Source organism: Francisella sp. 19S2-4, from assembly GCF_036281795.1.
In the GTDB taxonomy this organism is placed as follows: Bacteria; Pseudomonadota; Gammaproteobacteria; order Francisellales; family Francisellaceae; genus Francisella.
Genome location: NZ_JAWUZH010000002.1, coordinates 1 through 57,671, shown reverse-complemented (window position 1 = coordinate 57,671; position 57,671 = coordinate 1). Strand labels below are relative to the sequence as shown.

Below are 57,671 nucleotides of genomic sequence, written 5' to 3'. Positions count from 1 at the left end.
GAGACAGGTTCAGCTATTACTTGGAAATATCCTTCAGTAGTTTTACGTGGGGATAATTCGATAGGTGAATTTTATTCAGTAGCACTTACAAGACATGCTCAACAAGCAGACACTGGTACAAAAATGATTCATCTTGGAAAAAATACAAAAAGTACTATTATCTCTAAAGGTATCTCTGCAGGTAGAGCCTCTCAAGCATATAGAGGACTGGTTAGAATATCTCCTAGTGCTTCTAACGCACGTAATTTTTCACAATGTGACTCATTACTAATTGGTAATAAATGTGGTGCCCATACGTATCCATATATAGAAAATAAAAGTAACTCATCACAAATTGAGCATGAGGCTACAACTTCAAAGATATCTGATGATCAGTTATTTTACTGTAAGCAAAGAGGCTTATCAGAAGAAGATGCTATTGCAATGATTGTGAATGGATTCTGTAAAGAAGTATTCAAGAAACTACCTCTTGAGTTTGCTGTTGAAGCACAAAAGCTTATGGAAGTAAGCTTAGAAGGTGCTGTTGGATAGATATGAGTATTAAGTTTTGTAATGCTGAGAAAAAACATTTAAAGGCAATAGTTGCTTTGCTGAGAGATGATTTTCTAGGAAAAAACAGGCAAGATCTTGATTTTGCAAGTTATGAAAAGGCATTTCAAGATATATCTAATGATGAAAACAACCAAATAATAATTGGTTTAAGTGATGATTTAGTTATTAGCTGTGCTCAAATAACTTATATACCTGGTTTGACGTATTCAGGACAGCCTAGGCTTCAGGTTGAAGGGGTTAGAGTTCACAAAGACTATAGTGGCAAAGGTATAGGTAGTTTATTATTTAAATATATAGAAAAAATAGCAGTTAATAAAAATTGTGTACTAATACAATTAACAACGGATAAATTAAGAGATAAAGCTATAAATTTTTACGAAAAATTAGGTTTTGTCTCATCTCATATTGGTATGAAAAAGAAACTTTAATTTAAAGAGGTTCAACTAAAAAATGTTATTAGAAATAAAAGATCTACATGTGAGTGTTGGAGATAACAAAAAGCAAATATTAAAAGGACTAAACCTTACAATGAAAAAAGGTGAAGTTCATGCAATCATGGGACCTAATGGTGCTGGTAAAAGTACATTGAGTAATGTTTTAGCTGGTAAAGATGGTTATGAAATCACTCAAGGTTCTATTAAGTTTGATGGTAAAGATCTTGATGATCTAAGCATTTCTGAAAGAGCTGCTGCTGGGATATTTCTAAGCTTACAGTATCCTATAGAGATACCAGGTGTTAGTAATGTTCAATTTCTGAAAACAGCTGTAAATAGTATTAGAAAGCAAAATGGCGAAGAAGAAATAAATGCTATTGAGTTTATGAAAAAGCTTAAGCAAAATATGCAGGTTTTAAAAATTGATCAAAAATATATGTCACGTGGTGTTAATGAAGGTTTCTCTGGCGGTGAGAAAAAACGTAATGAGATGCTTCAACTAATGATGTTAGAACCTAAGCTTGCAATTTTGGATGAGACTGATTCTGGTCTTGACATTGATGCTTTACAAGTTGTTTCACAAGGTGCTAATACTATGAGATCAGAAGATAGAAGCTTTTTGGTTATTACTCATTATCAAAGACTTTTAGATCATATTGAGCCTGACTTTGTTCATGTTTTAGCTGATGGCCAAATCGTTAAAACAGGTGGTAAAGAGCTTGCACTTGAATTAGAAGAGAAAGGATATTCTTGGTTAAACAGCTAAAGGTTAAAAAATGTTAATAGATAATAAATCTCTACCTACTACTAAGCAAGAAAGTTGGAAGTATACAAATATTGCTTCAATATATGCTAAAAACAATATAACAGAAATTTTAAAAGAAGCTCCAAATACTAAAGACTATCTTGAAGGATTTAAGTTTGATACTCAAGAGAATGTAGTTATTATTTTAGATGGATCATTAGCTATTGATTATAATAAAAAACTTAATCATATAAGTGCCTTAGAGTTCCATAAAGATGATAGAAATATGTCAAGATTAACTATCGAGAATTCAAAGCATTTTAGCATAAAGATACCTAAAGATACAAAAGATACTCTTAGTCTTATTTTTATAAATACTGAAATGGCTAAAAATAAACTTACAAATATATCATTAAAGTTAGATGTTGATATGTTTGCAAGCTTAGATTTAGATGTTGATTTTGTAAATTTAACAGAAGAATCTGCAATAAACTTATTTTTGGATATCAAAGTTGCTGAATCTGCTAAAATCAACTTTACAAATAATGCTGATAACTCAAATAATACTAAGCTATTTACTACAGCTAATTATTTAGTAAATCTTGGAAGAGCTGCTGAATTTAATGGTTTTAATTTGTTAAATAAAGATGCTTTATTAAGAAATGATTTTATTGTTAATTTGAATAAAGAACATTCTAGATTTGATATGAGAGGATTATATTTAGTTGGTGATAATGCTATTGCAAATACATGTTTCTTAGTTAATCATAATGCTTCTCATACTTATAGTAACGTAAATTTCCGTGGAGTTGCTAATGATAATGCTAAAGCTTGGTTTAATGCTAAAGCAGTTGTAAATGAAGGAATTGAGCAAATCCAAGCATATCAAAATAACAAGAATATCCAATTAAGTAATAAAGCTGAAATAAACACAAAACCAGAGTTGGAAATTTTTTCTGATGATGTTGTTTGTACTCATGGCGCGACAATAGGGCAATTAGATAAAGATGCTTTATTTTATCTACAGTCTAGAGGTCTTGAATTAAATACTGCTCAGCATTTACTTCTAGAAAGTTTTGTTAAATCGCAATTAACAGCTGATGATTTTCCTTTTGAAAATGAAGTCAAAGAAGAGATTGTCGAATGTTTAGATGATATCTTAGACTCTATAATATAAAAAATCTTTTAATCTTTTTACTGCTTTTCTAATTAATTATATTTTGTAATCTGCTAAACTGAAAGTAGTAGAACAATGAATAATAAGGAATCTTATTTATGAGAAAAATTATTCCAATTACGTTAGTTAGTTTTTTGGCAACAAGTTCAGTTGCTTTAGCATGTGATAAGACTCAAGATACGCATAATACTATTCAATATACGACACAGGCTGAAACAACAGTTAAAAGCGATAGTATACTTGTGCAAGTTACAGGATATGCTACAACAACTCTTCAAGATCAAAATAGTATTCAACAACAGATATCTGATGAAGTTAACAATATTGTTAAAGCTGACTGGAAAGTTAAAAATGTTGAGCAAAATACTAGTAATAGTGGCGCTTTGAACATTACATTACAGTTACAAGCTAGAATCTCTCAGAAAGATTTAAATACTTTACAGAAAGCATTAGAAAACCAAAAAACTTCTGGTAAGAAGCTAGTGGTTCAAGTTCTTGATTACAATCCACCAGCAAAAGATATTGAAGCGGCTAAACAAAAACTTATGATTAAAATCTTCAAAAATACACAAGAATATCTAAAAGATTTTAATAAAGAAACAAATAATACTTATACTATTCAATCAATTAAGTATGATGATACTACAAGTAGTTATAGACCAAGAAGTACGGTGATGTATATGAAGGCAGCTACTAATGAAATGGATTCTAGTGCAAATAATAATCCTGTAGCAGTTTCTCAAGATATAAATATTAGAGCAAATGTAACATTTATGGAGAAGTAATATGGCTTTAAGTAACGTTATAAAAACAGATGAAGCTAGTTTTGAAAAGCTTATAAATAATACAGATAAAACTGTGTTAGTAGATTTTTATGCTGATTGGTGTGGTCCTTGTAAGACATTAGGCCCAATTCTTGATCAGTTATCAAAAGATTATAAAGCTGCTATGATTGTTAAAGTAAACGTTGATGATAATCAAAATTTGGCTGCAAAGTTTGGTATTAGAAGTATTCCTACAATGATTATTTTTAAAAATGGTAAGCAAGTTGAAACTTTAAGTGGTGTTTATACTGGAACTCAATTAGAGCAAAAACTTAAGGCTTATGAGTGATATTTTAGATCAAAATGGTTTGCTAAAATGGTATTTTCAGACAAAGTTCGAAATACCTATAAAACCAGAACAATATCCTAATCAGTTTGCTATTATAACAGCATATAATCCAAAGAATCAGCTTCTTAGTGACTATCAGAATAATGTTAGAAATAAAATTTTAGAAGAAGAATTAAAACATAAATATGATTGGGTTTATAAAATTAATGGCTTTGATGAAACTACAGATCACAAAGAAAATGGTTTCATGTTTAATTGTAACACCCTATATGAAGCTTGCAAACTTGGTGAAAAATATTCTCAAGATGCTATTTATTATGTTTCAGATAACATACTCTTTGTCTCAAAGTGTTCTCCAAAAGAAAGAAAGCTTGTACAAGTAGGAGATTTCTTAAGCAGGATAATTAAGTAATAAAAAAATTAATTTATAAAAAAGGAGCATTAATGAACTTTAACAGTGTCGCCAAAGATTATAAAAATATTTCTATTACACAACATACCGCATCTAAGAGACTCTTAGCTTTAGTGGGTGATAATAAATATAGTAGTATATTAGATATAGGTTGTGCTTCTGGAGTTAATGTTGAAGCTCTCGTTAAAAAACTTAAAAAAGGTGGTAAGTATTTTGGAATGGATCCATCTCAAGAGATGATTAAGTTGTCACAAAATAAATATGGTAGTAATTGTAAGTTTATATGTTCAACACTTGAGGACTTTAGTTCAGATGAAAAATATGAATTTATATTTTGTAATTCGGTATTTTATTATTTAAAAGATAAACAAGTGTTTTTTGACAAATGTAATAATATTTTGGATCAGGATGGTATCATTGCTATACAAGCTCAAACAAGATTATGTAGTTTATTTACAGAAGCCATTGAGTATGTTAAGACCTGTAAATTAACAGAAAAGCAGATGAAGAGTTTTAAATTACCTGCTAATCTAATTAGTGAGAAAGAGTTTTTAAAAATATTGTCTGAACAAAAGTATTTTAGCGTGAAAATATTTAATTATCATATCGACTATAATACTGTTGATATTGAAAAAGCTATGAATATTTTTAAATCAGGTCCAGCAATACCTTGCTTATCAGATCAAGCATATTCAACAAAGCCATCAGAGGAGTTTAAAAAGTTATTTTTAGAAGAAATAAGCAATTATCTTACTAGTAAGTCAGAAAATGGCAAAGTAACCTTAGATTCTCCAAGAGTTTATATAATACTTACTAGAGAGGTTTGATTTTAAATTTATACTTTTAAAGTAGTTATATTTTTAGAATACAGTTTATAAAAATAGAAAATATAACTATCAATACAATACCAGAGTAAACAACCATTCTTTGATCAGGGTCCCAGAACATACCTAAGATCACACATGAATTAAATAATATACTTAAATATGGGATTATAGGAAATGCCCAAGCCTTAAATTTTAAGTTCTTTACTTGTTCTTTTGAGAGAGACTTTCTAAAGTATATATGGCAGAGACTAATTATGATCCATATCATACATCCAACCATACCTGATGATGATACTATTAAAATAAATACTTTTGTAGCACCTATAAATTTAGTGATTAAGCAGAAGCAAGATAGAATTGCGACAAACAGAACTCCATATATAGGCACTTGTTTCTTACTTATTTTAGCAAAGATCTTGGGAGCTTGATTTTCTTGAGCCATTGACCACATCAATCTTGCACATGTGTAAAAACATGAATTAACTGCTGATAAACTTGCTGTTAAGATTACTAATTGCATTATAGTATCGACATATTTTATATTTACTAACTGTAGGACAGTTATAAATGGAGTATTTTCAACACCAGAATCTTTATATGGAATAATATAAGCAATTATAAATGATGAAAATACAAAAAAGAGAAGAATACGTATAGCGACACTTTTTATAGCTTTACGAATATTCTTCTCTGGATCTTTTGTTTCACCAGCTGCTATACCTACTAATTCAGCACCTTGGAATGTACATACTATTATCACTAACCCAAATAGAAAAGCTTTAAATCCATTAGGGAATAGGCCATCTGCATAAAAATTGACTAATCCAGATATTGGTTTATTTGAATGTAAGAAACCACTTATAATTCCAATACCTATAACTATGAAGACTAGTATAGTTATAATTTTTATCGCAGATAACCAAAATTCAATTTCAGCAAAAACTTTTACTGTACATAGATTTAATAAGCTGACAATAACTATTATTGCTAAACAAAATTGCCAAACAGTAATTCCAGGATAGAAATTATGACAGATAATACCAGCTGCAACCAAGCCACCTGCAGCTGCAGTTAACCAATTAAGCAGATATAACCAGCCTGTTAAAAATCCTGAGTATGGTGATATAAATTTAGTAGCATAAGTTTGAAATGATCCACTTATAGGCATTTCAATTGACATTTCAGCTAGACTAATCATCACTAGCATCATTATTAAACCGCCTAGGAAAAATCCTAATACTGTACCAAAAGCTCCAACTGAATTAAGAATGCTTCCAATACCTAAGAAGAAGCTAGCTGAAATAGTTCCTCCTAAAGATATCATAACTATATGACGGGCTAAGATATCCCTTCTTAGCTTATTTTGATTATCACTCATACCTTTTAATGATCTATGTTTTTATTTGATTATCTATAATATTTCTTTTTAAAGAAAGATTTTTTGATTATAGAAATAGTTTTTTTGTTATTATTAATAATTACTAAACTAGTAAATATTTGGATATTTATGAAAAAAGTTTTATCCTTGGCAATAATAGCAAGTATTTGTTCATCTTGCTCAATAACTAATTTTTTTAGTAATAAGTCTCAAAATAATCAATCTAATATATATAGCGCTAATGAAGAAAAGTATGAGACTCAAGCAGATAAACTTTTATCACAGATGACTTTAGAAGAAAAACTCGGTCAGTTAAATCTTGTAGATGCTGGTCAAGCAACTACAGGTGTTAGTAAAAAAGAAGATTTCTATAAGCTTATAAAACAAGGAAAAGTAGGAGGGATATTTAACTTAAAATCTCCAGAAGATATAAAAAGAGCTCAAGAAATAGCTGTCAAAGATACTCGTCTTCATATTCCTCTTTTAATAGGTATGGATATTATTCATGGCTATAAAACAACTTTTCCAATTCCTTTAGGATTATCTACTAGCTGGGATTTAGATATGATTCAAGAAACTGCTCGGATTGCAGCTATAGAAGCAAGTAGCCAGGGAATAAACTGGACATTTTCACCAATGGTAGATATATCTAGAGATCCACGCTGGGGACGAATTGCTGAAAGTAGTGGTGAAGACACATATTTAGGTAGTCAAATAGCTAAAGCTATGGTACGAGGCTATGAGATGAATGATTTAGCAGATAATACAAGTCTACTTGCATGTGTGAAACACTTTGCGTTATATGGGGCTGTTGAGGCAGGCCGTGATTATAATACAGTAGATATGAGCAAAGTTAAAATGTATAACCAATACCTACCTCCATATAAAGCAGCTGTAGATGCTGGAGCTGGTAGTGTTATGGCGGCTTTTAATGATATTAATGGTATTCCAGCTACTGAAAATAAATGGTTAATGACGGACTTACTACGTGATCAATGGGGCTTTAAAGGTTTTGTCGTTTCTGATTATGCAGGTATTCCAGAGATGATAAATCATGGAGTTGGTAAGAATCTACAACAAGTATCAGCGGATGCATTAAATGCTGGTGTTGATATGGATATGGTAGGTAATGGTTATCTTACAACTTTAAAGAAATCTCTTAAAGAAGGTAAGATCTCAATGGCTGAAATAAACAAAGCCGTTAAGAGGATATTAATAGCTAAGTTTGAGCTAGGGTTATTTAAAAATCCATATAAAAATATTAATGCAGCAGATGCAAAAGAAGTAATTTTCTCTGAAAAAAATAGAGATTTTGCGAGAAAAGTTGGCTCTGAGTCTATGGTTCTATTAAAAAACCAAAATAATTTGTTACCTTTGAAAAACTCTCAGACAATAGCTGTAATTGGACCATTAGCAAATGCTGCTAATAATATGGATGGCACATGGAGTATCACAGCTGATCAAGATAAATCTATATCTTTACTACAAGGCTTAAAAGATGAAGTAGGGCAGCAAGGCAAGGTTTTATATGCTAAAGGTAGTAACTTATCTTACAGTAAGAGTTTTGAGAAAGCTGCTACAATGTTTGGTAAATCTTTAGGTAGAAATAATGAGACTTCAGAACAATTATTAAAACACGCATTAGAAGTTGCTAAAAAATCTGATGTAATTATTGCAGCATTAGGTGAATCTGCTGAAATGAGTGGTGAAAGCACAAGTAGGTCACATATTGATATACCTAAAGCTCAAAGAGATTTACTTAACGCATTGCTAAAAACTGGTAAACCTGTAGTATTGGTACTATTTAATGGTAGACCACTTGTTTTAACAGAAGAAAGTAAAACCGTACCTGCGATACTTGATGTATGGTTCCCTGGTAGTGAGGCTGGATTATCAATAGCAGATGTATTATTTGGTAAAGTTAATCCTTCAGGTAAGCTAACAGCTTCTTTCCCTAGAGATGTTGGACAAATTCCTATTTATTATAGTCATAAAAATACAGGCAGACCTTTAACAAATAAAGATAGTTGTAAATTTGAGAAATATCACTCTAATTATATGGATGTTTGTAACTCACCACTATATCCATTTGGTTATGGCCTAAGTTATACAACTTTTGATATTTCTAAACCAGTTCAGAATAAACAGATCATCAAAAAGGTTGATAAATTAATTATCAAAGTTAATATTACAAATACTGGCAAATATGATGGTGCCGATGTATTACAGCTATATATCCATCAAAAAGTACGTTCAATTACACCTCCAGTAAAAGAGTTAAAAGCTTTTAAAAAGATATTTTTGAAAAAAGGACAAACTAAAACAGTAACATTTGAGTTAGATGTTAATGATCTTAAGTTTTATAACAATGATTTAAAATATGTCTATGAACCCGGGGAGTTTGAATATTTCATTAGTGATAGCTCTGATGGTAAATTTACAAATACATTTACTGTTGAATAAATCTAATATAAACTTTTTTGATATTTATTTGTTTTCCTAAATATTTGATGATAGATACTATAAACAATAATCAGTTTTTAATGCAGAATATTCAAGAATTTACTATTTTAATACAAATTTCTTTAGTTGTTCTTACTATAGTTTCAATTATTGTTTCTGGATTATTTATATTATCGCAACAAAAATTAGTAAAAAATCTTGCCAAAGCGAATAATAACCAAAAAATTCATCCTGCATGGTTATGGACACAATTAATACCTATATGGTCATCGATAGCTTTTGTTGTAACAGCAGTTAAGTTAGATGAACAAATAAAATTATATACTTTAAAATATAGTGAGAAATTAAAATTTAAAGCTTCACTTGTTTATTGGTATATAGGTTTTGTAATATTGGGATTAATACCGGTAATTAATATTTTAGCAGGGTTAATTAATATATTTATATTTATAACTATTTGGTCAAATATAAGTAGTTCATCAAAACAGATACAAAAGCGTTTATAGTTTTTTACATATAGTTACATTTTATAAATATTTGAGAAGTAATTATTAGCTATTATCATTATTAAATAGTTAATAATCTAATATGAAAATATCAAATAAAAATAAATTCTTTGAGGACGATGATTTTAGATACTTTACTACAGTAAAAAACGACATAATATCTCAACTAAATAGTTATATTAATAGTAGTTCATTAAGAAATTTTTTTTCGAATCATCATCATAATGATAGAGCTAAAAATACTTTATATTATATTGACAATTGTCCAAGCATATCAAATATTGAAGAGATTCTTATTAATGAAAAAAAATTATTTGAAGGTAATCAACGAAATATTTGGCAAAACTATTATTATACTACAACTCAACAAAATGTATATTTAAGTTCAAAATATGCAGTAAATTTAAAAAATAAAAATAGAGAAAATTCAACATATTATAATACGATTTTACGTTGTATTTCTATTGTAGAAAATGTTGATAATCTATATAAATTAAGACAGCTTGGAGGACTTAACGTTGATTCTCAGTACAATGATAAAACAGTAAGGGAAACAGAAAATTTTTATAAGGGAATAATGAAATCAAGACATAGAATTAATAGTTTTGTATTACAGGATGAGATTAAAGATATTTTTTTAGAATATAATCAAATTTATATTTATGTGATTATTTTAAATGAAAATAATGAATATAAAATGAGAATTACTAAACGTAGTCCGCCAATTTTAGATTATGAAAATACACTTACGAGAAGAGAATTAAATTATCATTCTCTTATTGCATATAATGATGAATATAATTCAGATAATTTTATTAAAAATGGTATTAGTGATGAAATTAAAGTTTTGATGGCTGGTGAGTTAAAATGCATTAATGATTCTACAGTCATAGTCAATAATTCAAGTGGACATTTTAAACCAAGTCATCAAAGATTAGAACTACTTAAGGACTTTCTTAAAAAAAAGTTACCTGGTTATAAGGTTGAAATTGAGTTATTTTAGTATTATTGTTCGCATAATATATATTATGTTAAATTATTGATTGAATACTTAGATTAGTTTTGAAACTGATATATTTTGCCTATATTCATCATATCTATTATCTTGGTTAGATATACTCTCTTTTTAGCTTCTCAATTATTTCTATACTTGCTGGTAAGAAATTATAATTATCAAGTTCAGAAATATTTACAAGTTTTAATTGTTGATTTTCTTTTGGATATGGAACACCTTCATATTCATCTATGATAAAAAATTCTAAATAAACTTCGATGTTATTTTTATTTAAATGTTTTTTCTTTAGATAAGGTTTAATAGATTTAACTATAACACCAACTTCTTCATTAACTTCTCTTTTAATACAATCTTTAAAACTTTCATTATTTTCTACTTTACCACCAGGAAATTCCCAGTAATCACTATAAGTTTGAAATTTTTGTCTTTGACTTATGTAGACTTTGGTCTTATATTCATCTAAAATTATCGCCACTGCAGCGTTTATTCGTTCCATTTTATAAAAAATTAACATTGTTATTAAGAAATATAATATGTTCCAAAACCATAAAAGTGAAATTTTATTAGCAACACCTCTTATTAAAGATGATGCTATATTTACTAAATCAGTTATTTATTTATGCCAAAATGATCGTCATGGAGCAATGGGGTTAATTATAAATAAACCTTTGAGCGATAAGCTAGAAGATGTATTTGAAGAACTTGAAATACCACATACGAATACTTTTGAAGAGATATTAAGCCACCCTCTTTATATGGGTGGTCCGATAAGTCCTCACAAAATACTAATACTTCATACTACAAATGGTCGAAACTATAATTCAACTATAAAACTTGATGAAGGTTTGGCAATTACAGCTTCTATAGATATTTTAGAAGATCTTGCTAATAATATATTGCCAGAATATTTTTTACCTATTGTTGGTTATAGTTGTTGGACAGCAGATCAACTTTCAGATGAGATAAAAGCTAATGACTGGATTGTCACAGATAAATTAAGTAAGAAAATTTTATTTAACTACGAAAATAAGACAAAATGGCAGAATCATTTAGAGCATGCTGGGTATAGCTTACAAAACCTAGATTCTTTATTTAAAAATATAGGTAATGGTTAATGTTTCAATCTCTAATTGCTATAGACTTTGGTAAGGCTAGAATTGGCATAGCTAGTGGTCAAATGATTACAAAAACTGCTACACCTATTGGTACAGTTGAAGCCTATGATGGGGTATCCAATTGGATTGAGTTAGATAAAATTATTAAACGCTGGAATCCTTCAGATATTATAGTTGGTCTACCTTTAGATACACAAGATTTTGAGACTGATATTACAAAAGCTGCAAAAGATTTTGCTAAAGAAATAAAACAAAGATATCAAAGAAACGTACATCTCATAAATGAAGCTTATTCAACTCGTGAAGCAAGGTGGCGTTTAGAAGAAGTTAAAAGTAAAAAAGTAAGCCATATAAAAGTAGATGCTTTAGCTGCTTGTGTAATTCTCGAAACATGGATGGCAGAAAATTAAATAAGTTTTAAACATAGTAATAATCTAGATATTTGCTAAATTTTAACTTAAAATATCCTGCATAATTTTTCATATTTTTTATTATAAACAAGGTTCTATACTTCAATGAATGAATATAATTTTGATCAAATAGAGCAACAAGCTCAAAACTACTGGCGTGAAAATAACTCTTTTAAAGCTGTAGAAGATAAAAGTAAAGAAAAGTTCTATTGTCTATCGATGCTACCGTATCCAAGTGGGACATTACATATGGGGCATGTAAGAAATTATACAATTGGTGATGTAATAGCTAGATACCAAAAAATGCAAGGAAAAAACGTCTTACATCCTATGGGTTGGGATGCCTTTGGTTTACCTGCTGAAAATGCTGCTATTAAACACAAAAGATCGCCTGCTGAGTGGACAAAGAGTAATATCGCACATATGAGAAGTCAGCTTGATTCTTTAGGTTTTAGTTTTGACTGGTCAAGAGAAGTTGCAACATGTGATGAAGATTATTATAAATGGGAACAATGGTTTTTTATTCAGCTTTATAAAAAAGGTTTAGCATATCGTAAAAACTCAGTTGTAAACTGGGACCCTGTAGATCAGACAGTTTTAGCTAATGAGCAAGTTGTTGATGGTCGAGGTTGGAGATCTGGTGCATTAGTTGAGAAGAAAGAAATTCCTCAATGGTTTTTAAAGATTACAGATTATGCAGATGAGCTGTTACAAGATATATCTAAATTAGATAATTGGCCAGATGCTGTTAAAACTATGCAAACAAACTGGATTGGTAAATCTAAAGGTTTAACAGTTAAGTTTAAGATTCAAGACTCTAATCAAGATATAGAAGTTTTTACAACTCGCCCTGATACTTTGATGGGTGTAAGTTATCTTGGAATTGCACCTGAGCACCCTCTTGCTTTAGCAGAAGCTAAAACAAATTTTGAGTTAGCAAATTTTATTGAAGAATGTAAAAAGTCTTCAACAATGGAAGCTGATTTAGCTACACAAGAAAAGAAAGGGTTTAAAACGAACATAAAAGTAATGCATCCTATTTCTGGAGAGACAGTAGATGTTTGGGTAGCTAACTTTGTGCTTATGGGATATGGTTCTGGTGCTGTAATGTCTGTACCAGCGCATGATCAAAGAGATTGGGAGTTTGCTAAGAAATATAATATCTCTATAAGACAAGTTATTGATTCTGATGATAAAAAAATAGAAATTGACTTGGAAAAGGAAGCTTTTGTTGAAAAAGGAATATTAATAAACTCTGGTGAATTTGATGGCTTAAATTTTAAGAAAGCGTATCAAGCAATTAAAAAATATCTTTTTGATAATGATAAAGGATATGAGACAACAAATTTCCGGATTCATGATTGGGGAATTTCCCGTCAAAGATATTGGGGCTGCCCTATTCCTATGATTCATTGTGAGCATTGTGGCTTAGTTCCTGAAAAAGAAGAAAACTTACCTGTTAGATTACCAACGGATGTAACTCTTACAGAAGCTGGTTCTCCATTAAAAGATATGCCTGAATTTTTAGAAGTTAAATGTCCTAGTTGTGGCTCTCAAGCAAAAAGAGAAACAGATACATTCGATACATTCTTTGAATCATCTTGGTATTACGCAAGATATACATGCCCTACTGCTAATCAGATGTTAACTGATGAAGCAAATTATTGGCTACCAGTAGATAAGTATATTGGAGGTATTGAACATGCTATTATGCATTTGTTATATGCTAGATTCTTCCATAAATTAATGCGTGATGAAGGTTTAATAACTTCAGATGAGCCTTTTATAAATCTACTTACTCAAGGTATGGTCCTAAAAGATGGCGCTAAAATGTCTAAATCTAAAGGTAATACTGTAGATCCTCAAGAGTTAATCGATATGTATGGGGCTGATACGGTAAGATTATTTAGTATGTTTGCAGCTCCTCCTGAGCAGTCATTAGAATGGTCTGAAACAGGTGTTGAAGGAGCTAATAAGTTTTTGCGTAAAGTATTTAACTATGCTCAGGCAAATAAAGATGTTTTATCAAAAAAAATAAACCTTGATATTAATAGTTTGACAAAAAATGATAAAATAGCTCGTTTTGAAATACATTCAAATTTAAAGCAAGCTATATTTGATTTTGATAAAAGCCAATTTAATACAGTCGTTTCTGCTTGTATGAAAATTTTAAATACTCTTAATAATTATGATGATCTTTGTGATAGTGTCAAGGCTGAAGGATATAGTATTTTACTAAGAATATTATCACCATTTACTCCTCATATATGTCATTATTTATGGCAAGAGCTTAATTTAGGTGATGACATTTTACATACAACTTTTCCTTCGGTAGATGAAAAAGCCTTAGTAAAAGATGAGTTTTTATTGGTTGTACAAATAAATGGTAAATTAAAAGTAAAACTAGAATTAGATGCTTCTTTAACTAAAGAAGAAGTTGAAAATAATGTTTTAGAAAATGAGCACGTTAAATCATTTATTGAAGATAAGCAAATTGTAAAAGTAATTTATGTACCTCAGAAGCTTATAAATATAGTAGTTAAATAGAGAGAATAAATAATGAAAAAATATATAATTTTGGTATTCATTTTTTTACTAGGCTCATGTGGTTTTCATCCTCGTGGAGTTGTAAGTCCTACAAGTACAGATGCTGGAAATTTTAGTAGTTTAGTTGGTACTAAGTTTTATGTTGAAGCGAATAATTACAATTCTCTTTCTAATGAAATTAAAAGAAATTTAAGAGCATATAAAGCCGTAATAGTTACTGATGATAAAGATGCTGATTATATAATAAATATACAATCAGCTGATAAAAGTTCATTGCTTACAAGTGTAGTTGGTGGAGCATCGAATAATACTTATCAACTTTTCTATAGGGTTACGTATAATGTTGTTAAACCTCATAAGGAAACTCCTGTTATACCAAATAACACTATTGATGCCCAACAATTCTGGCAATCTAACTCTGGTACTCAGTTAGCTCAGAACTATGAATCTGTTAGGATTTATAATTATCTTCAATCAAGTATAGTACCAAGAATTGTTGCTCAAATTGCAGCATTATTACCAAGTAAAGCTTCTAATACCTCGCTACAAAATAAAAAATCTTTAAATTAGTGTATATTTATATAACTAATGCTTAAATTATAAGGAAATTTTAATATGAATCAATTAAAAGACTTCTATGCTAGTGTGCTTAGTAGTTATAGTGACCTTGCTGGTATATTAAGCTTTCTAACGATATTTATAATAATATTAGCTTGTTCGTGGATAGTTAATAAAATTCTTAAACGATATATCGTAACAATTGTAAATAAATTTGTAATTAAAATCGGTGGTAAATTAGGAGAAACATTAATAAACTATAAAGTTTTCAATAAACTTTCTCATATTGGCCCAGGAATATTTATATATTTAGCAATAAATCTTGGAGTTAGCTCTGAACATGATTGGACAGTTAGTTTAGTAAATGCAATTCAGCTAATATCACAAATATATATAACATTAACTATAATCTTATTTTGTATCGCTTTTATAGATGCTATTTTTAACTACTTTCAAAAGCTTCCATATTTTAAACATCATTCATTAAAGAGTTACGCTCAAATAATAAAAATAATCTTATATTTTTTAGCTTTTGTATTAGTCGTTTCACAATTACTTAATAAATCTCCTATAGCCTTTTTAACAGGTTTGGGGGCTCTATCTGCTGTACTAATGTTAGTATTTAAAGATACTATATTAGGCTTTGTATCAAATATTCAAGTTGCTGCTCTTGATTTGGTACGAGTTGGTGATTGGATAACTATTCCATCTGCAGGTGTAGATGGTGATGTTATGGAAGTTTCTATTAATACTGTAAAGATACGTAATTTTGATAAAACTATATCAACAGTACCTACTTATACACTTATAAATAATAGTGTTCAGAATTGGCGTGGAATGGTTGAAACTGGAGGACGTAGAATCAAACGTTCTATCAATATTGATATCGATACTATTAAATTTTGTGATCCTGAAACTCTAGAAAGTTTAAAAAAAGAACCTTTATTAAAAGATTATATTATTAGTAAGCAAGGTGAAAAATTAACAAATATAACCTTATTTAGAGCTTATATTGAAAACTATTTACGTAATCATCCTAAGATACATACTGGTCTGACCTTCTTGATTAGAGAGTTACAATCAAGTGAAACTGGAGTTCCAGTTGAATTGTATATCTTTACAAATGATACAAATTGGGTTAACTACGAGAAAATTCAGGCTGACATTTTTGATTATGTATTTGCTAGTTTACATATGTTTGATTTAAAAGCTTTTCAGGCTATTACTGGTAGAATTTCTAAATAAAAGCTTAACTTTTCTGATAAAATTTCTAAATTAAAATCTAACTTTTAAAAGAAAAATTATATCTGATGAGCTTAAAATCTTTTACAACCTTTATACTATTGTTTATAGTAAATATATCATTATGTCTTGCTGCAAATGTACCTATTGAGATGTTTGATTTATCGAAATACTCGCAAAATGCTAATTATTATATTTCTAAATCGGGAAAAGGATATGAAAAGCCTTTATTACCTAAAGCTGAGCAAGATAAACTTCTAAAAAAAATGATATCTCATTCTGTTGGAAAGAATTCTCCATGGTCAGAATCTTTCTATAAAGAGTATTCACAACAAAATAGCCTTAAAGATTGGGTTAATGAACAAATTAACGATATAAATAATAGTAAGCTACCAGACGATGAGAAAATTTATAAAGAAAATTTTAGACTTTTTACAGATCATGAATATCAAGATGTTATAAAAAATATAAATTTTAATGATATAAATAACTTTAATAAGTATAACAGTAATAATAGAGCTATAGTTACAAGAACAACAATGTCATATTCTGTTCCTTATGACAAGCCACTCTTCTTGAATTTTACATTACCTGGACAAGGATACCCTTTTAGTAATATTAATGTTTCATCGTTAAATATTGGTGAATCTGTATATATTATTTCCACATCAAAAGATAAAAGATGGTATTTAATTCTTAGTTCTTCTTTTTATGCATGGGTAAAAGCTAATAGTATTTCAAAAATTTCTAGTGCTCAAATCCAAACTTGGAATACTGCTTTTATAAGAAAAAGTATTTCAATTAGACGTTTTGAGACTCCTATATTTAATTTAGATAATAGATTTAGACAGAATACTTATCCTGGAACAATATTACCAGTATTAGATGATGATAAGAATTACTATGAAGTATTAATCCCTACACAAACAAAAACCGCTAGCTTAGCTTTTGTAAAAGCTAAAATAATAAAACATGATGCTACGGAGATACCTATATTAGCGACTCCTGCGAATTTTGTAAAAATTATTAAAGAAACTCAAGGCTATCCATATGGTTGGGGAAATCAGTATTTTTATAATGATTGTTCATCTGAGTTAAGAGCTATATACCAAGCTTTTGGAATATGGTTGCCAAGAAATTCTAAAGATCAGTTTAAAGCATATAGTTCTATGAATCTTGATCAAGAAACTTTAGAGCAACGTAGACAAATACTATTAGAAAAAGCACGACCATTCTTGGATTTTATATATATAAAAGGCCATGTAATGTTATATATAGGTAAGACCTCAAATCCTTATGATCCAAAACAAATAGTTCCAGCGACGTATCAGCAAGTTTGGGGATTAAAGGATAAAGATAATACTAAAAGATCTGTAATAGGAGAATCTATATTTTTACCATTATTAGATAAATATCCAGAGGATCCTTCTTTGGAAAGTGAACTAAAAAAACAAATTTTTAGAATTGTTCAAATAGCATAATACTATATTAACACTTAGGTAGTGTTACACCAACTTGACCTTGATACTTACCACCTTTATCAGCATATGAAGTTTCACATTGTTCATCTGATTGAAAGAACAGCATCTGTGCAACACCTTCATTAGCATAGATCCTTGCAGGTAATGGTGTTGTATTTGAGAATTCTAATGTTACGTAACCTTCCCACTCAGGCTCTAAAGGAGTTACATTTACAATAATTCCACATCTAGCATAAGTTGATTTACCAAGACAAACTACCAAAACATCTCTGGGGATTTTAAATTTTTCAACAGTTCGTGCAAGAGCAAATGAGTTAGGAGGGATTATACAAACATCTCCTTTAAAATCAACGAAGTTTTTATCATCAAAATGTTTAGGATCAACTATAGAAGAGTTAATATTTGTAAAGATTTTAAACTCATCTGCGCAGCGAACATCATAACCATAACTTGATGTTCCATAAGAAACTATTTTTTCATTATTCGCAACTTTAACTTGTCCTGCTTCAAAAGGTTCTATCATCGAATGCTCTTGAGACATTTTTTTTATCCATTTATCTGATTTTATAGACATTTTTTCTCTCTTAATTTTCTAATTTAACACCAATAGAATCTAAACTACTTGCTTTAGGTAGCTTTTCAATCTCATTTAATACATTCTCTGCTACGGTCATATAGCTTGTATTAATATTATCATTTTTATTTAAGCTAACGTAAGGCTTTCCATAATCAGCATTCTCACGAATATCTTTATGTAATGGTAAATTACCAAGAAATTCAATATTGTTTTTACCACATAGTAAGTGAGCTCCATCTTCACCAAAGATATGGTCACTATTACCACATTTTGGACAAATATAGTAACTCATGTTCTCTATTATACCTAAGGTTTTAATATCTACTTTCTCAAACATTGCAATCGCACGTCTTGCATCTATTAAAGACAAATCTTGTGGAGTAGTTACAACTACAGCCCCTGTTACAGGCATATTTTTAGAAATTGTTAGTTGTATATCACCAGTACCTGGAGGTAAATCTATAAATAGATAATCTATTTGACCCCAATCAGTATCATTTAAAAGTTGCATTAAAGCTCTAGAAACTATAGGTCCTCGCCAAACTACAGCAGATTCAGAGTCGATTAGATTTCCAATAGAAATCATTTTTACACCATAGCGTTCAAGAGGTATGATTTTTTTCTTATCCGTAGTTTGTGGGTTATCTTTTAAATCAAAGAGTGTTGGTTGGCTTGGGCCATAAATATCAGCATCTAGAATCCCTACTTTGGCTCCCATTTTTGCAAAGCTTACAGCCAAATTAGCTGTAACAGTAGATTTACCTACACCACCTTTACCAGAAGCTACTAATATTATATTTTTTATATTAGGTAGGAGTTTTTGTCTTTTCTGAACTTTTCTTTTTAATGTTTTTTCAATAGTTATCATACTAATTTGCTAGCTTTTAATAATATATTAGTTATTATCTATATAAATTTGGATTTAATTATACTTAAATAAAGATGCTTAAAAAAGATGATTTTAAAACGATTTTACTTACAAGTATAGGTGGAATGTTAGAGTTTTATGATTTTGTAATATTTGGGATGTTTGCGATTGTATTAGGTAAGACTTTCTTTCCTCATGAAGGATCTCAAGCCCTGCAAGCATTATCGGCTTTTACAGTATTTGCTGTAGGATATTTTGCTAGACCTATAGGAGGTATACTTTTTGGTCATATAGGTGATAAATTTGGACGTAAAAAATCTTTTATATTAACTATATTGTTGATGGGTTTAGCCTCCTTTTTTATTGCACTGCTGCCATCTTATAGTAGTGCTGGAATTTTTGCTACATTACTATTTGTATTATTGAGAATTATTCAAGGAGCTGCTATTGGTGGTGAGATTCCAAGTGCTGTAGTTTTTGTAAGAGAAACCTTAATAAAGAATGGTGGTTTAGCCTGTGGTATTATTTTCTGCTTTATTAATTTTGGTATTTTCTTTGCTGAAATTACAAAAGTTATCACAACTTATTTTTTAAGTGATCAATATGCATGGCGTGTTGCCTTTATGTTAGGCGGTATTGCTGCTATTATTAGTTATTTTTTTAGAAAAGAAATACATGAAACAGCTACATTCTTGAATAAGAAAACTGAATACAAAATTCCTTTGGTAAAGTTATTCCAAACAGAAAAAATAGCTATGGTTAGAGCAATCGCTGCTATCTCAATTTTTGCAATGGTTGTTGGCTTCTTTTCATTATACTTACCGACATATTTTAGTTTAAATAAAATATCTAATAGTTCTAGTTTAATTTTACTAAATTTATTTGTTTTCTCTGTTATTTCTATTCCTGCTGGATATCTTGCAGATAGATTTGGAGCATTAAAAATACTTTTTGTTGGTGGTATTGGATTATTAGTTTTTGGTAGTATTTTTTACTATGCGATAGTTATAAATTCTAGTTATTTACTTGTTGTAATGCTAATAAATAATATTTTTATGGGATTAGTTGTTGGAGTTACTGCAAATTATGCAAGTACTCTTTTTACGCCAGGAGTTCGTGCTAGTGGTTTAGGCTTTACTTATAATATTAGTTTTGCAGTTTTTAATGGAGCTTTTTTAGCTTTAGCAAGTTTTGGAGTTGCTGAAGGAGTTATGCTTACACCTTTATATTTAATTTTGGCTGTAGTTATTATTTCTTTACTTGTTTTAATTTTTACTAAGGAGTCTTGCCAAGACATTTCTATATAGATTCCATCAATTGTGTTAGAATCTAATTACTAGTTCATATCTTTAAAATAAATATGAATGATTTTTTGTCTAGCCTTGTATATATATTAGAAGCAAATTTTATTTTATTTATTTGCCAGATTTTTACTATACTTGTAGTTCTAAAACTTATAGTAGATAAAAAATCAGCTTCAAATATTTTAGCTTGGATCTTAGCTATTTTATTTATTCCGTATATTGCTATTCCTTTCTTTTTTATATTTCAGCGTAAAGGAGCTCGTAGGTTTTGGCAAAAAAAGACTATGGATATATATTCTTCATCTTCAGCGAATAGTTATTTAAGGAATGATGTAAATGAAGAATTACCAAAAAATGTTGTTACTACTTTTTCAAATCTTAAACTGCCAACACTTACTATGTATAATTCTTTTGAGATATATACGGATGGTGTTAGATCTTTTAAGGCTTTTATTAAAGCTATTAATTCTGCAACAAAAAGCATATATATTCAAACTTATATACTTAAGAATGATGCAACCTCTAAATTAATATTAAATGCTTTAGAAAAGAAAGCTGCTGAAGGCGTTGAGATTAAAATTTTGATTGATTCTCTTGGATCACTCTATGTTTATTTCCATAATAAGAGAATATTTCGAAATTTACGTGCTTTAGGTGCAGAAATAGCTTTTTTTATGCCTATACTTACAAATCCTTTACGAAATTATATTAATTATAGAAATCATCGTAAGATTTTTATTTTTGATAACAATTTAGTAATGAGTGGAGGTATTAATATTGGAGATGAATATATGTCCCCTATGTATCATGATGGTATGTGGAGTGATTTATTATTCAGTCTTCAAGGTGAGTCTATATTGCATTTTTTGAATGTTTTTTGTTCAGATTGGTATTTTGCGACTAATCAAGAGCTTGACTTTAAATTAGAAAATAATATTCATGAAAAATGTTTTACTCAAATAGTTCCATCAGGGCCAGATAGACAAAAAAATGAACTTTATGCAGGACTTATTACAGCGATTAATTCAGCTCAAGAAAAGCTTTGGATTATAACACCTTATTTAATTCCCTCTATAGACTTGTTACAAGCAATCACTCTTGCTAAATATCGAGGTGTTGATGTAAAAGTAATTACTCCTAAAAACTCAGATCATAAAATAATAAATCGTGCTAGATCAAGTTATATTAGAGATTTATTATCACATAATATAGAAGTACATTTTACAGAGAAAATGATTCATGCTAAAGCTATACTTATAGATTCAAATATTGCGATACTCGGTTCGATAAATCTTGATAATAGAAGTTTATTTTTAAACTATGAGTTAGCCACTTTTGTATATACTCCTAATCAAGTAAAAAAACTTTATCTATGGGCTGAAAATATACTCAAAGATTCAAGTCAAAACTCAGGACATTTACCAACTAAAAAAAGTAGTTTAATAGTTGAAAGTATAATGAAAATACTCACACCTTTGATGTGATTAATTATAGTAGCTAATCTATCTAGAATATTTTTACTATGTTAGAATGCAAGAATAATAATTATTTTATGCTGCTTTTTTAAAAATGGAAAATTTCTTCTTAAGTCTACTATACATAATAGAGGCAAATATTGTTTTATTTATTTGTCAGGCTTTAACAATATTAGTTGTATTAAAACTAATTGTAGATAAAAAATCAGCATCAAATATTTTAGCCTGGCTTTTAGCGATACTTTTTATTCCTTATATAGCTATCCCCTTCTTTTTTATATTTCAAAGAAAAGATAAGCGTAGTTTTTGGCAAAAAGAAGCAATGGATATTAGTCAACCTGCATTACAAGAAGTATGCCTAGCAAAAGAGCATAATTGTACAAATTTGCCTATGGATATTATTAATGTCTTTTCTAGTATGGATCTACCAACTCTTACAGGAAAAAATTCTTTTGAAATATATACAGATGGTGTTAAATCTTTTCAAGCTTTTATAGAGGCTATTAACTTAGCTGAAAAAAATATTTATATACAAACATATGTTTTTAAAAATGACACAACATCTAAACTAGTAATAAATGCTTTAGAAACAAAAGCTGCAGAAGGTGTTGAAGTTAAGATGATGATTGACTCTCTTGGATCTTTATATGTGTATCGCCATAATAAAAAGATATTTAAAAATTTAAGAAAATTAGGTGGTGAAGTAGTTTTTTTTATGCCAGTTTTAACAAATCCATTACGTAATTATATTAATTATAGAAATCATCGGAAAATATATATTTTTGATAATAAAACAGTATTTAGTGGTGGAATGAATATTGGTGATGAATATATGTCTCCAATAGAGCATGAGGGAATGTGGGATGATTTATTGTTTAAAATTCAAGGGGAATCATTATTATATTTTCTAAAAGTTTTTTGTTCAGATTGGCATTTTGCGACTAGTCAAGAATTAGACTTTAAAGTTAATCAAGATACCTTACAAGAAGGTTCTGTTCAGGTAATACCTTCTGGCCCTGACTTACAAGAAGATCAGCTATATTCAGGATTAATTACGGCTATAAATTCAGCAAAAGAAAAACTATGGATTATAACACCCTATTTAATACCTTCAGCTGAGCTATATCATTCTATAGTCTTAGCTAAGAAAAGAGGTGTCGAAGTAAAGATTATAACACCAAAGCACTCTAACCATAAAATAGTAGATAGAGCTAGAGCAAGCTATATACGAGATTTCTTGAAATTTAATATAGATATTCATTTTACAAAAAATATGGTACATGCAAAGGCGGTTATAATTGATGATAATCTTGCAATGTTAGGTTCAGTAAACTTAGATAATAGAAGCTTATTTCTAAATTATGAAATAGCTACTTTTTTATATAGCCAACATCATGTTAAACAACTATATGATTGGGCAAATAAGATTTTAAAAGATTCTACTAAAGATACGAGCCATATGACGACTAAACGTACTAGCCTTTTGGTAGAGAGTTTTATGAAAATTTTAACTCCTCTTATGTAATCAATTAAATTGATTTTATTGTATAATAACTATTAAAAAAATAATTACAGTTATAGGAGATTTTAATGTCTGTAAAAAACAAAGTTACACTAATAACAGGAGCTGCATCTGGTCTTGGATTAGGCATGGCAACAGAATTTGCAAAACAAGGTGCTAAAGTTGTAATAGCTGATTTAGATTTAGAAAAATCTCAAGAAGTAGCTAAAGATTTATCATTAAAATATGATGTAGAGACTTTAGCAGTGCAAATGGATGTGACAGATGAAGGGCAAGTAAATGCAGGCGTAGATCAGACTGTAGAAAAATTTGGTCGTATTGATACTGTAATTAATAATGCAGGTATTCAGATAATTTCACCAATAGTTAGTTTTAATGTTTCATCATGGAAAAAGTTATTTGATATACATATGACTGGTACTTTACTAGTTACTCAAGCTGCAATGAGACATATGATTGATTTAAAAACTGGTGGTAGAATTATTGTAATTGGATCTGTTCATTCTGTTTTAGCATCAAAAAATAAAGCAGCATATGTAGCAGCAAAACATGCTCAAGTTGGTTTTGTTAGAGCTTTAGCAAAAGAAGGAGCTGAACATAATATTTCATCTAACTTAATAGGACCAGGTTTTGTGTTAACTCGACTTGTAGAAAAGCAAATTCCAGAGCAAGCTAAAGAGTTAAACATCTCTGAAGAAGAAGTAGTCAAAAATATTATGCTTGGCGGCACTGTTGATGGTGAATTTACAACTGTTCAAGATATTGCTGATACCGCAATATTTTTAGCAGGATTTAAAACAAATGCATTAACTGGTCAAAAGTTTTTAGTTAGTCATGGTTGGGGAATGTAAATAATAATAAATTCTATGTTATATTAGCTCTAATATAGATTCACTTTTATTCTAAATGTCTATTTCTATCAGAAGAAAACTTGGTCAGTTAATTATGATGGATTTTCGCTATTGGGGTGAAGATCTTGATAATAAACCTCTTGCTTTTACTAAAACAAATCAAATAATTAATAAGCTTTTTAAAGATTATAATTTAAGTGGCTTTATTCTCTTTAAAGAAAATATTGAAACTAATGAGCAAACGATTTCTCTTTTAAGAGGTATACAATCGAATGTAACCATCCCACTCTTTTTTGGTATAGATCAAGAAGGTGGTCGTGTAAATCGTATTAAGCAAGGAACAAGTGGTTGTGGCAATATGGCTCTTGCTGCTACAAAGAATCCAGAAAATGCTTATACTATGGCAAAGCTAATAGGTGATGAGTTATATAGTTTAGGAATAAATACGAATTTTGCACCTGTAGTTGATGTAAACTCAAATAAAAATAATCCTATTATTGGGGTTAGGTCATATTCAGATAATCCAGAAACTGTTATAGAATACGCAAAATCTGCTATAGATGGTTATCATGAAGCTAAGATTATCGACTGCGTTAAACATTTCCCAGGTCATGGTGATACGTCCTCAGATAGTCATTTAGGTAGCGTAAGTGTAAATAAGAGTTTAGCTGAATTAGAGAAAACGGAATTACTACCATTTCAAAAGTTAGTCAGTAAATATAATATGGTTATGTCAGCGCATATTAGTATGCCAGCTTTAGATGATAGCATTCATAAGTCAGTTTCAACAGGTCAAGATATTGGCATACCAGCAACTCTATCTCACAATATTATTACAAAATTCTTAAAAGAAAAAATAGGTTTTAAAGGATTAGTTGTATCAGATGCTATGGATATGAAAGCCATTGCTACACATTTTGGTTCTATAGAAGCTACAAAATTAGCAATATTAGCAGGAATTGACATAGTTCTAATGCCTGTACGAATTTGGTCAGAAAAAGATGCCTATAAACTTGAAGAGCTTTTTAGATCTCTCGAAAATGAATATATAGAAAATACAGCGTTTGCTTTAGCTGTTGATATGGCTTATAGCAAAGTTTTAGAGTTTAAACAGAAGCATAATTTATATAATTCACATATTTATAAACTCTCTCAAAATGAACAAGTTAAGGTTGCTAATCTAGTTGTTAACTCTAAAAAACATCAAAAAATTTCTTTAGATATTGCTAAACAAAGTACTACTGTAGTTAAGAACTCAGGAATAATTCCATATCAGTTAGAAGATAAACAAAGTATTTTAATTATAGATTCTGATAGGCAAAGATTGAGTGAATTTTGTGAAATATTAAAACAAATAATATCTAGTCAGAAATTAAATATAGATGTTATTGTGAAGCATATTAATGATGAGCTTGAAATTGATATACATAGTAGTGACTTAGTTTTACTAGTATCTGAAAGTTTAAAGAAGTATAGTCATCGGCATTCAACTTTAACATCAATAGCACCTGAAAAAACTATAAATATAGCTGCTTTAACTCCTTATGACATTGATTATATTAAGAATGTACAAAATTATATTTGTATTTATGGCGCAACTTCTATTGATCAAACCAACTATACAGTTACTTCTTTAAAAATAAATATACAAGCTGCTTTAGAGAATATTTTTTGTAATTAATTCTAGAAAGTTTTTGATCCAAAAAATTCAAAATGGATATTAGTGTTATTTACACCATTTTTTAATAAACTTTCTTGAATAGAAAGCATAAAATCTGTAGGCCCGCAAAAGAAATATTGTGCATTTGAAGCTTTATTTCTTAAGTGTTTATTTACTATATCTAAGTTAACTAACCCCAATTTAGCTTCTTCTTTTTCAACACTCTCGTAGAAGAAAATAGTTTCTAATCTAGAGTTTTCTTTTGTTAAATCTTTTAATTGGTTTGCAAATGGGTGCTCTAATTTACTTTTTTTACCACAAACAAAAATTATCTCTCTAGTATTTTTTGTTTTTAACTCTGATAAAAGCATACTCATAAGTGGTGTTATGCCAATACCTGCTGATATAAAAACTAAAGGAGCATTTGATTTTTGTTCAAGATCTAAGAAGAATTCTCCTGAAGGTGGTGCAACTTCAATACTATCTCCAACATTTATATTATTAAAAAAATGCTGAGATGCATTGCCTTTTTGTTCTTTTTTTACCGTTATTCTTAGATAATCTTCATTTGTAGCTGATGAAATACTGTAATTTCTCATCGTTGTAGTGTTTTCATAAGGGAATCTCACAGTTATATATTGACCAGGTTTGAAGTTAAAATTTTTAATAGAATCATTCTTTAGATAAAATGAGTATGTATTTATACTTTCTTTTTCTTTTTTGAATACATCAAACTCTATGAAGTCATTCCAACCATACTGTTCTAATTTTTCAGTGTAGATATTTTTTTCACGATTTATTAATATTTCTGCTAGCAAATTATAAGCTTCATTCCAAGCTATGACAACATCATCATTATCAGATAAGTTTAATAACTCTTTAATTGACTCTATTAGATTAGTACCAACAATTGGATAATGCTCGGCTTTAACTTGTAAAGAAGCATGTTTTTGAGCAATTAACTCAACTGCTTGACCAAGAGCATCTAAATTATCAATATTTTTAGCATAAGCTAGGATAGCTGCTGCTAGAGCTTCAGGTTGATTAGAGTTTTTTTGACGCGATAAGTTAAAGAATTTTTTTACCTCTGGATTATACTCAAACATTCTATTATAGAAATGTTTTGTTAATGCTACACCATTTTCTTCTAATACAGGGATTGTAGCTTTTATTGTATCTATGTTTTTTTGGCTTAGCATAATGGTTACTCTCAGATTAATCTTAAAATATAATATGCATTATAGATGCATATTATATTTGATGCAAATTTATTTTATACTTTCTTAAAATATTTATAAAAATTTGCTATATGAATTTGACGTCATTTACTGACTACTCATTAAGAATTTTGATAATTCTAGGGTCTAATCCATCTCAAAAATATAAGACAAAAGATTTAGTGAATATTTTAGATATTAAATTAAATCATGCTACAAAAATTATAAATAACTTATCAAATTTAGGTTATATAAATTCATATAAGGGCAGATTTGGTGGGATATCAATATCTCCAGATATTTATGATATTAAGCTATCTGATATTATTAAAAACCTAGAACCTATGAATATAGTAGAATGTTTTAATAAAGATAAACCTCTGAGCTGTCCTTTAATACCAAACTGTAAGCTTAAATCTATATTAAATGAAGCAACTAATGATTTTATGACAAAACTTAGTAATTATAAGTTTTCAGATATTTGTACAATTAGAAATGATATGAAAATATTACCTTAGTTAGTATTTTCATAAAAGAATGTTTTTGCTAGATCAATAGTCTTTTGAATATCTTCATCACTATGTGCTATAGAGATAAATCCAGCCTCATATGCAGAAGGGGCTAAATATACGCCATTTTCTAACATATAAGCAAAAAATTTATTAAACATACAAAGGTTTGTTTTACCTAGGTCTGAGAAGGTATTTACTTCAACCTTGTCATTACAGAAAAATAGTCCAAACATACCACCTAAATATTTAGCATGAAAACAAAAATCATATACTTTTGCAGCTTCATTTAAGCCATCTACTAATTTCTTAGCTTTTAATTCTAGCTCATCATAGAAACCGTCTCTTGAGATCTTTTCTAAGGTATGTAATCCTGCAACCATTGCCAGAGGATTTCCTGATAGAGTTCCTGCTTGATATACAGATCCTGCTGGTGAGATCATTTGCATAATATCTTTACGACCACCGAAAGCCCCTACTGGCATACCACCACCAATAACTTTGCCTAAAGTTGTAATATCTGGCTTAACATTATAGATACTTTGAGCTCCGCCTAATGCAACTCTAAAGCCAGTCATTACTTCATCAAATATAAGTAGAGCATTATTTTCATTACATAATTCTCTAAGTTTTGCTAAGAAATCATCTTTAGGAAATATCATATTCATATTTCCAGCTATAGGTTCAACTATAATACAAGCTATCTGATCTTTATATTTCTCAAAAAGTGCTTTAATAGAGTCAATATCGTTAAAACTTGCTACCAATGTATCCTTGACAACATCTTCTGGTACACCAGGAGAATTAGGTTGGCCTAAAGATAATGCACCAGATCCCGCAGCTACTAGAAACTCATCTGCATGACCATGATAGCAACCTTCAAATTTAATTATTTTATTTCTATTTGTATAAGCTCTAGCAAGTCTAATAGCACTCATAGTGGCTTCTGTACCAGAGTTCACAAAACGGACTTGTTCAATATTTGGCATAAGCTCAGTTATTTTTTTAGCTAAGTCTATTTCTTGCTTACATGGAGCACCATAGCTTAAACCATTTTTTAACTGGCATTGCATAGCTTCTAAGACATCATCATCGCCATGACCTAGAATCATTGGTCCCCAAGATCCTATATAATCTATATATTTATGCCAATCCACATCATAAAGATAAGCACCTTTTGCAGATTTTATAAATCTTGGAAAATCTTGTCCTACACTTTTAAAAGCTCTAACTGGAGAATTTACTCCGCCAGGAATATATTCTTGAGCTTGCTTAAATAAATTTTCAGATTCTTGTATTTTATTATCCATTTTGTCATCCCAATATAAAATTTATATCAAATAATTTCACTTTCTAAAATTTTTTTTGTATTAGCTTCTGCTAAAATTTTATTTAAAAGCCTTATTAAAACAAAAAATATTGCAGCTATTATAAATGCTACTAATGCCATTATTAAAAATATATGCATATACATTGGATTAGTCGCTTGATATGACAGTGTTGCAGTATTATCGGTTGATGCAATTGCATAATTTGAAATTGGCCCTGCTAAATTTATCCCAAAAGCAACGTTTAAAAATAAATATCCAGTAAATAAGCCTTGATGTTTAGGATTCATCATTTCACCTGCCATTGCATAGTTTACAGCATTTACATGAATTTCGCCCATAGCGACAATAATCAATAATAAAATTGGAAAAATGACGTTTGATTTACCACCATCAGCTAAAAGTATACCTAAAGGTATCATAAGAAAAGCTATAATATATACTGCTAAGCCCTTAACTACTAAAAATCCTGGTTGATATGGGTTGTTATTTCTTTGTCTTCTTTTCATTGATATAGCAAGAATAAAACCAAATATAATAACTCCCAAGCTCTCAAACATATTTACTGTAGCTGGAGCCATAGGTATACCAAATAATGATTTTGTAGTATTAAATTCAACAAAATTTTCTAAAGCAGTTGATTGTAATCCTTGAACACAGGCAAATACCATACTTGCTACTGACAAGATTAAATAAACATATATTTTTAGCTTATATTGGTGCGACTGTCTCGCTGCAAAAATTAACATAAAAATTAGAATTGCGATAAATGCTACATAAATAAGGTAAGATGCAAAAACTGGATGATGCATCAAAATATAAGCAAAGATTAAACATCCAAGGATTATTAAAGGAGCAACTAAAAACTTTTTGTTTAACAATGAGAATGTTTCTACAAAATATGTAGCTTTATCATTAACATATTTCCATGCAGATAAATGAAGAACAGTCGCGATTAGTAGACAAATAGCAGCAAAATAAAATGCTGCACTATATGATCCAATACCTTGAAGATATCCTGCTATGAAGAAGCTTGCAACAAAACCAATATTCATAAAGCTATAGTTTACCGAAAATGCTATTCGACGACGTTTATCATTTTGATCAAATAATTGTGTTAGCATCATATTTATACAACTAACATTTAATCCTGATCCTGTAATAAATGTAGCCATTCCCATTAAAACAATTGCTTTTGCATGTATAGCAATTAAACATAGGCCTATAAACTGTAAAAATAAACTTACAAAGAATAAGCCTCTAAAACTTAAGTATCTACCACCAACAGTTCCACCTAAGAAATGAAATAAGAAATTAATTGCAAAAAAACTAGAAGTAAGCGTATTAGCTTCTGTTTTACTTATACCGATATAATTAGTCAAATAGAAGTTTAATAGTCCCATCAATACGGCATAGCCAACTGTTGAAAAAATCTGAATTAGATTTATGTGAAGCACCCCTTTCGGAAGTTCTTTATAATTAATCATATATTTTTATACCTGTTAAATTTTAAATTAGAAAGATTCATTAGTGAGTATAAATTTTATTTATTCTACATCCTTATTTTCTTCTTTCATCTTTTCTATCTTTTCTATCTTTTCTATCTTTTCTATCTTTTCTATCTTTTCTATCTTTTCTTCAACTGCCTGCATTAATAAACTAGCTGCATTTATTTTTGTAGCTTTATAAATCTCTTGGATGCCTGTAGGACTTGTAATATTAACTTCAGTGAGTTTATCTCCTATCACATCAATACCTGCAAACATTACCCCCTGCTTTTTAAGCTTTTTAGCAACTTTCTTAGCAATTTTATAGTCGCTATCTTTTAGTTCTCTAACGTCTGCTGTAGCACCTACGGCTAAGTTTCCACGGTTATCTTTTTCACTAGGAACACGAGCTAATAAATACTTTATAGGTTCCCCATTAACTATTAGGATTCTTTTATCACCTTCTTTGATTGCCTTTTGATAATCTTGAACCATAATATATTTTGACTGATGTTCTGTAAGAACCTCAAGAATTACATTCTTATTTTTATCACCATCTTTAATCCTAAATATAGAGCTTCCACCCATGCCATCTAATGGCTTAACTATAATATCCTTATGTTCTTCATAGAATTTATTTATTTGCTTATAGCTTCTAGTAATTAAAGTATTTGGAGCAAATTTAGGGTAGTTTGATATAGCAACTTTTTCATTAAAATCTCTTAGAGCTTGAGGGTTATTAACTATTAAAACGCCATTTTTTTTAGCTAAATCAAGCATATATGTAACATATATATACTCCATATTAAAAGGAGGATCTTTACGCATAAATATGCAATCTAAATCTAATAGAGAAAAGTCATTATGTTGTGATAAAACTTCATACCATGTTTGCTTAGTTTTATGGATTTTTATTTTAAGAGAATTTCCTCTTGGATTACCATTAATAATATATAAATCATTAAGATAAAATGTATAAACTTCCCATCCTTTATCTTGGGCTGCTTGTAGCATCATAAAAGTACTATCTTTTGAAATATTAAAAGAGTTTAAATCATCTATTATAAATCCTACTTTCATACCTATCCTATTTTATATCCATTATATTTACTCAAATCTTTACCATTTAAAATATCAGCTATACTTAACATCTTTTTATTAGGAAACTGAAGCTGCTTAAATCTTATAACCTTATCATTAGTACAAACATCAAAACCTATTTTTGAAATATTTAGTATAGTCCCAGATATTTCATTGCATGACTGTTCTAATATTTCAAAATCACCTACTTTTATAGTTTTATTATCTAATATAAAAAATGCAGATGGCCAAGGTGTAAATGCCCGAATATGACAGCTAATCTGCCAAGAAGTTTTAGCGAAATCTATCAAACCTTCATGTTTAGTAATTTTGTGAGCATATGTAGGTTCACCTTTTTGGGGCTTATGCTTAATAGTTTCAATATCATCTAAAGTTTCTATTAGTGGCTGTATTGATAAACTAGCAAATTTATCATGAAGAGTTTCTGATGTATCAGTATCTTTGATATCTATTTCCAAAATATTCAAGATATCTCCAGTATCCAAGCCTTCATCCATTTGCATAATACAAATACCAGTCTTATCATCTCCTGCTTGAATAGCTCTTTGTATTGGAGCTGCTCCACGCCACTTTGGCAATAGCGAAACATGGATATTTAAGCAACCATATTTTGGGATATCTAAAAATGCTTTTGGCACTATTATTCCATATGCTATAACTATAATCACATCAGGATTTAACCTTTTTAGCTCTTCTAAAACTTCTGGATTTTTTCTAAAAGATAATGGTTGAAATACAGGAGTACTATGCTGTAAAGCAACTTCTTTAACTGGCGAAAACTGAACTTTTTTACCTCGCCCTTTTTCTCTATCTGGTTGTGTAAGTACAGCTTGAATATTATGTTGTGTTTTATATAGGTCTTTCAAAACTTGTGCAGAAATATCAGGAGTTCCTGCAAAAACTATATTTAATTTTCTCATTGTATTATTAGTCCCTAAAAGCATAAGCTCTTAATGAAACAGTACTTAGTTCACTAATTTGTCCTTCTGGATATAAACAAACATATTTAATCTCATTCGCACCATTATCAGCTGCTAGTTGTATTGCTTTATGTAAATTTTCATCACATAGTTTTTGGAAATCTTTTTGGTTACTTACATGTACTGATGTTCTAATCTGACCTATATTACCTTTAGTATCACTCTCATAACGTAAATTAAAAACCCTTATATTATTCGGGTCTGTTTTAGGTAACTCTGTAGAGTATACAGGTAAAAATATTCCTTTTACCTCATACTTACGATTGAAAGTAAAAAAATATATACAAATAACGAAAATTACCACTAAGATAACTGCGTAAATTAAGTTTTGCTGAAGTCGTCCCATCAGATGTATTTTTAGAAAAATTATTAATGCTGGCTTGATTTTAACACATATAGATAATATTGGCTAAACTATTAATAGTATTAGCGATATTTAATTTCCCAACAATTATGAATATTTTTATTGGATAAGAAATCTCTAGATAGGCACTTCTTATCAATATTCTCGCAGTTAAATTTATCAATAATTTCTTGAGACATTTTAAAACGTCTATAATTATTTGAGAAATATAATACTCCATCTTTCTTAAGCGAATCCATAGCTAAATTTATAAGTAATTCATGGTCTCTTTGAACATCTAAAATGTCATCCATACGTTTTGAATTAGAGAAAGTTGGTGGATCTAAAAATATAACATCGAATTTCTCAGTATTAGCTTTTAGCCAGCCAATACAATCAGCTTGGATAAAATTATGATTTCTAGGATTAATGTTATTAAGTATGAAATTATTCTTGCTCCACTCTAGATATGTATTAGACATATCTACACTAGTAGTTTTAGCGCCATTTAGAGCTGCATGAACACTAGCTGTGCAGGTATAACTAAAAAGATTAAGTAGAGTTTTATTTTTAGCCGATTTAGCAACTAGTTGCCTAATTTTGCGATGATCTAGAAAAATACCAGTATCTAAATAATCATCAAAGTTAACATAGAATTTAGCATCAAACTCGTTAATGATATGAAAGTTATTTTTATCATTTTCTTTTTGATATTGATCTTTGCCTTTTTGACGTTGACGTACACGGGTATGAATATTTTCATACTTGATATCAAGAGTTTTATGAATTTGGTATATAGCTTGATAAAATCTTTGTTTAGCAATATTTTGATCTATAGTTGCATCTGCACGATACTCTTGTAAAAATACGCGCTCTCCATATATATCAACAGCAACGGCAAAAGTTGGAATATCAGCATCATATAAACGATAGCATTCAATTTCTGCTTGCTTTAACCAGGGTTTTAAACTTTTAAGATTCTTTTTAAGCTTATTTGAAAAATCTATATGTTCATCAGATTTTTGTGCACTTGCTTCAGCTAGGCGAATATTTTTATCAAGTTGGCTTTCGTGCTTAAATTTTGCATGCTCATTTATATCAAACTGATATAGTGTCGTTTCGATTGCTCCGTTATAAAACTTATTACGCTTTGTAGTACGTAGTTGCATTTCTTTAATTGAGTCAGCAAAACTTGTAAGGATTGCTACATTCCAGCCGTAGAAATCTTGAGATAATCTATCACCAAAACCATTAAAAATATCTAAAAGCTCATCAAGTTGATCACCATATAATCTCTCACCATATGGAGGATTTGTAACGATTAACCCTTCGCCATCAAATTCATTCTCAAGATCTCGGATATCACGACGTTTTATATTTACAATATCATCGACATCTGCTTGATAGATATTTTTCTCTGCTTTATCTAAAACATTATTATCGATATCATAACCTTGTATGATTGCATTAGTTGATATTTGAGCTTTCTTAGCTTCATTTATAAGGTTTTTCCAAAGAGTTTCGTCATGAATTTTTGAGTCAAATATTTTGAATTTTTTATTCAATAGAACAGGAGCAATATTTTTTGCCATAAGTGCAGCTTCGATAAGGATAGTCCCTGAACCACACATAGGATCTATAAGTATAGGTTGATCTTTTTTTAGTTCATCTAACCACCCTGCTTTTATTAATATTGCAGCAGCTAGAGATTCCTTGAGAGGAGCTTGACCTTGAAATTGTCTATAACTACGCTTATGCAAACTATCTATATTTAAACATAAAAACACATTTACAAATTGTTTATGTAAATGAAGCTTAATTACATTATTAGGATTTTCCGTATCAATATTTGGACGTAGATTTGTTTCTTGGCGAAACTGATCTACGATAGCATCTTTTGTTTTTTGCGAGACAAACATTGTATTATTAAAATCATAATGTTTACCAGAAATTATAATTTTAAAAGTTTTATCAACATCAAAATAATTCATCCAATTTATAGAATATATAAAGTTATATAAACTCTGCTGATTAGTTACTTTTTCAGTAGCTATTTTTAGCATTACTTGACTAGCTAGATGTGAATATATACAAACTTTGTAAGCTTGTTCTAGTGTTCCATCAAATTCAACACCAGCTAGTTTTTCATATGATGTGATATTTAATCTAAGTAATTCGTCTTTTAACAGTAGTTCGATGCCCTTTGCGCAACTAACAAAAAATGTATGTTTTTGCATAGAAAATATGATTTATAGAAATATTTGTTAAATGATATATTAATTGATACAAATAACAATCAGTATTAGTAAAGTTATTTTTTTTGTTTAGTACGGAAAATAATATCCCAAATAGGAAAAGCTACAGAGAAATTTATACTTGGATTCTGATGGTGTGTTGCATGATATCTCTTATACCAATGTAATATAGATCCTTTTTTAGACCTTACATGATGTGTAGTATGATGAACTATAAAATAAAGAAGTAAATCTAATAAGAACGCACTAAAAATAACACTAGCATAAGCTATATTAGTTATTAGACATAAAGGAACAAAAACAGACACTGTATAAACTGGTAATGATACATAGGTAGGACTACCTATAAGCTCAATAGGTTTATCATGGTGTAGTTGATGAAGCTCTTTGAATACAGGACAATGGTGAAAAAGGACTCTATGAATAAAATACTCAATAAATGATCCAAGAATAATACCAATTAAAAATAGTATGGCTACTTTCTCTAAATTATAATCAAGTAGTTTTAAACCATAAACAAAAAAAATAATAGCAGCTATAGGATAAATATAAAAATCACTCCAATAACCTGTGCTAAGAATTTTTTTAAATTTAGCAACATTCATATAACAAAAACTTATAGGTACTTAATAACTTTGCTATATTCTAAATCATTTAGAAAAATATAGAAATTAAATTTAGATAAATTTAGATACTTTTATTATAAATAGTATTGATTTTGAGAGATATATTATTATAATGTCGTTCTAAATACTCGCATAGCTCAGTTGGTTAGAGTACTACCTTGACATGGTAGGGGTCACTGGTTCGAATCCAGTTGCGAGTACCACTTTTATTTCCATTCACTTCCAATAATATTCGCAAAACATTGTAAAACAAAGGCTTTCAGAGAAAATATTTTCTAGTCTCGTCCAGCCCTATATAGTGCGATTCTGGATAAATGGTATCCAAATGGTATTCTAGATTGTAATAAAACAACCTATGGAGCCGTAAGAGTAAAATGCTAACTACAACGAAAATAGATAAAATAAAAACTAAAAAAACAGAACAAAGAATTATTGATGCTCTTGGGCTGTATTTAAGAGTCGATAAATATGGTAATAAGACATGGCAATATAGATATGTCTTCAATGAGAAAAGGAAATGGTTAGGTATAGGTCCATATCCTGCTATTAGTATAGATGATGCAAGAAAAATACGAATGGAACTGAAAGAGCTTTTAGATACTGGTGAGGATATTTCATATCGATCTAAAGCCAAAACTGTCATTTATGTAAAAGATTTAGTTTTAGAATATATAGAATTTCAGAGAAGAAACTCAAGCTCTGAAGATTTTATTAAAAAAATAACTAATATTTCAAAAAATCATGTTATTCCAGTAATCGGTAATAGAAATATTAAAACTATAAAACGACAAGATTGCTTAGATGTTTTACAGCCATTAGCTGATAAAGGGGCTACACGTAACAAAGTGCTTTCTATACTTAAAGGTGTTTGTATATTAGCAATTCATCATCAAATCATTGAGCATAATCCAACTATTGATATAAGTATATCTTTACCTAAGTATAGGGCTGAAGCTATGCCTCATATAAGTCCTCTACATGATAAAGAGTTATTACGAGAGTTGTTTCTAAACATAAGTAATTATACGAGAGGTAATGTGGTTAGTAGGCTTGCTCTGAAACTATTACCGTATCTAGTTTTAAGACCGGCTGAATTAGTATCACTTGAATGGAAATTTTATGATTCTGAAAATGCCAGAATCACAATACCTGCTCAGCTAATGAAAATGCGTAAAAATCATATAGTTTGTCTGTCATCTCAGGCTAAGGAAATAATAGAAGAGCTCAAAGAATTAAATCTTGGATCTAAATATATATTTCCTAGTTTTTATAGAAATAATAATCATATAAATTATGAATCTTTATCTAAAGCCATTAGAACTATGGGATATAATGGTATAGAAAAGCCAAAACAGACACTCCATGGCTTTAGGCATATCTACAGTACTATTGTTCATGAGCTACAAGATAAATATAGCTTTAGTAGTTTAGCAATAGAACTTGTACTTGCTCACACAGACACTAACAAATCTAGAGCTAGCTACAATTTCTCCGAAAAATTAGGAGAAAGAACTAAAATAATGCAAATATATGCTGACTGGATAGATAATCTGAAAAGTTCTGGAGAATAGCTATTTAACCGTGACACCGTGACATATTTTCTACTTTGATTTTTTAGATTTTGTTAATTCTAACTCTGAAGCATGTGATAGCCATTTTATATACAATTCATTAAATCTTAAAATAAGATTTCTATAATATTTTTCCTTCTTCCAACTTATCGATAAAGATATATTTTTTCGAAGATCATTAGTAAATATTAGGTTACTAATTTTACTCAATAAGAATAAATCTAACATGAATAAGTGGTTTTTATTAATCCAAAAATTAGATACATTTTTAGCTATAATGTTATGATCACATTCTAAGTTTTTATTATCAAAGAACTCATCAAAAAAGCACTCAAACTTTTTATATATTTCCATTGATAATTTTTTATATTGTCCATTAGTCATTTCAGAAGAAGCTCCAAATAATGCTTTTAGAGTCGCCTGCGTTGTACTAATGTTTGAGGTACAGATTCTATCTTCAATTTTATTAGTCTGATTTATATCCCCAAGTAAATTCGATATGTGGCATATTTCATTTTCATAGTAATTAAACTTTGCATTAATAGGGTCATTATAAATACTATCAAAAAAGGTAAAAAGATTTTCTAGAGAACTTCTAGTCATTAAATAGACTAATGGCAACTCGCCTGATGAAAGCTCACTACTTTGTTTCTTTCGTAACGAATCTGAAATAGTAATCCTAGTATTTTCAATGCAACAGAAAGCATGCCATCTATTAAGCAATATATCTCTAATTTGACTCAGAGATAACTCTAAATTTTTGTATTTTGTATATGAAGGTAGTTTAAGCTTTCTTTTTTTACCATCTTCTAAGAATTTTTGTATAGAGAAACCAAAAAATTTCCAAACTATACTGTAATCATATTCTTTTGAAAAACTATTTTGTACAGCTATACAAGAAAGCCTTTGAAAGTAAGTTTTGCTTACTCTAGAAATCGTTAAATAATTGGTATCATTACCTGATAGAAAATTACTATAGCATGTTTTTTCTAGATTGTACTTAGTAAAATTTATTTGCTCATATTTGTAATCTGAAATAGGAAACCTATCATAATCTTTTGCATACCAATTGAGAAAACCATAAATATTTACAAACTCTCTCTCAAATTGTTTAAAAAATATTCCCTCAACAATATCGTCTAAATGTGTCAAAGAGTCTCTTAATTTATTATCTTCGACTTCTTTTTGGATATATAACACTGACGACATAAAAGTATGAGAATAAAGATAATTTGTAATATTAGATTTAATACTTTCATCTAATTCGATGTTCATTTCACTAATTCTATACCTTAAAGCAAAGTAATATTGAGCGTACTTGTTAAAATCAAAACCCATTTTATCACTGATATAAAAGGCTATTACCATCTCTACTTTTAATACCTCTAATAAACTTTGTTTATCAATCCTAGTCTCAAACTTTACATGCACCTTTGGCAACTGCTTCTATAAACCTACAAATAACTTTTTTAGTATGAGAAATATCACTATCACTTATAAAACCTCTCAACCAAATCTTGCACCTTACCAAAAACTCTCTCAACAACAGTTTTTCTTTCTTTAAGTGTTGGTTTAGTTTCTAATACATCTACTATCTCCTGATTACGAGGTTTACGCTCTTCATACAAATAGTTATCTATAAGGTTAGTAAGAGCATCTGCTTTTAGCTTTTCATCTTCAACAAGTTGAGATACTTCTTTTTGTCTTTCCTGCTCCATAAACTCATCATAAGCATCTTCGATAGCATCTGGGCTAAGACCTTGCATAGCTGTTTCCATAAACTTACGAATAAGCTCTTTTTTGCTTCTTAGCTGAGGAGTATTAGCGATATCTTTGAGAATCTTATCTTGCTTGTCTTTCTGCTCTTGTTTAGTGGCACTCTCTTGAGATTCTGCTAATAGTTGTAAGATATAGCTAATAGTTATCTCATCTCTTTGAATAAGTTCTAAATCAAAAGAAATCTCTTTAAGAATAGATACCTTACTAGCCTCATCTTTTGTACTTCTAACATCATCATACAAGTCATAATACTTAGATTTAAAATCTTCATATAGTTGAGCAGGTATTTTAATATCTTGCCAATCAAAGTCAGTAAAGCCAGTTAGAATATTCATAGTTCTAATAATATTTCTAAATGCTTTGATAAACTCCAGCTTCTCTTGATCTGTAACTAGTGTATTAATATCATCAGGTTTCTGTGCTATGTGATTAAGCTCTTCATATTGCTTATTAATATCTTTAATATACTCTTCATAAGGTTTCATTAAGATAACATCTTCAGCCTCTTTATTCGAAAATAAAGCTATAGCCTCATCGGTATTATGTTTAAGATTTCTAAAGCAGACTACATTACCATGTGATTTAGTCTCATCTAATATACGATTAGTTCTACTAAATGCTTGTATCAGACCATGATATTTTAGGTTCTTATCAACATAAATAGTATTAATAGTTTTACTGTCAAAGCCTGTCAAAAACATATTAACTACTAAGAGAATATCTATTTCTCTTTTCTTTGTTTTTTTGGATACATCATTGTAATAAGCTTGGAAAGATTTGCTATCTTTGGTGCTATGTTTAGTATTGAACATTTTATTAAAATCTTCGATATATTCATCAAGCTTTTCTCGAGTATGGGCATTAATATTTTTTGGATCTATATCAATATCTTCTTTATTAATGCCATTAGCATCCTTATCATCCTCATTTGCACAAAAGCTAAATATAGTAGCTACCTTTAAGTCATGTTTCTTTGCTTTGAATTGCTCATAGTATTTGATTAAAACATCAGTGCTCTTTTTACTACCACCAACACAGAATATCGCATTGAATTTCTTTGAATGAGTTTTACGACTATGATTAGCAATAATATAATCTACTACCTTAGATATTCTCTCATCACTTTCATAAACTTCTTGAGTATCAATATTTTCTACTTGCTCATCGCTATCAGTATCTTTTTCTTTAAAGGTTTGGATGTATTCAATAGCGAACTTGAGAACATTACCATCTGATATAGCATCGGTAATTACATACTTATGTAACCTCTCATCAAAAAGCTCTACAGTTGTGCGTTTACCGTACTGATTTACAGTAGCATTTTTCTCAAGAATTGGCGTACCTGTAAAGCCGATAAGCTGACAATTAGTAAAGAATTTAGTAATGCTCGTATGTGTTTTACCAAATTGGCTTCTATGACATTCATCAAAGATAAATACGATTTTTTTATCCTTGATAGTTTCCATATTGCTTAAATATCTTGGCTTGTTGATAGCTGTATTAAGTTTTTGGATCGTTGTGACAATTAGGTCAGTTGTTTTATGAGTACCTTTTTTATCCTTGTATTTACCTAAAAACTGATCTACGAGTATTTTAGTATTATCTGTACTATCTACCGAGCCTTCTGCAAACTTATTAAACTCTTGTGTAGTTTGAGAGTCCAAATCGTTTCTATCAACCACAAATACAACTTTATCAACTTCTTCTAAGCCAACTAATATTTGAGCTGCTTTGAATGATGTTAGTGTTTTACCTGAACCCGTTGTATGCCAGATATAACCATTTTTATTAGAGTTCTTAACTCTATCTATAATCTTCTCAACTGCATAATACTGATATGGTCGTAAAACCATCATACATTTTTCAACTTCTGATATAACTATGTATTTACAAATCATTTTAGAGATATGACATTTCTCTAAGAAATACTTAGTAAACTGAGCTAGGTTAGTCATTAGCTTGTTATTTTCATCAGCCCAGTAGAATGTCTGTTTAAAGCTTTGCTTTTTGTTATTAGCGTAGTATTTTGTATTTACACCATTACTAATTACAAATATCTGAACATAATTAAACAAAGCACTATTAAAACCAAATGAATGTCTTTGGTAACGATTTACTTGATTAAATGCCTCTTTGATTTCTAAGCCTCTTTTTTTGAGCTCTATTTGAACTAAAGGAAAACCATTAATTAATAAAGTAACATCGTATCTATTTTTGTATTTACCTTCTTGGCTAATTTGATGAGTAACTTGAAAGAAGTTTTGACACCAATTTACAACATCTAAAAACTCAATATATTTGACTGTGCCATCATCCCTAATTAGAGAATATTTTTCGCGGAGCTTTTGAGCTTTCTCAATAATAGACCCTTTTCTAAGTTCGTTTAGAATCTTAGGAAACTCTGAATCACTAAATACAACCTCATTATGTTTTTCTAATTGTGATTTAAGGTTGGCTATTAATTGCTCTTCATTAGTAATATGGACTTTTTCATAACCCATATCAACAAGCTGTTTGATTAGTTTATTTTCTAATTGTAGTTCTGATTCTGTGCACATGTTTTAATTAGACTCTTCTTTAATACCATCTTTAATATAAGAAAGTTTATATTGTCTGTCTTGCCCCAAATTATAATAATCAAAGTAGTATTCACCTACTCCTGATATTTTTAATATAATTCTATTAACAAGGGTTCTTAATATCTTAATACCTCGTATATAATCTATATTATTTTCTACTTTTTTGCCATGAGCTGGAATATTCCTTTGATCCCATGTGTTGAGTTCCAAGTTAGAAAGCTCCATTTCTAACTCATTGAAGAATTTTTTTAGCTGTAATTTCTGTGGTAATACATTTGCATTTTCAATTTTTCCTATTAACAATTTTTTTTGATCTTCAGATATTTTTAATTCTTCTATTATATTTAAAACCTGACTTCTGAACGTTTTCCAGTTTGATTTGGATTCAAATATCTTAACACTACTATGCTTATCTAAATACTTCTTTTGTAATGATTCTATACATGCTCCAAACTGCACTGACGCACTATAAAAATGTGAACAAGAAGCATGCCAATATAACCAAAATAAATGAGAATAATCATACTCATCGTAAGAGTTATATAATGAGATAAAATGTTGTTGAAATATTTTAGAATCAATTAAATTTACTGAGCTATTACTTAACAATGTTGGAGGTAAAGTAGGTAGGTTAAAAGCTCCTTTATAGTCATAACCTTGATTAAGTTTAAAATTAACTAGCTCTTGACTAGTTGAATAAGTGACATAGCCTAAACTTAATATAGGTTTCCCAATAATAAATGAAATACAATTAACTATTTTCCTTCTTTCTTCATTTGAAAGAACTCTATCATATAATATATATTCATACTTATGTTTATTATGTGTGTATGAACATATATGCATAGAAATGTCGTTTATACATATTTTTAAGCAATTTCTATAACTTGATTTATTTTTTGTATTATTTTCAAACTCAATCTTATTAATTTTTAATATACTTTTGTTTGATCCTTCTAATTCCACAAAATCTGGAAAAATAAAATAATCACTTACATTAGAAACAAATTCTATTAAATATTTCTCATCTAACTCTTTTTCATCAACTATAGATTCAATACTTGTTATATATGACTTCTCCAACCTTCTATCATTATTGTCATTTATAGAATAAGAATTTATTCCATTTAGAGACACTTTCCTAGCCGAACATCTATCTTTTAGCACAATCTCACTATCATTCATATATACTTTGCCTAGAGGAATATCTTTAGCTTTTGTCGCTGAACTTATTTTAGATTCAGTTTCTAGTATAAGTCTTAAATTAGAGTCTCTTATAAGACTAAACTTTTGAATTGGTGAGTATAGACAATTATTACTTATGACCTCTAAACCTTTGAAGTTATTAAAAAAACCTATAATTTCAGACTCTAAAAAGTACAATTTTATCTCCTACACAAACATCTGCTGAAGCAGTCCTTTTTTAAATTCTTTGGTATCCTCTAGTTGCTTAGTTGCTAGCTCAATTTTGCTATCAACAGCAGATAAAAAGTTAGCTATTTTGGTTTGTTCTTCTGAGCATGGAATACTTATATGAATATCATTAAAAAATTCGACAACACTAATATTTAGCAATCCATGATTCCTAGCTCCTTCTTGAGCTATTTTATGAATTTCCTTATTTAGACCTCCATTATCAAAATAATGCTCCAAAAAAGAAACATTATTATTCTTAGTTCTAAAACAAATATATAATGTTGAAACGACTCCTCTGTTATACTTTTTTAATCGTTTAATCGCTCCTAATGGATAGCCATTTGAATAACTTTTATTATATGCAAAATCATCTTTATACAATAAATAATAACCTGATAAATCTTTTGCTGAAACTGATTTATTAAAATAAGTTTCTTGATTAATAAGACCTTGTTGAGCAGATATTGTCAAAACATTTAGATTGTTTTCCTTATTTTTTGAAGTAATTCTTTCAAATATTTCATTAAATACTTTTTCTTCCCACGCAGGAAACTCACTACCATCATCAGCTTTAAATCTAATCTCTTGACTAAAGATTTTCTGCATAATGCCTTTTTTATAGTCTTTGAGTAGTTTTTCTTTTTGAGTTAGTAGCTCTATCTTTTTATCTACAGATGTTAAAAATGAGGCTATTTTTTGTTGTTCGGGTTTGGTAGGTAAGAGCAATGGTAATCTTTTATACTCCTCAGCATTAATACCAGGTTGCCCAGAACGAATAGACATAACTTGTACCCATTTATTATAATGTTCTTTAAAAGTGTTAGCATAAACAAAATATGGGTCTGCTTTGTTAATATGAAACTTTATCAAGAAACCAGCATATATAAGATTTCCATCTCTCTCATTGTAAAGGTAACTTTTTCCTGTACTTGCTCCAGTTCTAGCAAATACTATATCTCCCTTAATTAGTTTATACTTTTCTTCTATTAATCCATCAGGTGAAGTTAATGGGTTAGGAACAAATGTTCTTGAAGACTCATCAATATCTGTTATTCTTAAGTACTTATTTACACCATCATAAGTAGTAGCTGCACAACCAACGCCGTATAAAACGTTATTAGACACATCTCCGAGTGTCTTATTTTCCCACTCACCACTAAACTCTTTAAATCTTAGCTTTGGTATATCGCTCATTTTTATCTCCTAAAATGGTGTAGCTATACCAAGCTCATCACAATATTGTTTAATGGTTTGATCATTGTTTGCTATTTCAGTATCAATATCTTTTAGCTGAGTACAAATACTATCTATATCAATAGGCTCTTCCTCTTCAAAAGTATCTACATATCTAGGAATATTTAAGTTATAGTCATTCTCTTTTACTTCTGACATCGGTGCAAGATATGAGTATTTATCTATAGTCTTTCTATTTGCATACGTATCTATGATTTTCTCTACATGCTTATCTGTTAGATAGTTTTGGTTTTTAGCTTTTTCAAAATCATTTGAAGCATCTATAAAAAGTATATGCTCACTATCTTCACGACACTTTTTAAATACTAAAACACATGTAGGAATTGAAGTCCCATAAAATATATTAGCTGGTAGACCTATTACAGCATCTAAGTAATTTCTATTTTCAATAAGATACTTTCTAATATGTCCCTCTGCTGAACCTCTAAATAAAACCCCATGCGGTAAAACTATAGCCATAGTACCATTCTCATCTAATTGATGAATCATGTGCTGGACAAAAGCAAAATCAGCTTTAGAGCTAGGTGCTAACTTGCCATATTGGCTAAATCTATCATCATCTAAAAATAACTTATTAGCTGACCATTTAGCACTAAATGGCGGATTAGCTACTATAGCTTCAAATCTTTTATCTAAATGTTGCGGATGCTCTAGCGTATCATCTTGTTTGATATCAAACTTAGCATAATGAACATCGTGCATTATCATATTCATACGAGCTAGGTTATATGTAGTTCTATTTAACTCTTGCCCATAGAAGTTTGTAACATCTTCTACCTCTGTAGCTACCCTTAATAGTAAAGAACCTGAACCACAAGTAGGATCATAAACTGACTTTAGACGAGCTTTACCAACAGTCACTAGTTTAGCTAATATCTTAGACACTTGTTGAGGTGTATAGAACTCTCCTGCTTTCTTACCAGCACCAGCGGCAAACTGTCCGATTAGATATTCATAAGCATCGCCTAAAATATCTCTATTTCTATCTGCTACATTAAAATCAATACTATCTAAATGACTTAGTACTTGAGCTACTACCTGATTACGAGCATTAGTTGATTTACCTAACTTCGTAGATGTTAAATCTAGATCTTCAAAAAGATGTACAAAGTCATCTTCGCTAGCTGAGCCCATAGTAGTTTGCTCGATATTAGTAAGAATCTTTTCTAAGTCTTCCAATATGAAGTTGTCTTCTTTTTGAGCACCTTTTTTAGCGACATTATGAAATAACTCATTCGGCTTCAGAAAGTAACCTAACTCATTGATACTTTCTTCTTTTACAGCTTCTAGCGTTTCTTCATCTGTAACTTCACAATAAACTAGTCCGTCCTCTAGAGCATTTGCAAATGCTTCCATTTTTTCTGATAGGTATTTATAAAAGATAAACCCAAGAATATAATCCCTAAATTCATCTGCATCCATTTTACCTCTAAGTGTATTAGCAATATTCCAAAGCTGTTGCTCTAGTAATTTCTTCTGTTCTTCGCTCATGATTTATTATAAGAATGTATGTCTACTTATATTGTAGCTTATTTTGATAAAAGATTTGAATGATTGAATAAATGTTTTGAGACCTTAGAAGAAAACGGCTACTTGATTATCAACTGCAAAGGTTGTGATATTACCTGATAACTCAATATCACGAGCTAGAGATTCAAAGTCGATATAGTATCTTAGATATTCTGGAACTGATGAAATATCAGTAGTTTTTTCTGCATAGTCTTCAACTGAGTCATATAAACCTATGAAACGATCGTTTATCATTTCGATAGCTTCATCAATGCTATTTGTATACTTATAAGCTTCTATAAAAAGCTCACCATGTTCTACAATGTTTTGAGCTACTTGAGAAATAGTTTCTAAGCTTTCATACTCTGACAAACTTAGATTACCAAAATCTTCATAGTCATGTATTGCCCATTCTTCAGCATCTGGCATAGGCGAATCTGCTAAAATCTCTTGAATTTCTTCTTCTAAAACGGAAACATCTTGGTTTGCGTTAACCCATTTACCATATAGAATACCATTGTTATAGCTTGCTAAACATGCGATATAAATTTGAGGCTCGTAGTTTATTGTCATTTTTTGCTCCTTTTGCTTTCACTGTTTACAACAACTTGAAGGACAACCAATTACAAAACATAGAAAATCACGGTGGAACTCACAGGCAAAACCTTGATTTTATATGGTATTGGCAAACTGGTTTGGTGTATTACAGTTACAAAAGGTATTAATTAAAAATCACAAACGAAGAGCTTATTTTACTCATCGCATTAGCAAGGCTAGGCAATGGTTATCTAGGTATTTATGGATTAGCAAAGCTAGATGTTTTTAGAAGTTAGAAAGACTGATTTTAGTAGTGATTATGTTAGTGCTATTGGGCTGGTATGAGTAGATTTTTTGGTTTTGTAAGAGTACTAGATATAGAAAGTAATATTGTTGGCATAATATTAATCGTTTAATATAATTAAGTTATGAGCAACTTTAGAGTCAAAAATAGTGAAAATTGAAAGTATATGGATTAAAAACTGGCGATCTGTAAAAGAAGAAAAGCTTAAAGCACAAGACCTAATGATTATCATTGGTCAGAATAACCATGGAAAATCTAATCTTTTATCTTCTGTATTATTCTTTTTTGGTGAGATAAAACAACAAGATCTGGATTTCTATTCTGGCTCTGCTGAACTATTTGTAGAAATTCAGTTTGGTGATCTTGATGAATCAGATAAAACCACTTTCAAAAAGTATTTAACCTCTGAAGGAAAAATAATCGTAAGAAAAACGGCATTTTTGGGTGGCAGTTTTGAATATAAAGGATACATAGAAAATCCATTAGATGACTGGCTTCAAGAAGCCAATGCCTCTGCTTACACAAAAAGGGAACTTGCTTCTAGTTTACCATTGCACCCTTATATTCCTGATTCTGGGCGAATTAATAAGCAAGACATAGTCGATGCCCAAAATAAATACATACAAAATAACAGGGAGAATATTCAATTTACCTTTGAACTTGAGACAACAAACTTTCTTGGGTTGAAAAGTGTCGCGAAGGGGATATTTGGCGAGGTCTACTTTATACCTGCTCTAAAGGAAGCTTCTGATGATTTTTCCTCTAAAGACTCTACTATTTTTGGAAAAATGTATGCTGATGTCGTGGCTTCAATGTCCGAGCATAATAATGATTGGAAAGAAACAAAGGAAAGGTTAAGGCAACTATTTTCCACCTTAAACAAAAAAGACCACGAAGGTAAAAGTAATAGTGAACGACCTAAACAATTATGCGACTTTGAGCAAGAGTTAACCAACGAGCTAGTTGCGTGGGGAACAAAAGTAGATATTGAGGTAACAGCTCCTGATATTGAGAATGTATTTAAAGCAAATACTCAGGTTTGGGTTGATGATGGCGTTAGAACGGATATAAAACGAAAAGGTCATGGTTTGCAACGAGCTCTGACAGTTGCATTAATACAGGTGGTTGCTAAAAAAGCTCTTGCTGAATCAAAATCTTCAGAAGAGCAAGGAAATAGAAAATCTTCAAATTCTAGATATTTTATATTCGAGGAGCCTGAGCTTTATTTACATCCTCAAGCACAAAGGTCATTATTTGACTCATTCGTTTCTTTGTCTGAGTCGGGAAGTCAGGTGATCCTCTGCACGCATTCAAGTAGCCTTATCGACGTTGAACGCTATAAGTCTATTTACATAGCAACAAAGGATAATGAAGAACGTGGAACTAAGGTTAAGCAATGTACCGAAGATTTATTTGAAGGAGATTCAAAAAAAGACTTCAATCTCTCTTACTGGATAAATCCTGATCGTGGAGAGCTATTCTTTGCTAGTAAAGTCGTGCTACTAGAAGGAGCTACCGAAAAAACAGTGTTTCCATTATTAGCAAAAACCCTAGGGGTATTTAGGTACGAATATACATTAATTGATTGTGGTTCAAAAGATAGCATTCCTCTTTACATTAAGCTTATGAATAAGTTTTCTATCCCTTATATTGTTGTTTATGATCGAGATCATCAGGCTCACAAAAAGAAAGATGCTATTGCTTCAGCAAATCAATCCACACAAAACATTATAGATATAATTGATGCGAATATAGGTACTTCAGTGGTATTAGAAAATGATATAGAAGAAGAGCTTGGTCTTCCAAAAGGTGGCAATAGTAAGCCTTATGTAGCATTAAGTATGATCACATCAAAAGACTTTAAAATTAGTCCTAGAATGGAGAGTAAAATAAAAGAGATCTATTCTTAGAAGAGTTAGTCATTACCTTATTGGAATAAATCGGTCTTTTCAATAAGAAAAATGAAAAATCTATAAGTTACTAAACTCAAATGTATTAACTCAAACCGCTACCACATATCATTAGTTATGATTAAATTATTTTTTAGATTAACTAAAAGTATTCATAGATTAGCAGAGCTAGATATTTTGATAGTGTTTAGATGAGCATAAACAGCAAAGTATTTGATAACTAAGCATCACTATAAGTCAAATATGTAATAGATTATTTTGATCATAATCCGAGCGTCATATCGCTATTTAAAATTTTTTTTGCCTCATCTACAGACAATAAAATTTCTATATCTCCCTTTTCTATATGAATAGTTCCGTATGGGTCTTGATATATTTTTTGTTCTTTACCCTGCCTACTTTCATCATAATCGCTATTGCTCCCCCATGTTTTCTTATCTTGAGTTAGATACTCTAAAGCTTGCTTGATATCATCTAAATCTAAATTCTTACAAACTACTAAACCACCTTTCATATTTCCAAGTTCTCCATGCCTATAGTTAAATATTAATGAATTTTCTTTTGTGTTTGAGCTAATTGATACGCTTTTTCTTTCAGCTAATTTAAATAACTTTCTTAATTTATCGTTTTTGGTCTTAGCCAGTAGCGACATAAATTTATCATATAAGTCCCAGTCCTTTTGATAAAACTCAAAATGTAGATTTTTCGCATTTTTTTCTTTATATGCCTTCTTTGTTTTTCGTGTTTTTTCTATATCTCTCATATCACAATCAAAGTTTCACATTTAATGCACCCTAGGGGGTGCTTTTTTGTTATAATGATTATATACAAAAAATAAACAAAATAATATGAATTATAAGATAACAGAAGGACTAAATGATCTATTGGACATGCTATTCTACCATGTATATAATCACCTAATAAACATTGAATCAGACTCTCAAATAATATTTTTTTCGTTATTATGTTGTGCTCTGTACTTAATGTTTTACAAAATCTACAACTTCAAAAAAAGCCATACTTTACCTTATATTTATTCAGCAGGAATAACCATTGGATACATAATGCTTTGGCTTCTATGGATTTACTATTTTGTAAGTATTGCATTATCAATGACAACTTTTGGTTTAGCCTATTTTTTAGATAGGCTAGATACATTTAAGTTGGAAATATTTTTTCCTAGTGTTATTGTATTTTTTATACTATTTGGAATAACTATTTTATTAGATTATATCTTTATAAATAGAATCAGAGAACAAAAGATATTAAACCCACTAAACAAAATATCTAATGAATACATATATAAAGTATCTGGCAAAAAAGAATACAATCCTGAAGTTAGAAGAACGCATTGCGGTGAATTTAACCCTTTAAAATACTATAAGGAAGGCTTATTGTTTCATGGCTTAAATGAGTATAAAAAACCTGTCTATACAAATCTAATAGAAAGCCTAGATGGTCACGTATGTATAACAGGAGGTACAGGTGCTGGTAAAGGCGTCCAAACTAGATTGTTTTTGAGCCAATTTATTCGATATGGTGTTAAAAATATTATATTCGATGTTAAACCAGATAAGTATCTTTATAACCTATGTGCTGAAGAGTGTAAAAATACAAACCAAAAAATGTATGTTATAGATATTGATACGAGATTACCACAGATACAGTTATTTGCAGGTATTAATAATATTGATTTTGAAACGATTATAAGCTCTGCTATGGAGTTAGAGCCTCAAAAACAAACTAATGCTCGAGTATATGCTCAAAGAACTGAAACTGCATTAATCACAATAGCAGAACACATTTATAAACAAGGTATGACACCAGCTGAGATTATTAAAGCTTGTGATGATTATGACATAGAACTTTTATCAGAAAACGAAGATTTAAAAGCTTTGCTATATAATTTAGCAAGATATAAAGTATTCAATTCTACAAAAGCCCCTACTATACAGGATATATTGCATGATAATGCTGTTTTATATATCAGGGCTAATAGTGCAAAAGAAAACCCTGCTAGTAGTTTAATATTAAGGCTATTATTTCAAACTATCACAAAAAAGATTCAATATAACGATCTACAAAAATGTATATTCTTGGATGAGTTTAAATTTATTATGACTACTGCCGTAATGAACCAACTAGCAACTATTCGAGATTTCAAAACCACTCTAATGGTGAACTTTCAAGCGTTTAGCAACTTTGAAACGAGTCCTAACAAAGCAATGAATAATAAAGCTTATGGGAAAGAATTATTAGACAATATGCATATTTTTGCATTAGGTAATACATCAGATACAGAAACTATAGAGATAGTTCAAAAAAGAGGTGGGCAAACCACATACGACAAAGCTTTTGAAAATGAAGAAGCTCAACTTAATGGTGGAACTGAAACATCTGGAGATAGAAAATATACAAAACATGTAGATTATAAATTAACACCTAATGAAATTGCTAATGGTGACAAGAAAACAATGATTTTATTAGCGCCACAATTACTTAAAGATAAGGAATATGAAAAGATATCTACTTACTATATACCAACAAAAGACTATACTTTCAACATAACTCAAACATTTGAAGAAAAAAATATACATACAGTTAATCAAGAAAAAGCTTTAGACATAAATAATGAAATTAAAACACCTCAAAAAAATGTAATTACAAAAGAAAATAAACACGACAATAGCGTTAAAGATTTAGATATATGGGGTAATAGTGATGATCAGTAAAAAATCGTTAATAGAACAAGGAAGTATAACTAAAGAAAAAATATTATCTTATCTAGCTGAATATAAATACTCTACACCTAGGACAATATCAAACGCATTAAACATAAAATATCCAACAGTTGTAGCTGCTTTAAATCGATATATAAAACAAGAGCTAATAAATGAGCATAAAATACCAGCACCTCGTGAAAAGGTGGTTGGAATATCATGGCTTGGCTTATGTGAATTAGGCATAACAGAGAGAAGTAAGGTCTTTCACCCTAGTAGATTTAATGAAAGAACATTATTTCACTGGCTACAATGTCAAAATTATGCGACATTAAAAAGAAATAAAGGGATTGAATGTATACCTGCTCCAAACGATAAAATAGGTGTTAGAGGTAAGGGTCGTGTTGACTTAATAGAAACTGTAAAAATTTCTGATACTCAAAATGTTAATATTGGTATTGAAGTAGAGCGAACTCCAAAAACCCCAAATCGATATATGGAAATTTGGGGTGGTCACATAGAAGCTATACAAAAGAATCAACTAGCTGGAATCAAATATATTCTTACCTCGAAACAAAGTGAAGTAGTAAAAAAAATATTTGATAAAACACATGAATTTGTAACACCAGACAAAAGAAAATTAAACTTTGAACCTTATAAGAATAGATTTAAATTCATAATAAATCACGATCTTTAGATAAAAATTTTAAATCTACAATAAGGGTTAAAATACCATGCCAAAGCATCATTTTTATCCCGTTCATATAACGAGAGATAATCCACAGTAAGTGGATATGCTCTCGAAGTTATAGAATAAAATCATTCAAGCATTAGAATAAACTGGCTCGTTTGTATTGCATTTTTGCGATACAAATAAGCTTAGTTTTTCTTTGCGATGTAATGAGAAAACTCCCCCACCCGTTCCGTTCTTAGTTGGACTGGTTCTTTTGAAATTGCGTAGCGATTTTGAAAAACTTAGTCCTACTTAGTAGGGGACTAGTTTCATAGGTTCGCTATAAGACTTTTATCTTTGATATATTAGTCGCGTACGGGTTCTATGGAACTAGTCGCGTACGAAGTACAGACGGGTGGGATGTTTTATTTGTAAATGTTCTGCCAATTATGCTAAGAAGATTTATAGTAATAAAACATAAGTAGATAAAGGCTTTGAGAGTATACTCTTAAAGTAATTATCTACACTAGTTTAGTTATTTTGTTAGTTAGTATACTAATTAACATAAATAGATAAACATTAAAATAGCTATATAAATGTCTATTTAACTGACTAGGTTAAATCTAGACAATATTATAGTGTTATGTTTATAACTGACTATATTTGATAACTTACTTACTTTGATAAAAGTCAATAAATCATCTAAAAACTCACCCAAAGCTAATGCTTTGCTTATTATATTTTACTTCTAACTATCTAGCTATTTCGGCATAAATATCTATTAAATGCGTCTTCAAAGTCTGTACGTTTATAGCCCTTTTTACGGTTATAATCTCGTCTAAGAGTTGAAGAATAAATCTCAAATCCTGCTAACATTTTAGCAAGAGCATTTGCATTTATAGGTTTACTATGGAGCCAACTAACCCAAGGTCTTTCTTCCATCTGTATGAGATGTGAAATTAGCTCAGTTGTAAAAATACGCTCGTAATTTGTAACTTCAAATATTTCTGCAATATCTTCGAGTAGTTGTATTTGATGAGTTTTCTCATCACGGTTAAATGTAATGACCTTGTAAGCCTTGATACATTTATCAAGCCAACCACTATTTAAATTCTCCGCAATACAAAATAGTGGATGCCAATTATCCATAGCACGATCATTTTCAATACGCGGTAAAGATACTTTTGCAAAGCGGATATCATCTTGATGATCCACTCCCCACTTTAAAAGTTTAGTGCGAATTTCTAAACACTGATCCTTAAAATTTACTGGTAACCGATCTACAATTTCATGTATAGTTTTCCTACGAAGTCGTACTTCAATAGATCTGTCCATTACTGTTCCTTGTAATGGCTTTATAGATGCAAATACCTTGGGTGACCAAGTAGAAAATTTCTTTGATTCGTAATTATCACCAACTGTCCGAATAATTACGGCTCTATTTTTTGCATGACCAGAGTTAATAATTCCTATCATGTCATCGTTCCTACCAGATACAAAAGTATCAGCTTCATCAATAAGTAAAGTAGGTTGATACTTTTCAATTAGCCTAAAAATCGCAGCTGGTGTGATATTACTCGTAAGTAATGATTTATTAGCCAATGCTTCGATTAGATCAAGAGTAGAGCTTTTACCACATCTGCGTTCAGGGCTGGTGATAGATAGATTAGGAAATATTCTAAATGAATTAAATACATAGGTTCCCATGATCCATAATGTAATAGCTGTATTACCTCCTTCTGGTAGAAATACATATCTATCAAATATATTCTCAATTTGGTCAGCTAGCTCAACTCCACAAACAGAGCCATCAAAACAATCAACACTCTCAACAATGTCATCATTTTCTTTTATAGCTTGAGCTTTAATCTGTTCAACTTTTTTATTTAAAAATTGAGTGCTTACTTCAAGTTCTTTTGCTTTATCTTTATACACTCTTTCATATTGAAGATCATCTAATTTAGATAATTCTTCAAATATTATTTGAGCTTCTTTCAAACTACTCATGACATTCCACCTCATATCTTTTTTGTATGCGAGTTTCTAGCCATTCATCGACCTCAGAATATAACCAACCTCTAGAGTTTTCCCCTAATGTGATTTGTCTGGGGAATAATCCTCTAGCTATATAATCATAGATTGTTGATCTTGATAATCCTGTCATCTCTATCACAGTTTTTAATCTTATTATTTTTTTCATTTTTTAATCCTTTTAGTTCGCCTAGGACTTGGTTAATTGCTAATGGTTGTGATCACATTCACAATATTCCCATGTATACCAAAAAAAATGTTTCCTTATTTTCAAATTATTTTGAGTAACTTTTTTAGAGACCTATGGTCTTTACTTGCTATGAATGTTAGAAATTATAAATTTCAAACATTCTCACAAGTTCCACTATTCGTTTTACACAGAAGTGGATGTTATGAAAATAACAGTGAATATACTGACTATAGTTTGTCACGATGTCACGATATCACTGATTAAAAAAAGGAAATAGATTTATTATTATCTAATAGAAGGAGTAAACATCTATTTCAAATAATAGCTAAGTTTATAGGTTATAAATGAGTTAATAATATATTTTGGTATCCAAATGGATACATTGTATTTTTTAAAAAAACTTAAAGCCTTTACTTGTAAAGGTTTTAGCTAATAGTTATAATCCAGTTGCGAGTACCAGTAATTTCAATACTTTCAGCCCTCTACCCCAAAATACTATAAATTATCAAGGTGCATATAAGGGTCACTAGGTCTAATTTTTAAAGCTATAAAAATATTCAATAAAATATATTGAAACAAACAATTTCTTTTCAAAACAAACAAATATTTTGAAAATTTCATCAGAAACGCTAGTTGATTTAGATAGCCCTGAGGCTATATAAATCTTTTACAATAGCGTTTCTAAGTATTAAATCATGCGAAGCATTACGCATTCCCCAAATTCTTGGGGAAGCGGCGAAGAGTTAATCAAATATCGGCTCTGTCTAACGCCCTGCTTATAGCTAAGGGCGAACGATATTGAAAAACTCTAGCCTTTGGGTTTATTTGATAGCTTGATAAATCTGCTTGATTATTTACTTGCTTTGACAAAAGTAATAAATAAGCTTAAAACTCATCCAAAAATATTGTTTTGTCGTGATTAAATTATCTCAATTTTATATGATCTATAATAGAAGTAATATCTCTTTCATTCTTTACCCAATCATAATGGTTAGATTGTTCTAACTCAATTATATAAATATTAGTCGCACTAGCTAAACTAGAAAGATGATTGTCATAAATATTTTTATAATAATTAAAAAACCCAAAAGTAGGTAAATTTCTTTTTAATTTCATACATTTAAACAATGAAATTGGAAAATTTAGTTTCTCATTTTTATTTACATTTAGCGCATATCTATAATTTATATTTTTATAATCCTTAATATTTAGCTTTTTTAAACACAATTCATACCTAAAAATACTATCTATAAGTAAAAGAGATTTTATTTCCATATTAGATTGCAAATTTTTACAAACTTCAAATGCTATTACACCACCTAAACTCCATCCTAAGAATATGGCTGTTTTAACATTGGCGAAGTCTCTCAAGATTAATGACAAATAATATTTTTTTAATTCATTTATAGAAATATATTCACTTACATTTTGATCTAAGTTATTTATCATTTCTAAGAAAATATTATTAAAAGCAATAACCTTATAGGTTTTTGATAATTCTGGTATCAAATTATTATAATAACTTTCTGCTCCTCCTTCAGCTGGCGGAAAAATAAATATAACATTTTCATTGGTATCCCCAAATACCTCATAAGGTTTGAAGTTCAATAAATCACTAGGTGTATAATATTCTTCTCCCTGATCTACTAATCTTTGTGTATGCTCTTGTATCTGGATTAAACTCTCTTGGAATGTCCTAGCTAACTTATCTGTAATCTTTTTGCCTAACTGTGTCACTACTGAGAAACTTAACTGACCATCAACCACCAGACCATTGATATTAATAATATTATGATCTTGGTTATCTAAATTCATGTTTATACCACTACTCTCAGATACTAACTGCCATAATCCTTCTCTACCATCAAATTGACCCAAATAGTTAAAGCTTACTCTTGGTAATTGCTTGAAATCTATTTCATTGCTTGATTGAGCAAAACTACCAAAGCCTATCCCTTTATTAGGTATAGATCTGAGACTTTCTTTGATGTGCTTTATTGTACTACCTAGATCTTCTTTAATCTCTAATAGTGCAGGATACATCGTGGTAAACCAACCTACTGTATAGTTTAACTCCACCCCTTCTTGGATATGCTCCCTACCATGACCTTCTAATGTAATAACTTGGATATCACTCCGGTTTATATCTCTAAGTGCATATCCTAATGCACTAAGTAATAAATCATTTATCTCTGTATGATAAGCCTTATTACCATTTTGTAATAAACTCTCTGTTTGAGATTTATTTAGACAAACCTCTCCTCGGCAAGGCTTGCTACATATCTCTGGATAACTTGGAATATTAGTTAATATATTATTCCAATAATCTAATTGATGTTTATTATTATCTGCATATTCTTTAACTAAATTTATATACTGTCTATAACTTGTTCCTTTTGCTGATAACTCTTCATTATTATAAAGTGATTTAAAGTCTTCTATTAATATACGCCAACTTACTGCATCTATTATTAAATGATGTAGTGCAAAATATATCCTCGCACTACCATCTTTAAACCCGTGTAAATATCCTATACTCCATAATGGTCCATTATGTATATCAAAGTTATTTTGCCACTTAGTTAACCTTTTGCTTATAGCTTTATCTGATAACCTACTTACATCTAGTAGTCTTAATTCAGGAATATCTATACTTGATCTATATACTTGAGTATAACCAGCATCTTGCTTAACATAGTTAGTTCTCAATATGTCATGATGTGACACCAGCTTCTCAACTATAACATTAAGCCTAGATACATCTAACTCCGGAACCTTGACCAAGAATGACTGGTTCCAATGATTATAAGCTTTAAACTCACCACTATTTACTCGATCAAGGAACCACTCTTGTATCGGTAATAAACCAAGCTCCCCTTCGAGAATTCCTTGTTCTTGAATTATCTTAGATTCTATTTCTTCTCTAGAACTTAAATACTTAGCTAACTTACTTATTGTACGATAATCAAATATATCTCTTACACTACAATCTATTCCATTACGGCGTAACTTTGAGCTAAGCTGAATACTTACTATAGAATCCCCACCTATTCTAAAGAAATTATCATTAACACCAACTTTATCTAACCCTAAAACTTCCGCAAATATATTGCACAACTC

48 protein-coding genes, 1 tRNA gene and 1 pseudogene (1 of these 50 running past the window's edge) are annotated in these 57,671 nt (G+C 29.7%); 28 read left to right on the top strand and 22 right to left on the bottom strand.

Going from position 1 to position 57,671, the window contains the following annotated elements:
• The 8 genes from sufB to R8535_RS00720 all read left to right on the top strand — a co-directional run.
• Positions 1 to 531: the 3' portion of a Fe-S cluster assembly protein SufB gene (gene sufB, locus R8535_RS00755; RefSeq protein WP_329495585.1), read on the top strand. Its footprint begins 915 nt before the window's first position; the window shows 531 of its 1,446 coding nt (coding positions 916-1,446); the start codon falls outside the window, past its left edge; its stop codon occupies positions 529 to 531.
• Positions 532 to 533: 2 nt separating this feature from the next.
• The gene (locus tag R8535_RS00750) at positions 534 to 980 is read left to right on the top strand and encodes a GNAT family N-acetyltransferase (RefSeq protein WP_329495587.1); all 447 of its coding nucleotides are present in this window, start codon (positions 534 to 536) and stop codon (positions 978 to 980) included.
• 22 nt (positions 981 to 1,002) lie between these two features.
• A complete protein-coding gene (gene sufC, locus R8535_RS00745; protein ID WP_329495589.1) occupies positions 1,003 to 1,752 on the top strand; it encodes a Fe-S cluster assembly ATPase SufC in 750 nt (249 codons plus the stop codon).
• A gap of 10 nt (positions 1,753 to 1,762) precedes the next feature.
• Positions 1,763 to 2,908, top strand: a complete 1,146-nt coding sequence (sufD, locus tag R8535_RS00740) for a Fe-S cluster assembly protein SufD (protein WP_329495591.1) — start codon at positions 1,763 to 1,765, stop codon at positions 2,906 to 2,908.
• 98 nt (positions 2,909 to 3,006) lie between these two features.
• Positions 3,007 to 3,693, top strand: a complete 687-nt coding sequence (locus R8535_RS00735; protein WP_329495592.1) for a hypothetical protein — start codon at positions 3,007 to 3,009, stop codon at positions 3,691 to 3,693.
• 1 nt (position 3,694) lies between these two features.
• Complete coding sequence (gene trxA, locus R8535_RS00730; RefSeq protein WP_329495594.1) at positions 3,695 to 4,021, top strand: thioredoxin; 327 nt, start codon at positions 3,695 to 3,697, stop codon at positions 4,019 to 4,021.
• Entirely contained in the window at positions 4,014 to 4,433 is a 420-nt protein-coding gene (locus tag R8535_RS00725; protein WP_329495596.1) for a DUF3293 domain-containing protein, read from the top strand. Before trxA ends, R8535_RS00725 begins: the two co-directional genes overlap by 8 nt.
• A gap of 32 nt (positions 4,434 to 4,465) precedes the next feature.
• Positions 4,466 to 5,260, top strand: a complete 795-nt coding sequence (locus tag R8535_RS00720) for a class I SAM-dependent methyltransferase (RefSeq protein WP_329495598.1) — start codon at positions 4,466 to 4,468, stop codon at positions 5,258 to 5,260.
• An 8-nt stretch (positions 5,261 to 5,268) separates the two neighbouring features.
• Here R8535_RS00720 and R8535_RS00715 read toward each other — a convergent pair.
• A pseudogene (locus tag R8535_RS00715) lies at positions 5,269 to 6,638 on the bottom strand (amino acid permease).
• 129 nt (positions 6,639 to 6,767) lie between these two features.
• Here R8535_RS00715 and bglX point away from each other — a divergent pair.
• The 3 genes from bglX to R8535_RS00700 all read left to right on the top strand — a co-directional run bounded on the left by bglX (position 6,768) and on the right by R8535_RS00700 (position 10,610).
• Complete coding sequence (bglX, locus tag R8535_RS00710) at positions 6,768 to 9,101, top strand: beta-glucosidase BglX (RefSeq protein ID WP_329495602.1); 2,334 nt, start codon at positions 6,768 to 6,770, stop codon at positions 9,099 to 9,101.
• 80 nt (positions 9,102 to 9,181) lie between these two features.
• Positions 9,182 to 9,607 carry a hypothetical protein gene (locus R8535_RS00705; protein ID WP_329495604.1) on the top strand — a complete coding sequence of 142 codons (426 nt, stop codon included), beginning with the start codon at positions 9,182 to 9,184 and terminating at the stop codon, positions 9,605 to 9,607.
• 82 nt (positions 9,608 to 9,689) lie between these two features.
• Positions 9,690 to 10,610, top strand: coding sequence for a hypothetical protein (locus tag R8535_RS00700; RefSeq protein ID WP_329495606.1), 921 nt, complete (start codon positions 9,690 to 9,692; stop codon positions 10,608 to 10,610).
• A gap of 106 nt (positions 10,611 to 10,716) precedes the next feature.
• Here R8535_RS00700 and R8535_RS00695 read toward each other — a convergent pair whose 3' ends face one another.
• The gene (locus R8535_RS00695) at positions 10,717 to 11,118 is read right to left on the bottom strand and encodes a (deoxy)nucleoside triphosphate pyrophosphohydrolase (protein WP_329495608.1); all 402 of its coding nucleotides are present in this window, start codon (positions 11,116 to 11,118) and stop codon (positions 10,717 to 10,719) included.
• 37 nt (positions 11,119 to 11,155) lie between these two features.
• On the opposite strand from R8535_RS00695, the gene R8535_RS00690 reads away from it, so the two are divergent.
• From R8535_RS00690 to R8535_RS00665, 6 genes are all read left to right on the top strand, one after another.
• Complete coding sequence (locus R8535_RS00690; RefSeq protein WP_329495610.1) at positions 11,156 to 11,737, top strand: YqgE/AlgH family protein; 582 nt, start codon at positions 11,156 to 11,158, stop codon at positions 11,735 to 11,737.
• Positions 11,737 to 12,147 carry a Holliday junction resolvase RuvX gene (ruvX, locus tag R8535_RS00685; RefSeq protein WP_329495612.1) on the top strand — a complete coding sequence of 137 codons (411 nt, stop codon included), beginning with the start codon at positions 11,737 to 11,739 and terminating at the stop codon, positions 12,145 to 12,147. The genes R8535_RS00690 and ruvX overlap by 1 nt, the downstream gene beginning before the upstream one ends.
• A 105-nt stretch (positions 12,148 to 12,252) precedes the next feature.
• On the top strand, positions 12,253 to 14,694 hold the full coding sequence (gene leuS, locus R8535_RS00680) for a leucine--tRNA ligase (protein WP_329495614.1): 2,442 nt from the start codon (positions 12,253 to 12,255) through the stop codon (positions 14,692 to 14,694).
• A gap of 9 nt (positions 14,695 to 14,703) precedes the next feature.
• Positions 14,704 to 15,264 (top strand): LPS-assembly lipoprotein LptE, encoded by a 561-nt coding sequence (locus R8535_RS00675; RefSeq protein WP_329495668.1) that lies wholly within the window; start codon positions 14,704 to 14,706, stop codon positions 15,262 to 15,264.
• A gap of 45 nt (positions 15,265 to 15,309) precedes the next feature.
• Complete coding sequence (locus R8535_RS00670) at positions 15,310 to 16,497, top strand: mechanosensitive ion channel family protein (RefSeq protein ID WP_329495616.1); 1,188 nt, start codon at positions 15,310 to 15,312, stop codon at positions 16,495 to 16,497.
• A gap of 65 nt (positions 16,498 to 16,562) precedes the next feature.
• Entirely contained in the window at positions 16,563 to 17,975 is a 1,413-nt protein-coding gene (locus tag R8535_RS00665; RefSeq protein WP_329495618.1) for an SH3 domain-containing protein, read from the top strand.
• A 7-nt stretch (positions 17,976 to 17,982) separates the two neighbouring features.
• Here the strand turns inward: R8535_RS00665 and dcd are convergent, their stop codons facing one another.
• Both dcd and R8535_RS00655 read right to left on the bottom strand, forming a co-directional pair.
• Positions 17,983 to 18,549, bottom strand: coding sequence for a dCTP deaminase (dcd, locus tag R8535_RS00660; protein ID WP_329495620.1), 567 nt, complete (start codon positions 18,547 to 18,549; stop codon positions 17,983 to 17,985).
• A gap of 10 nt (positions 18,550 to 18,559) precedes the next feature.
• Positions 18,560 to 19,420: an Mrp/NBP35 family ATP-binding protein gene (locus R8535_RS00655; RefSeq protein ID WP_329495622.1), complete on the bottom strand. Its 861-nt coding sequence runs from the start codon at positions 19,418 to 19,420 to the stop codon at positions 18,560 to 18,562.
• 74 nt (positions 19,421 to 19,494) lie between these two features.
• Here R8535_RS00655 and R8535_RS00650 point away from each other — a divergent pair, with 74 nt between their 5' ends.
• The 5 genes from R8535_RS00650 to R8535_RS00630 all read left to right on the top strand — a co-directional run bounded on the left by R8535_RS00650 (position 19,495) and on the right by R8535_RS00630 (position 26,253).
• Positions 19,495 to 20,727, top strand: a complete 1,233-nt coding sequence (locus R8535_RS00650; RefSeq protein ID WP_329495623.1) for an MFS transporter — start codon at positions 19,495 to 19,497, stop codon at positions 20,725 to 20,727.
• Positions 20,728 to 20,780: 53 nt separating this feature from the next.
• A complete protein-coding gene (locus R8535_RS00645) occupies positions 20,781 to 22,208 on the top strand; it encodes a phospholipase D-like domain-containing protein (RefSeq protein ID WP_329495625.1) in 1,428 nt (475 codons plus the stop codon).
• Between the two features lie 85 nt (positions 22,209 to 22,293).
• Complete coding sequence (cls, locus tag R8535_RS00640; protein WP_329495627.1) at positions 22,294 to 23,724, top strand: cardiolipin synthase; 1,431 nt, start codon at positions 22,294 to 22,296, stop codon at positions 23,722 to 23,724.
• Positions 23,725 to 23,789: 65 nt separating this feature from the next.
• A complete protein-coding gene (locus R8535_RS00635; RefSeq protein WP_329495629.1) occupies positions 23,790 to 24,572 on the top strand; it encodes a 3-hydroxybutyrate dehydrogenase in 783 nt (260 codons plus the stop codon).
• A gap of 55 nt (positions 24,573 to 24,627) precedes the next feature.
• On the top strand, positions 24,628 to 26,253 hold the full coding sequence (locus R8535_RS00630; protein WP_329495630.1) for a glycoside hydrolase family 3 protein: 1,626 nt from the start codon (positions 24,628 to 24,630) through the stop codon (positions 26,251 to 26,253).
• A gap of 2 nt (positions 26,254 to 26,255) precedes the next feature.
• Here the strand turns inward: R8535_RS00630 and hmpA are convergent, their stop codons facing one another.
• Positions 26,256 to 27,431, bottom strand: a complete 1,176-nt coding sequence (gene hmpA, locus R8535_RS00625) for an NO-inducible flavohemoprotein (protein ID WP_329495631.1) — start codon at positions 27,429 to 27,431, stop codon at positions 26,256 to 26,258.
• Positions 27,432 to 27,541: 110 nt separating this feature from the next.
• On the opposite strand from hmpA, the gene R8535_RS00620 reads away from it, so the two are divergent.
• Positions 27,542 to 27,967 (top strand): Rrf2 family transcriptional regulator, encoded by a 426-nt coding sequence (locus R8535_RS00620; protein WP_329495633.1) that lies wholly within the window; start codon positions 27,542 to 27,544, stop codon positions 27,965 to 27,967.
• Here R8535_RS00620 and hemL read toward each other — a convergent pair.
• The 7 genes from hemL to R8535_RS00585 all read right to left on the bottom strand — a co-directional run bounded on the left by hemL (position 27,964) and on the right by R8535_RS00585 (position 36,057).
• The gene (gene hemL / locus R8535_RS00615) at positions 27,964 to 29,268 is read right to left on the bottom strand and encodes a glutamate-1-semialdehyde 2,1-aminomutase (protein ID WP_329495635.1); all 1,305 of its coding nucleotides are present in this window, start codon (positions 29,266 to 29,268) and stop codon (positions 27,964 to 27,966) included. The two genes, R8535_RS00620 and hemL, sit on opposite strands and share 4 nt — an antisense overlap.
• 26 nt (positions 29,269 to 29,294) lie before the next feature.
• Complete coding sequence (locus R8535_RS00610; protein WP_329495637.1) at positions 29,295 to 30,773, bottom strand: peptide MFS transporter; 1,479 nt, start codon at positions 30,771 to 30,773, stop codon at positions 29,295 to 29,297.
• Between the two features lie 60 nt (positions 30,774 to 30,833).
• Complete coding sequence (gene gshB / locus R8535_RS00605; RefSeq protein ID WP_329495639.1) at positions 30,834 to 31,853, bottom strand: glutathione synthase; 1,020 nt, start codon at positions 31,851 to 31,853, stop codon at positions 30,834 to 30,836.
• Between the two features lie 2 nt (positions 31,854 to 31,855).
• Positions 31,856 to 32,794 (bottom strand): methionyl-tRNA formyltransferase, encoded by a 939-nt coding sequence (gene fmt, locus R8535_RS00600; RefSeq protein ID WP_329495641.1) that lies wholly within the window; start codon positions 32,792 to 32,794, stop codon positions 31,856 to 31,858.
• 7 nt (positions 32,795 to 32,801) lie between these two features.
• The gene (fvfA, locus tag R8535_RS00595; RefSeq protein ID WP_329495643.1) at positions 32,802 to 33,200 is read right to left on the bottom strand and encodes a Francisella virulence factor A; all 399 of its coding nucleotides are present in this window, start codon (positions 33,198 to 33,200) and stop codon (positions 32,802 to 32,804) included.
• An 80-nt stretch (positions 33,201 to 33,280) separates the two neighbouring features.
• The gene (gene rlmKL / locus R8535_RS00590; protein WP_329495645.1) at positions 33,281 to 35,434 is read right to left on the bottom strand and encodes a bifunctional 23S rRNA (guanine(2069)-N(7))-methyltransferase RlmK/23S rRNA (guanine(2445)-N(2))-methyltransferase RlmL; all 2,154 of its coding nucleotides are present in this window, start codon (positions 35,432 to 35,434) and stop codon (positions 33,281 to 33,283) included.
• A 74-nt stretch (positions 35,435 to 35,508) separates the two neighbouring features.
• Complete coding sequence (locus R8535_RS00585; RefSeq protein ID WP_329495647.1) at positions 35,509 to 36,057, bottom strand: sterol desaturase family protein; 549 nt, start codon at positions 36,055 to 36,057, stop codon at positions 35,509 to 35,511.
• Between the two features lie 147 nt (positions 36,058 to 36,204).
• Between R8535_RS00585 and R8535_RS00580 the strand changes: the two genes are divergently transcribed.
• Together R8535_RS00580 and R8535_RS00575 are read left to right on the top strand one after the other, a co-directional pair.
• Positions 36,205 to 36,281 (top strand) — tRNA-Val (locus R8535_RS00580).
• Positions 36,282 to 36,452: 171 nt separating this feature from the next.
• Positions 36,453 to 37,649: a tyrosine-type recombinase/integrase gene (locus R8535_RS00575; protein WP_329495649.1), complete on the top strand. Its 1,197-nt coding sequence runs from the start codon at positions 36,453 to 36,455 to the stop codon at positions 37,647 to 37,649.
• 30 nt (positions 37,650 to 37,679) lie between these two features.
• Here R8535_RS00575 and R8535_RS00570 read toward each other — a convergent pair whose 3' ends face one another.
• From R8535_RS00570 to R8535_RS00545, 6 genes are all read right to left on the bottom strand, one after another.
• Positions 37,680 to 39,080, bottom strand: coding sequence for a hypothetical protein (locus tag R8535_RS00570; protein ID WP_329495651.1), 1,401 nt, complete (start codon positions 39,078 to 39,080; stop codon positions 37,680 to 37,682).
• Between the two features lie 59 nt (positions 39,081 to 39,139).
• The gene (locus tag R8535_RS00565; protein ID WP_329495653.1) at positions 39,140 to 41,986 is read right to left on the bottom strand and encodes a type I restriction endonuclease subunit R; all 2,847 of its coding nucleotides are present in this window, start codon (positions 41,984 to 41,986) and stop codon (positions 39,140 to 39,142) included.
• Positions 41,987 to 41,989: 3 nt separating this feature from the next.
• Positions 41,990 to 43,390: a hypothetical protein gene (locus R8535_RS00560; RefSeq protein ID WP_329495655.1), complete on the bottom strand. Its 1,401-nt coding sequence runs from the start codon at positions 43,388 to 43,390 to the stop codon at positions 41,990 to 41,992.
• A gap of 9 nt (positions 43,391 to 43,399) precedes the next feature.
• On the bottom strand, positions 43,400 to 44,617 hold the full coding sequence (locus R8535_RS00555) for a restriction endonuclease subunit S (protein ID WP_329495656.1): 1,218 nt from the start codon (positions 44,615 to 44,617) through the stop codon (positions 43,400 to 43,402).
• Positions 44,618 to 44,626: 9 nt separating this feature from the next.
• On the bottom strand, positions 44,627 to 46,168 hold the full coding sequence (locus tag R8535_RS00550; protein ID WP_329495657.1) for a type I restriction-modification system subunit M: 1,542 nt from the start codon (positions 46,166 to 46,168) through the stop codon (positions 44,627 to 44,629).
• 84 nt (positions 46,169 to 46,252) lie between these two features.
• Positions 46,253 to 46,759 carry an antirestriction protein ArdA gene (locus R8535_RS00545; protein ID WP_329495658.1) on the bottom strand — a complete coding sequence of 169 codons (507 nt, stop codon included), beginning with the start codon at positions 46,757 to 46,759 and terminating at the stop codon, positions 46,253 to 46,255.
• Positions 46,760 to 47,176: 417 nt separating this feature from the next.
• Here R8535_RS00545 and R8535_RS00540 point away from each other — a divergent pair, with 417 nt between their 5' ends.
• On the top strand, positions 47,177 to 48,937 hold the full coding sequence (locus R8535_RS00540; protein ID WP_329495659.1) for an AAA family ATPase: 1,761 nt from the start codon (positions 47,177 to 47,179) through the stop codon (positions 48,935 to 48,937).
• Between the two features lie 262 nt (positions 48,938 to 49,199).
• Here R8535_RS00540 and R8535_RS00535 read toward each other — a convergent pair whose 3' ends face one another.
• Positions 49,200 to 49,700, bottom strand: a complete 501-nt coding sequence (locus R8535_RS00535; RefSeq protein WP_329495660.1) for a hypothetical protein — start codon at positions 49,698 to 49,700, stop codon at positions 49,200 to 49,202.
• Between the two features lie 301 nt (positions 49,701 to 50,001).
• Between R8535_RS00535 and R8535_RS00530 the strand changes: the two genes are divergently transcribed.
• Positions 50,002 to 51,669, top strand: a complete 1,668-nt coding sequence (locus R8535_RS00530) for a helicase HerA domain-containing protein (RefSeq protein WP_329495662.1) — start codon at positions 50,002 to 50,004, stop codon at positions 51,667 to 51,669.
• The gene (locus R8535_RS00525) at positions 51,659 to 52,354 is read left to right on the top strand and encodes a helix-turn-helix domain-containing protein (RefSeq protein ID WP_329495663.1); all 696 of its coding nucleotides are present in this window, start codon (positions 51,659 to 51,661) and stop codon (positions 52,352 to 52,354) included. Before R8535_RS00530 ends, R8535_RS00525 begins: the two co-directional genes overlap by 11 nt.
• 732 nt (positions 52,355 to 53,086) lie before the next feature.
• On the opposite strand, the gene R8535_RS00520 is transcribed toward R8535_RS00525, so the two are convergent.
• The 3 genes from R8535_RS00520 to R8535_RS00510 form a co-directional block, all read right to left on the bottom strand.
• A complete protein-coding gene (locus R8535_RS00520; RefSeq protein ID WP_329495664.1) occupies positions 53,087 to 54,337 on the bottom strand; it encodes a DUF3631 domain-containing protein in 1,251 nt (416 codons plus the stop codon).
• Entirely contained in the window at positions 54,330 to 54,530 is a 201-nt protein-coding gene (locus R8535_RS00515; protein ID WP_329495665.1) for a helix-turn-helix transcriptional regulator, read from the bottom strand. The genes R8535_RS00520 and R8535_RS00515 overlap by 8 nt, the downstream gene beginning before the upstream one ends.
• Positions 54,531 to 55,475: 945 nt before the next feature.
• Positions 55,476 to 57,671, bottom strand: a 2,196-nt coding sequence (locus tag R8535_RS00510; RefSeq protein WP_329495666.1) for a condensation domain-containing protein, incomplete at its 5' end; no start/stop codon positions are given.

Excerpts from the sequence above, each read along its gene's own strand:
- hemL (WP_329495635.1), bottom strand. The coding sequence starts at position 29,268 with ATGGATAATAAAATACAAGAATCTGAAAATTTATTTAAGCAAGCTCAA.
- R8535_RS00695 (WP_329495608.1), bottom strand. The coding sequence starts at position 11,118 with ATGGAACGAATAAACGCTGCAGTGGCGATAATTTTAGATGAATATAAG.
- R8535_RS00665 (WP_329495618.1), top strand. The coding sequence starts at position 16,563 with ATGAGCTTAAAATCTTTTACAACCTTTATACTATTGTTTATAGTAAAT.
- R8535_RS00520 (WP_329495664.1), bottom strand. The coding sequence starts at position 54,337 with ATGAGTAGTTTGAAAGAAGCTCAAATAATATTTGAAGAATTATCTAAA.
- R8535_RS00620 (WP_329495633.1), top strand. The coding sequence starts at position 27,542 with ATGAATTTGACGTCATTTACTGACTACTCATTAAGAATTTTGATAATT.
- R8535_RS00530 (WP_329495662.1), top strand. The coding sequence starts at position 50,002 with ATGCTTTGGCTTCTATGGATTTACTATTTTGTAAGTATTGCATTATCA.
- bglX (WP_329495602.1), top strand. The coding sequence starts at position 6,768 with ATGAAAAAAGTTTTATCCTTGGCAATAATAGCAAGTATTTGTTCATCT.
- fvfA (WP_329495643.1), bottom strand. The coding sequence starts at position 33,200 with ATGGGACGACTTCAGCAAAACTTAATTTACGCAGTTATCTTAGTGGTA.
- R8535_RS00670 (WP_329495616.1), top strand. The coding sequence starts at position 15,310 with ATGAATCAATTAAAAGACTTCTATGCTAGTGTGCTTAGTAGTTATAGT.
- sufD (WP_329495591.1), top strand. The coding sequence starts at position 1,763 with ATGTTAATAGATAATAAATCTCTACCTACTACTAAGCAAGAAAGTTGG.
- trxA (WP_329495594.1), top strand. The coding sequence starts at position 3,695 with ATGGCTTTAAGTAACGTTATAAAAACAGATGAAGCTAGTTTTGAAAAG.
- R8535_RS00700 (WP_329495606.1), top strand. The coding sequence starts at position 9,690 with ATGAAAATATCAAATAAAAATAAATTCTTTGAGGACGATGATTTTAGA.
- R8535_RS00735 (WP_329495592.1), top strand. The coding sequence starts at position 3,007 with ATGAGAAAAATTATTCCAATTACGTTAGTTAGTTTTTTGGCAACAAGT.
- R8535_RS00650 (WP_329495623.1), top strand. The coding sequence starts at position 19,495 with ATGCTTAAAAAAGATGATTTTAAAACGATTTTACTTACAAGTATAGGT.
- R8535_RS00525 (WP_329495663.1), top strand. The coding sequence starts at position 51,659 with ATGATCAGTAAAAAATCGTTAATAGAACAAGGAAGTATAACTAAAGAA.
- R8535_RS00630 (WP_329495630.1), top strand. The coding sequence starts at position 24,628 with ATGTCTATTTCTATCAGAAGAAAACTTGGTCAGTTAATTATGATGGAT.
- R8535_RS00725 (WP_329495596.1), top strand. The coding sequence starts at position 4,014 with ATGAGTGATATTTTAGATCAAAATGGTTTGCTAAAATGGTATTTTCAG.
- R8535_RS00515 (WP_329495665.1), bottom strand. The coding sequence starts at position 54,530 with ATGAAAAAAATAATAAGATTAAAAACTGTGATAGAGATGACAGGATTA.
- R8535_RS00575 (WP_329495649.1), top strand. The coding sequence starts at position 36,453 with ATGCTAACTACAACGAAAATAGATAAAATAAAAACTAAAAAAACAGAA.
- dcd (WP_329495620.1), bottom strand. The coding sequence starts at position 18,549 with ATGTCTATAAAATCAGATAAATGGATAAAAAAAATGTCTCAAGAGCAT.
- leuS (WP_329495614.1), top strand. The coding sequence starts at position 12,253 with ATGAATGAATATAATTTTGATCAAATAGAGCAACAAGCTCAAAACTAC.
- R8535_RS00720 (WP_329495598.1), top strand. The coding sequence starts at position 4,466 with ATGAACTTTAACAGTGTCGCCAAAGATTATAAAAATATTTCTATTACA.
- R8535_RS00750 (WP_329495587.1), top strand. The coding sequence starts at position 534 with ATGAGTATTAAGTTTTGTAATGCTGAGAAAAAACATTTAAAGGCAATA.
- gshB (WP_329495639.1), bottom strand. The coding sequence starts at position 31,853 with ATGAAAGTAGGATTTATAATAGATGATTTAAACTCTTTTAATATTTCA.
- ruvX (WP_329495612.1), top strand. The coding sequence starts at position 11,737 with ATGTTTCAATCTCTAATTGCTATAGACTTTGGTAAGGCTAGAATTGGC.
- R8535_RS00690 (WP_329495610.1), top strand. The coding sequence starts at position 11,156 with ATGTTCCAAAACCATAAAAGTGAAATTTTATTAGCAACACCTCTTATT.
- hmpA (WP_329495631.1), bottom strand. The coding sequence starts at position 27,431 with ATGCTAAGCCAAAAAAACATAGATACAATAAAAGCTACAATCCCTGTA.
- R8535_RS00635 (WP_329495629.1), top strand. The coding sequence starts at position 23,790 with ATGTCTGTAAAAAACAAAGTTACACTAATAACAGGAGCTGCATCTGGT.
- rlmKL (WP_329495645.1), bottom strand. The coding sequence starts at position 35,434 with ATGCAAAAACATACATTTTTTGTTAGTTGCGCAAAGGGCATCGAACTA.
- R8535_RS00645 (WP_329495625.1), top strand. The coding sequence starts at position 20,781 with ATGAATGATTTTTTGTCTAGCCTTGTATATATATTAGAAGCAAATTTT.
- R8535_RS00655 (WP_329495622.1), bottom strand. The coding sequence starts at position 19,420 with ATGATAACTATTGAAAAAACATTAAAAAGAAAAGTTCAGAAAAGACAA.
- R8535_RS00550 (WP_329495657.1), bottom strand. The coding sequence starts at position 46,168 with ATGAGCGAAGAACAGAAGAAATTACTAGAGCAACAGCTTTGGAATATT.
- cls (WP_329495627.1), top strand. The coding sequence starts at position 22,294 with ATGGAAAATTTCTTCTTAAGTCTACTATACATAATAGAGGCAAATATT.
- R8535_RS00545 (WP_329495658.1), bottom strand. The coding sequence starts at position 46,759 with ATGACAATAAACTACGAGCCTCAAATTTATATCGCATGTTTAGCAAGC.
- R8535_RS00565 (WP_329495653.1), bottom strand. The coding sequence starts at position 41,986 with ATGTGCACAGAATCAGAACTACAATTAGAAAATAAACTAATCAAACAG.
- R8535_RS00705 (WP_329495604.1), top strand. The coding sequence starts at position 9,182 with ATGCAGAATATTCAAGAATTTACTATTTTAATACAAATTTCTTTAGTT.
- R8535_RS00585 (WP_329495647.1), bottom strand. The coding sequence starts at position 36,057 with ATGAATGTTGCTAAATTTAAAAAAATTCTTAGCACAGGTTATTGGAGT.
- R8535_RS00555 (WP_329495656.1), bottom strand. The coding sequence starts at position 44,617 with ATGAGCGATATACCAAAGCTAAGATTTAAAGAGTTTAGTGGTGAGTGG.
- fmt (WP_329495641.1), bottom strand. The coding sequence starts at position 32,794 with ATGAGAAAATTAAATATAGTTTTTGCAGGAACTCCTGATATTTCTGCA.
- R8535_RS00610 (WP_329495637.1), bottom strand. The coding sequence starts at position 30,773 with ATGATTAATTATAAAGAACTTCCGAAAGGGGTGCTTCACATAAATCTA.
- sufC (WP_329495589.1), top strand. The coding sequence starts at position 1,003 with ATGTTATTAGAAATAAAAGATCTACATGTGAGTGTTGGAGATAACAAA.
- R8535_RS00535 (WP_329495660.1), bottom strand. The coding sequence starts at position 49,700 with ATGAGAGATATAGAAAAAACACGAAAAACAAAGAAGGCATATAAAGAA.